The organism is Variovorax atrisoli 110B, from assembly GCF_000382045.1.
GTDB lineage: Bacteria > Pseudomonadota > Gammaproteobacteria > Burkholderiales > Burkholderiaceae_C > Variovorax > Variovorax atrisoli.
In genome coordinates this window covers 1-57,671 of record NZ_KB907470.1, presented here as the reverse complement: position 1 = coordinate 57,671, position 57,671 = coordinate 1, and the positions used below count along the sequence as shown (strand labels likewise).

At 68.5% G+C, this 57,671-nt stretch carries 33 protein-coding genes (1 of these 33 running past the window's edge); 17 read left to right on the top strand and 16 right to left on the bottom strand.

The window, feature by feature from the left end:
* Positions 1-81 carry the 3' portion of a sigma-54-dependent transcriptional regulator gene (locus G369_RS0132850; protein ID WP_019658319.1) on the top strand. It extends 1,290 nt beyond the left edge of the window, so 81 of the gene's 1,371 nt are visible here — the last part of the coding sequence; the start codon falls outside the window, past its left edge; it ends in the stop codon at positions 79-81.
* Between the two features lie 31 nt (positions 82-112).
* Here G369_RS0132850 and G369_RS0132845 read toward each other — a convergent pair whose 3' ends face one another.
* Positions 113-853, bottom strand: coding sequence for a response regulator transcription factor (locus G369_RS0132845; RefSeq protein WP_019658318.1), 741 nt, complete (start codon positions 851-853; stop codon positions 113-115).
* Positions 854-918: 65 nt separating this feature from the next.
* Here G369_RS0132845 and G369_RS0132840 point away from each other — a divergent pair, with 65 nt between their 5' ends.
* From G369_RS0132840 to G369_RS36745, 8 genes are all read left to right on the top strand, one after another.
* Positions 919-2,868: a sensor histidine kinase gene (locus G369_RS0132840; RefSeq protein WP_080647965.1), complete on the top strand. Its 1,950-nt coding sequence runs from the start codon at positions 919-921 to the stop codon at positions 2,866-2,868.
* 374 nt (positions 2,869-3,242) lie between these two features.
* Positions 3,243-3,968, top strand: coding sequence for a winged helix-turn-helix domain-containing protein (locus tag G369_RS37285; protein ID WP_019658316.1), 726 nt, complete (start codon positions 3,243-3,245; stop codon positions 3,966-3,968).
* A gap of 162 nt (positions 3,969-4,130) precedes the next feature.
* A complete protein-coding gene (locus G369_RS36750; protein WP_019658315.1) occupies positions 4,131-22,646 on the top strand; it encodes an Ig-like domain repeat protein in 18,516 nt (6,171 codons plus the stop codon).
* Positions 22,647-22,723: 77 nt separating this feature from the next.
* Complete coding sequence (locus G369_RS0132820; RefSeq protein WP_019658314.1) at positions 22,724-24,259, top strand: tryptophan halogenase family protein; 1,536 nt, start codon at positions 22,724-22,726, stop codon at positions 24,257-24,259.
* On the top strand, positions 24,256-25,689 hold the full coding sequence (locus G369_RS0132815) for a TolC family outer membrane protein (protein ID WP_026346834.1): 1,434 nt from the start codon (positions 24,256-24,258) through the stop codon (positions 25,687-25,689). The genes G369_RS0132820 and G369_RS0132815 overlap by 4 nt, the downstream gene beginning before the upstream one ends.
* A complete protein-coding gene (locus G369_RS0132810) occupies positions 25,686-27,809 on the top strand; it encodes a type I secretion system permease/ATPase (RefSeq protein ID WP_019658312.1) in 2,124 nt (707 codons plus the stop codon). Before G369_RS0132815 ends, G369_RS0132810 begins: the two co-directional genes overlap by 4 nt.
* The gene (locus G369_RS0132805) at positions 27,790-29,133 is read left to right on the top strand and encodes an HlyD family type I secretion periplasmic adaptor subunit (RefSeq protein WP_080647963.1); all 1,344 of its coding nucleotides are present in this window, start codon (positions 27,790-27,792) and stop codon (positions 29,131-29,133) included. The genes G369_RS0132810 and G369_RS0132805 overlap by 20 nt, the downstream gene beginning before the upstream one ends.
* A 74-nt stretch (positions 29,134-29,207) precedes the next feature.
* Positions 29,208-30,476 (top strand): tetratricopeptide repeat protein, encoded by a 1,269-nt coding sequence (locus G369_RS36745; protein ID WP_019658310.1) that lies wholly within the window; start codon positions 29,208-29,210, stop codon positions 30,474-30,476.
* Between the two features lie 37 nt (positions 30,477-30,513).
* Here the strand turns inward: G369_RS36745 and nadE are convergent, their stop codons facing one another.
* The 4 genes from nadE to G369_RS0132780 form a co-directional block, all read right to left on the bottom strand.
* Positions 30,514-31,353 carry an NAD(+) synthase gene (gene nadE / locus G369_RS0132795; RefSeq protein WP_019658309.1) on the bottom strand — a complete coding sequence of 280 codons (840 nt, stop codon included), beginning with the start codon at positions 31,351-31,353 and terminating at the stop codon, positions 30,514-30,516.
* A gap of 124 nt (positions 31,354-31,477) precedes the next feature.
* Complete coding sequence (locus G369_RS0132790) at positions 31,478-32,665, bottom strand: phospholipase A (protein WP_019658308.1); 1,188 nt, start codon at positions 32,663-32,665, stop codon at positions 31,478-31,480.
* On the bottom strand, positions 32,662-33,135 hold the full coding sequence (locus G369_RS0132785) for a hypothetical protein (RefSeq protein ID WP_019658307.1): 474 nt from the start codon (positions 33,133-33,135) through the stop codon (positions 32,662-32,664). The genes G369_RS0132790 and G369_RS0132785 overlap by 4 nt, the downstream gene beginning before the upstream one ends.
* Before the next feature lie 29 nt (positions 33,136-33,164).
* On the bottom strand, positions 33,165-35,273 hold the full coding sequence (locus tag G369_RS0132780) for an ATP-dependent helicase (RefSeq protein WP_019658306.1): 2,109 nt from the start codon (positions 35,271-35,273) through the stop codon (positions 33,165-33,167).
* 157 nt (positions 35,274-35,430) lie between these two features.
* Between G369_RS0132780 and G369_RS0132775 the strand changes: the two genes are divergently transcribed.
* Positions 35,431-36,456: an AEC family transporter gene (locus G369_RS0132775; protein ID WP_019658305.1), complete on the top strand. Its 1,026-nt coding sequence runs from the start codon at positions 35,431-35,433 to the stop codon at positions 36,454-36,456.
* Here the strand turns inward: G369_RS0132775 and G369_RS0132770 are convergent.
* A complete protein-coding gene (locus G369_RS0132770) occupies positions 36,445-37,158 on the bottom strand; it encodes a hypothetical protein (protein ID WP_157773849.1) in 714 nt (237 codons plus the stop codon). The genes G369_RS0132775 and G369_RS0132770 overlap by 12 nt on opposite strands.
* A 236-nt stretch (positions 37,159-37,394) precedes the next feature.
* On the opposite strand from G369_RS0132770, the gene G369_RS0132765 reads away from it, so the two are divergent.
* Positions 37,395-37,604, top strand: coding sequence for a hypothetical protein (locus tag G369_RS0132765; RefSeq protein ID WP_026346831.1), 210 nt, complete (start codon positions 37,395-37,397; stop codon positions 37,602-37,604).
* A gap of 35 nt (positions 37,605-37,639) precedes the next feature.
* On the opposite strand, the gene G369_RS0132760 is transcribed toward G369_RS0132765, so the two are convergent.
* The 3 genes from G369_RS0132760 to G369_RS0132750 all read right to left on the bottom strand — a co-directional run bounded on the left by G369_RS0132760 (position 37,640) and on the right by G369_RS0132750 (position 42,272).
* Complete coding sequence (locus G369_RS0132760; protein ID WP_208604422.1) at positions 37,640-39,739, bottom strand: primosomal protein N'; 2,100 nt, start codon at positions 39,737-39,739, stop codon at positions 37,640-37,642.
* A gap of 454 nt (positions 39,740-40,193) precedes the next feature.
* On the bottom strand, positions 40,194-41,303 hold the full coding sequence (hemE, locus tag G369_RS0132755) for a uroporphyrinogen decarboxylase (protein ID WP_019658300.1): 1,110 nt from the start codon (positions 41,301-41,303) through the stop codon (positions 40,194-40,196).
* A gap of 33 nt (positions 41,304-41,336) precedes the next feature.
* Positions 41,337-42,272 (bottom strand): LysR family transcriptional regulator, encoded by a 936-nt coding sequence (locus tag G369_RS0132750; protein ID WP_019658299.1) that lies wholly within the window; start codon positions 42,270-42,272, stop codon positions 41,337-41,339.
* A 73-nt stretch (positions 42,273-42,345) separates the two neighbouring features.
* Between G369_RS0132750 and G369_RS0132745 the strand changes: the two genes are divergently transcribed.
* The 4 genes from G369_RS0132745 (at position 42,346) to G369_RS37280 (ending at position 47,331) form a co-directional block, all read left to right on the top strand.
* Positions 42,346-43,071: an SDR family oxidoreductase gene (locus G369_RS0132745; protein ID WP_019658298.1), complete on the top strand. Its 726-nt coding sequence runs from the start codon at positions 42,346-42,348 to the stop codon at positions 43,069-43,071.
* Between the two features lie 188 nt (positions 43,072-43,259).
* Entirely contained in the window at positions 43,260-44,276 is a 1,017-nt protein-coding gene (locus tag G369_RS0132740; RefSeq protein WP_019658297.1) for an alpha/beta fold hydrolase, read from the top strand.
* 33 nt (positions 44,277-44,309) lie between these two features.
* Positions 44,310-45,737, top strand: coding sequence for an aldehyde dehydrogenase family protein (locus tag G369_RS0132735; RefSeq protein WP_019658296.1), 1,428 nt, complete (start codon positions 44,310-44,312; stop codon positions 45,735-45,737).
* Between the two features lie 124 nt (positions 45,738-45,861).
* Positions 45,862-47,331, top strand: a complete 1,470-nt coding sequence (locus G369_RS37280) for a TPM domain-containing protein (RefSeq protein WP_051127685.1) — start codon at positions 45,862-45,864, stop codon at positions 47,329-47,331.
* A gap of 7 nt (positions 47,332-47,338) precedes the next feature.
* On the opposite strand, the gene G369_RS0132725 is transcribed toward G369_RS37280, so the two are convergent.
* The 5 genes from G369_RS0132725 to G369_RS0132705 form a co-directional block, all read right to left on the bottom strand.
* Positions 47,339-48,676 (bottom strand): MFS transporter, encoded by a 1,338-nt coding sequence (locus tag G369_RS0132725; RefSeq protein ID WP_019658295.1) that lies wholly within the window; start codon positions 48,674-48,676, stop codon positions 47,339-47,341.
* Positions 48,677-48,788: 112 nt separating this feature from the next.
* Complete coding sequence (locus G369_RS0132720; protein WP_019658294.1) at positions 48,789-49,394, bottom strand: class I SAM-dependent methyltransferase; 606 nt, start codon at positions 49,392-49,394, stop codon at positions 48,789-48,791.
* Between the two features lie 10 nt (positions 49,395-49,404).
* Positions 49,405-50,097 carry a thioredoxin family protein gene (locus G369_RS0132715; protein ID WP_208604421.1) on the bottom strand — a complete coding sequence of 231 codons (693 nt, stop codon included), beginning with the start codon at positions 50,095-50,097 and terminating at the stop codon, positions 49,405-49,407.
* Positions 50,098-50,191: 94 nt separating this feature from the next.
* Entirely contained in the window at positions 50,192-52,432 is a 2,241-nt protein-coding gene (locus tag G369_RS0132710) for a protein-disulfide reductase DsbD family protein (protein WP_019658292.1), read from the bottom strand.
* A gap of 45 nt (positions 52,433-52,477) precedes the next feature.
* Positions 52,478-53,251: an alanyl-tRNA editing protein gene (locus G369_RS0132705; RefSeq protein ID WP_019658291.1), complete on the bottom strand. Its 774-nt coding sequence runs from the start codon at positions 53,249-53,251 to the stop codon at positions 52,478-52,480.
* A 155-nt stretch (positions 53,252-53,406) separates the two neighbouring features.
* Here G369_RS0132705 and G369_RS0132700 point away from each other — a divergent pair, with 155 nt between their 5' ends.
* Positions 53,407-54,780 (top strand): PQQ-dependent sugar dehydrogenase, encoded by a 1,374-nt coding sequence (locus G369_RS0132700; RefSeq protein WP_019658290.1) that lies wholly within the window; start codon positions 53,407-53,409, stop codon positions 54,778-54,780.
* Between the two features lie 17 nt (positions 54,781-54,797).
* On the opposite strand, the gene G369_RS0132695 is transcribed toward G369_RS0132700, so the two are convergent.
* Entirely contained in the window at positions 54,798-55,352 is a 555-nt protein-coding gene (locus tag G369_RS0132695) for a GNAT family N-acetyltransferase (RefSeq protein WP_019658289.1), read from the bottom strand.
* Positions 55,353-55,438: 86 nt separating this feature from the next.
* Complete coding sequence (locus G369_RS0132690; protein WP_019658288.1) at positions 55,439-56,449, bottom strand: zinc-binding alcohol dehydrogenase family protein; 1,011 nt, start codon at positions 56,447-56,449, stop codon at positions 55,439-55,441.
* Positions 56,450-56,533: 84 nt separating this feature from the next.
* Here G369_RS0132690 and G369_RS0132685 point away from each other — a divergent pair, with 84 nt between their 5' ends.
* Positions 56,534-57,442 (top strand): LysR family transcriptional regulator, encoded by a 909-nt coding sequence (locus G369_RS0132685; protein WP_019658287.1) that lies wholly within the window; start codon positions 56,534-56,536, stop codon positions 57,440-57,442.
* Positions 57,443-57,671: the final 229 nt, after the last annotated feature.

Sequence of the window (57,671 nt, the reverse complement as noted above, 5' to 3'; positions counted from 1 at the left end):
GCCGCAGCGCTGGGCATCGCGCGCCAGACCCTGCACGACAAGGTGCGCAAGCTGGGCCTGACGGTCGACGAGTTCAAGTGAGCGAAGCGGCGTGCGCGGAGGCTTGCGTACGTCAAGTCTGGAACTGGTAGCCGGTGCCTCGCACGGCGTGCAGCGGCAGCGAGATGCCCGCAGCCGTCGCCTTTCGCCTCAGCCGGCTCACGACAGCGTCCACGCGCTGCAGATCGAAGTTCTCCAGGTCCTCGCCGCCCAGTGCCGCGGCGAGCTGCATGCGGTCGACCGGCTTGTTGCGCTGCTTGAACAGGCTGGTGACGATGGCGCGCTCCGACATCGTGAGGCGTAGCGCCCTGCCGTCCGGGTCGTACAGAATCCAGTCGCCTTCCTTGAGCACCCAGCGCCCAGTGCCGCGCGGCGCCTCGGGCTGATAGGGCTGCAGCGTTCGGCCGGCACCCGCTTCGGCAGCCTTGATGCGACGGTAGATGGCCTCGATCGATGCCGCGAGCTCCTCGGCATGCACCGGCTTTACGAAATAGGCGTCGGCGCCACCGCGCAGCCCGCGGACCCGGTCGCCGAGGTCGCCGTGCGCGGTCGCGAAGACGATCCCCACATTGCTGGCCGAACGCAGGTGCTGGGCGATCGAAAAACCGTTCTCGTCCGGCAGCTCGATGTCGATGACCACTACATCGCAGCGATCGACCGCGTAGGCCCTGTAGAACTCCGCCGCGGTAGAGAAGCCGGAGGCCTTGAAACCCAGTTGTTCGAGGCTGTAGACCAGCGCTTCCTGAAGGTCTTCTTCGTCCTCGATCAGATAGACGGTTATCTTTTTATCGGTGTTGGCGTTCGGAGTATTCATGGTGCACCTTTCCTGGGCGGCTAAACGGGACCGGCGCCGAAGAGTGGCTGGACAATATCAACAACATGAAAAGAAATCGCTGTCTTTTTTTTATCCTGGGGGTGGCGCTGTGGCTTGTTTCGCTGGTTTCCCATGCCCTCGAGCTACGCAGTGACCAGGGGCTGGAAGAGCCCGTCCTGCTGCACGGTCATGAGGAAATCTTCATTGATACATCTGGAAATATTTCTATCGAGGACATTCTTTCAGGCCGCGAAGGCGTGGAGTTTATAGCCGGGGATACTCGCCACGGACGGCTTCGCCCCGGCGAGATTTACTGGATCAGATTTTCATTGCAGCGAGAGCCCAGCGCTCCTTCGCAATGGGCCGTGCAGATATTCCCCAACTGGATCGACGACGTGGAGGTCTACCGCCGCGATGCCTCGGGCAAGATTTCGGTGGATAGGGTGGGCGACCAGCACCCCTTCGTCGAACGGACCATCCGCAGCGGCATGCTGGCCTTCCCGGTCGAAGCGGGATCCTCGCCCGAAACCTACTACGTGAGGGTGAGGACGCATGGCTTGGCCCCCCTGTGCCTGCATGTCTGGCAACGGGCGGGGATGGAGAGAGTAGAGACCAGCCGCATGGTTCTTGTCTCGGCACTCGCCGGCGCCTTCGGCGTCATGGTGCTGATGAACCTGATCTTCTGGGTCTGGCTGCGCAACGGCATCTATGCGGTGTATGCGCTCTTCTTGGCCTTTATGTTCGTGTTCGTCGCCTTGATGCAGGGCTACGCGAACTCGCTGTTGTTTCCCGAGGCGCCTGTCGTAGCCGACCGCTTCATGGACGTGATCTCAAGCGCGCTGATGTCGATCGGTGCCGTGTTCGCATGGCGGTTCTTCGACTACGACAGCTATTCGCCATGGGCTGCCTGGTTGATGAAGGCCGCGGCGGCTACCTTCGCAGCGACCGCGTTTCTTTCGGCATGGGGCGTTCAGGCGGCCGTCCATGTGGCGATCTACCTGCAGATGGGCGTCGGAGTGTTCAACCTGGGGTTCTTCGTCTGGCTGATGCTTCGCCACCGGGCGTTCCACTATCTCCTGGCTACCACCATCTTCACCTGCGTGAATCTGTCGTGGACCTTCTACGTGCTGGTGCTGCTGGGGGTAGTGAACATGTCGCAGCCGTACCTTCTGGACTCCTGGATTCCGATGTTGCAGCTCGCGAATCTGGCGATGCTCAACTTCGCGGTGGCCAGCCGTTCAAGGCAAGCGGAACTGGCCCTTCGCTCAGAGCGCAAGGTCGCCTTCGATTCGATGAAGGTCGCCAAGAAGGCGCTGGAGGACAGAGTGCGGCAGCGTGAATTCGTCGCCGTCGTCTCGCACGAATTCCGCACGCCGCTCGCCATCGTCGACGCGGTGGCCCACGCGCTGGAACTGTCGCCTTCTGGCCGTGACGAGGCGGTGAAGCGCGCGGTCGGCAAGATCCGCAAGGCCATCCGTCGCCTCGCCGTGCTCATCGAGAACATCTTGCAGGACGACGCGTTGGCGGTCGGCTCCACGAAGCCCGCCGCCCGCAGCTTCGATCTGCGCGAGGTGATCGAGAGCGTGGCTGGCGTCGGGCTACCCGAGGAAAACGCCCGCCTGAGCGTCGAGGCGCCGACCCAGCGGACGATGTGCATGGGCGACCCCGCAAAAATCGAAATGGCGATCCGCAATCTGGTCCACAACGCCCTGAAATACTCCCCTTCCAATTCGACGGTCACGGTGCGCTGCGACTCCATGACGGGTTTTTTCAGCGTGACAGTCTGCAATCAGGGGGAGCCGATTCCCGATGGCGAGCAAAGCAGCCTCTTCGAACGCTATTTCAGAGGGGCCACATCGACCCAGGTGCCCGGCTCGGGGCTGGGACTCCACATCTCGCGGACCATCGCCCGCCAGCACGGGGGCGACGTGGTACTGCTGTCCAGCGACGATCAGGGCACGGTGTTTCGCCTGACGATTCCGCTGGAACCAGCGCCTCTTGGGCTGCCGCGCTGACCGAGGCCGGTTGCGACCGCGTCAGCGCGGGGTCTTGACCGATAGTGAAACGTGACTTTTTCGATTCCAGAAAGAAAACGTTCGCAGAGTCGCTGGCGGCATCGGATGACATTAATGGTCATTAATGCGCATTGACTTCGGGTCCGGACAAGGAGTTTTCCTACTCCCTGTCCAACTTTGTGATTTTCTTCCACTCACTATACAAAAGTTTTAATTTTATGCGCGAGTGAATCAGTCAGCATATGTCATTTGTAGTCAATCTCCGGCATTGTCTGATCTGATTGTAAATAGATACATTCCCCACCCCGAAAGGGTTCACGGGGATGCGGGGAAAGCGCTTTCCGTGAAATCCAACGTCAAACGGAGAGTTTGGAATGATTTCGCCGGAGTCTCGCGCCCAGGTTTTCAACCTGGACAAATCCCAACTGATTTGCCTGCCGCCGCACGAGCGCCAGTTGTCGCACGCCGGCACCTTCGATCTGCTTGCCGATTTCATCGGATCGCTTCAGGCGGGGCAGCATTCAGGGCTGGTCTTGCTGCCATTGCCCGTCAATGCGACTGTCCAGTGGCTTGACTCGGTCCGCGCTCTCATTGACGCGCCGCTGCTCTTCGCAGTCAACAGCGACAGCGTTGCTGCACAACAGCGCATCGATCGTGAGTTTTCCGGAGAGAGAAACTTCGATTTCGTGCTTCATCCCTTCGATCTCGAAGAGGTCAGATCGAAAGCACAGGGCCTGCTTCACCGCTCCACCATGGCGGCGTACGGCGCTGGAAGAAACGAGCTTCTGATCTATCGGGGCTACCGCTTCCAGATCAGCGAACGTCGGGTTTTTCACGGCGACCAAGAAATGTACCTGCAACCCCGCGAATTCGATTTGGCGCTCGAATTGTTCCGGAACAGGGATTGTCTTTTGAGCCGCGAGCAGCTCTACAGTCTTTTCTGGCGGGACACCGTCAGCCTGCGCTCTCGCGCATTGGATGTCTGCGTTTTCAAGATCCGCAGAAAACTCAATATCGAGCCGGCAAATGGATTGATGCTGCGCGCCGTATTCGGACAAGGTTACAAGCTGCACACGGTTTCACCAATGTTCCTCAGATGAATTGAGGGTTGCCTGTATTGCAGGCAATTTTGGCCGGCGCTTGGTGCCTCGAGCGCCGCCTTCCTTTTTGATTTTGTTTTTACCTTTCCGGGATGCATCCGAGCAACATAGCTGGAGCTCCTTGGAATTTACTCGTCGATAGAAAAATGCAGGGAGCAGAAAATGATTTCGTTGAAGGTGGTCAGCAAGCGTAGCGGCGACTCCACGCCCGTCTCGGTGTCCGAGGTGTTCCTGAACGAGGCCGCAGTCGTCCGGGTGGGACTGTCCAGGGAACAGATCAGGGGAATGCGCCGTGTCGGCAACGACTTGGTCATCACCTCTGTCTCGGATGAGGTCGTCACCGTCCGCGACTTCTTCTCGTTGTTCGATGGCCACAAGAGCGATCTCGTGCTCGAGGGTGAAGACGGCGGCCTGTGGCTGACCGGCTTCGGTGAAGGACAGGGTGAGCTGGCATTCAGCTATACCAGCATCGACGCCATCGAGCCCCTGCTGCTGGCACAGGACTTCAACTTCGGCGTGGTGCCCTGGCTGCTGGGCGGTGGGCTGGCGGCTGCCGGTGTCAATGCAGGCGGCGGAGGGAGCTTCAGCGGCGGTTCCATGATGGCGGTGGCGCCTTCGACGCCACGTGCATCGCCTGCGAACGACTCGTCGCCTGGCAGGCCCACGGTCAATCCCACCAATGCCACGAAGATCACCGGTACTGCCCAGCCGGGCACGACTGTCAAGGTCTTCGACAACACCGGCAAGGAGATCGGCAGCGCGGTCGTCGCCTCGGACGGCAGCTACATGGTCGTGCCGTCGACGCAGCCGCCTCACGGCTCCGAACTCCGCGTCGTCGCAGTGAACCAGGCGGGTACCGTGAGTCCCGAGGCCCGTGCGACGGTCGACAGCCTGGCGCCGGCCGCACCCACGATCCAGCCGACCACCGGCATCTCCGTCAGCGGCAAGGCCGAGCCCGGCTCGGTGGTCACCGCCACCGACGAGCGCGGCAACGTGATTGGCAGCACGACTGCCGGGGAGGACGGCGCCTACCGGATCATGCCGCCAGCACCACTATCCAATGGCGCTGTGATCAAGGTCGTGGCCGTCGACTCCGCAGGAAATGCGAGCGTACCGGCCACCACGGCCGTTGACCTGACCGCTCCCGGACGGCCCACGCTCGATCCGAGCAACGGCAGCAAGATCGCCGGCTCGACCGAGCCCGGCGCGGTGGTCGCCATCAGGGACGACACCGGAAAGCTCATCGGCAGTACGACTGCCGATGTCAGCGGCAGGTTCAGCTTCACGCCCTCCACGCCTCCGGCGGACGGCACGTCCATCTCGGTGGTGGCAACCGACCCCGCAGGCAATAGCAGCGACCCTGCAACCGCCGTCATCGATCGCACCGCGCCTGCCACGCCTAAGGTGAACCCGACGGACGGCAATCCCATCACCGGCATTGCGGAGCCCCGTTCGATCGTCATCGTCACCGACGAGAAGGGGGACGTCATCGGCAGCACCACGGCAGCCAACAACGGCATCTTCAGCCTCACGCCCATCAAGCTGCCGCGCAACGGCGACGTCGTCAAGGTCGTCGCGGCCGATGCGGCCGGAAACACCAGCGCGCCCGCCACCGCCACCATCGACGGCACGCCGCCGACGCCCACCGTCAACGCGACCAACGGCCGCGTGATCGCCGGCACTTCGGAGCCTGATTCGTTGGTCACCATCACCGACGGCAACGGCAAGGTTGTCGGCAGCAGGACCACCGCTGCCGATGGCACCTACTCCCTCTCGCCCGCGACGCCCCTGGCGGATGGCACGGTGATCCATGTCGTTGCCAAGGATCTTGCCGGCAACGTCGGCAGGGCCGTGACGACCACCGTCGACAGCAGGCCGCCCGATGTCCCGCAGGTGGACGCAACGAACGGAACGACGATCGCAGGCAAGACCGAAGCGGGTGCGCTCGTTACCGTCAAGGACGGCGCGGGCAAGCTCATCGGCAGCACCACCGCCGATGCCAATGGCAAGTTCAGCCTTATGCCGACGACGCCTCTGACCGACGGCACCGTACTGCACGTCGCCGCCGTGGACGCCGTCGGTAACGTGAGTGCCGAGGGCTTGACCACGGTGGACCGCGTGCCGCCGGCCGCCCCCTCGGTCGACCCTACGCATGGCAACCAGATCACCGGTCGTGCGGAGATCGGCTCAGTCGTCACAGTCACGGACATCGCCAGCAAGGTCATCGGCAGCGCGACGGTCGGCTCCAACGGCTTCTACAGCGTGGTACCCAAGTCGCCCCCCAATGACGGCACGGTGCTGCGCGTGACCGCTACCGACGCTGCCGGCAACACCGGCCCTGAAACCAGGACCACGGTCGACGGCGTTCCTCCGTCGAGACCCACGGTCGATCCGACCGCGGGCAGCCCGATCACCGGCACCGCCGAGTCCGGCGCGCTGGTCATGGTCAAGGACAGCGCCGGCACCCTGCTCGGCAGTGCGACCACCGACTTGAACGGGCGCTACAGCATCAAGCCCGTGACAATTCCGCCGCACAACAGCGTGCTGCGCGTCGTCGCGTCCGACCCTGCCGGCAACGACAGTCCGGAAGCCAGAGCCACCGTCGACAGCCTGCCGCCTTCGGCGCCCATCGTCGATCCGAGCTCCGGCCGCACGATCAGCGGCACGACCGAGCCAGGTGCAGTCGTCACCGTCAAGGACGGTGCGGGCAAGCTGGTCGGCAGTGCAACGGCCGACGCGAACGGCAAGTTCAGCGTCGTTCCCGCCGCGCCGCTGGCCGACGGTGCCCAGCTCAACGTCGTCGCCTCCGACTCCGCGGGCAATGCGAGTCAACCCGCCACGATGATGGTCGACGCCGCGGCCCCGCTCGCACCGGCCGTCGATCCCACCGACGGCAGCCGGATCACTGGCAAGGCTGAAGCCGGCTCCGTGGTCACGGCAAAGGACGGAGCAGGCAAGCTCCTCGGCAGCACGACCGCTGATGCGAGCGGCAAGTTCAGCATCGGCCTCGGAACCCGTGAGACTGATGGCACCATCATCACTGTCATCGCGGCCGACCGGGCGGGCAATGCCAGCCAGCCTGCCACCGCCACGGTGGATGGCACGCCGCCTGCCAAGCCCTCGGTCGATGCAACCAACGGCAACTCGATCACCGGCTCGGCCGAGTTGGGCTCGTTCGTCACCATCCGCGACGGCGCTGGCAACATCGTCGGCAGCGCTGCCGTCGATTCAAACGGCCGCTACGGCATCAAGCCCTTGAGCGGCCTGTCGCACAACACCGTGCTGCGCGCCGTTGCCACGGATGCGGCCGGCAACACCAGCCCCGAGACGCGGGCCACAGTCGACAGCGAGCTGCCCGCCGTGCCCAAGGTCGATCCGACCAACGGCGGTTCGATCGCGGGCAAGGCCGAGCCCAACTCGGTCGTCGAGGTCACGGACGGCACCGGCAAGCTCATCGGCAGCACGACGGCCGATGCCAACGGCAACTACAGCATCAAGCCGGCAACGCCGCTGCCGCACGACACCCCGTTGGACGTCACCGCCACCGACGCAGCGGGCAACACCAGCCAGCCAGCACGCGCCACCGTCGACGGCCTGGCGCCCAATGCGCCCACGGTCAAGCCGACGAACGGCAGCCTGATCGCAGGCACGGCCGAGCCCGATGCCGTGGTCACCGTCAAGGATGGCGTCGGCAAGCTCATCGGCAGCACGACCGCAGACGGCAACGGGGCCTATGCCGTGCAGCCTGTGGTGCCGCCCTCCGACGGTACGGTGCTGCGGGTCATCGCCACCGATGCTGCCGGCAACAGCGGCCAGAGCGCGACTGCCACTGTCGACCGCGTGCCGCCCGCCGAGCCCTCGATGGATCCGACCAACGGCAAGCTGATCTCCGGTTTCGCAGAGGCCTATTCGGTCGTCACGGTCCGCGACGGCGTCGGCAATGTCGTCGGCAGCACGACGGCGGCTTCGAACGGCTCCTACAGCATCAAGCCTCCGCTCGTCCTGCCGGACGGCACCGTGCTGCGCGCCTTCGCCACTGACGCTGCCGGCAACAGCAGCTCCGAGGCCCGAAGCACCGTGGACAGCGTCGTGCCCGTCACGCCGACGATCAGTCCGACCAACGGAAACCGCGTCTCGGGCAAGGCCGAGGCCGGCTCGGTCGTCACGGTCAAGGACGACGCCGGCAATCTCATCGGCAGCACCATCGCCGAATTCAACGGCACCTTCACCGTCACGCCGGTAGCGCCGCCTGCGCACGGCACCGTGCTGCACGTCGTTTCGACCGACGCTGCCGGAAACACCAGCCCCGAAGCCCGGGCGATGGTCGACCGTACGGCGCTGCCGGGTGCCACTATCAACCCGACCGACGGCAGTCCCATCACAGGCATGGCAGAGCCCGACTCGGTGGTCACCATCAGGGACGATGCCGGAAAGCTGATCGGCAGCACCACGGCCGATTCGCGCGGTGCCTACAGCGTCACGCCAGCCTTCACCCCGCCGCACGGAACGGTGCTGCACGTCGTGACCACCAACGCTGCAGGCAACGAGAGCCCCGAGGCCACCGCGACGGTCGACAGCGTGCCACCTCCCGCACCGGTCATCGATCCGAGCAACGGCAATCTGATCACCGGGACGGCCGAGGGCGGCTCCGTGGTCCGCATCACCGATGACACCGACAGGCTCATCGGCAGTGCGATCGCCGCGCCCAACGGCGCCTACAGCGTCAAGCCCTTGGCCGTTCCGGCGCACGGTACGGTGTTGCGCGCCGTCGCCACCGACGCCGCAGGCAACGCGAGCCCCGAAGCCAGGACGACCGTCGACCGCGTGCTACCTGCGGCACCCAAGGTCGATCCGTCGCAGGGCGGCGTCGTCACCGGTTCGGCGGAGGTCGGCTCGGTCGTCAAGATCACCGACGATGCCGGCAAGCTCATCGGCAGCGCGATCGCCGGCAACGACGGCGCCTACAGCATCAAGCTCTCCACCACCCTGCCGCACGACTCGGTGATGCGCGTGACCGCGACCGATGCCTCGGGCAACGTGAGTCCCGAAACCAGGGCGACGGTCGACAACTTGGCTCCGGACGCACCGGTGGTGAAGCCCACCAACGGCAGCACCGTCACCGGCACGGCGGAGGCGGGCTCGCTCGTCACCGTGAAGGACGGCGTCGGCAACACGCTCGGTACTGCGACTGCGGACGGCAACGGCAACTACAGCATCAAGCCCACCACACCGCCGGCGCATGACACGCAACTGAGCGTGACCGCTACTGACGCAGCTGGCAACACCAGCGCACCTGCCACGGCCACTGTCGACAGCAAGGCTCCAGACGCACCGAAGGTCGATCCGACCTCGGGCAGCACCATCGCCGGCACGGCCGAAGCGGGCTCGCTGGTCACCTTGAGGGACAGTGTGGGCAACCTCATCGGCAGCGCGACCGCGGGCAGCAACGGCAAATACAGCATCACGCCCTCAACGCCGGCGATGAATGGCACCCAGTTGCGCGCGATCGCCACCGACGCGGCAGGCAACACCAGCCAGGCCGCGACGGCCGCGGTCGACAGCGTGGCGCCCGTCATCGCCGTCGCGATCCTCAGCGACGCCAACAACGACGGCTTCATCAACGGCAAGGAGTTGGGCTCCGAAGTGACCGTGCGCGTCAAGCTCGTTTCCGGCGCCGCCGAAGGCGATGCCATCAGCGTCACCGACGGCAACCGCAACGTCGAGGTGACGCTGGCCGCGGCGGATGTCGCCAAGGGCTTCGCCGATGTCTCGTTCCCCAACCCCGCGGAAGGCGCGTCCATCCGCGTCAGCGCCGTGAGCCAGGACCTAGCCGGCAATGTCTCCAGGCCGGTGGCGGTCGACAGCGCCGTGCTCGACACCACGGCACCGGCGACGCCTGCAACCGTGTCCGCATCGGACAACTTCGGTCCTGTGCAGGGCGAGTTCGGCAGCGGCGGCTCCACCGACGACACCACGCCGACCCTGGCCGGCAGCGGCGCGACGCCGGGCGAGATCGTCAAGGTGTACGACGGCGCAACGCTGCTCGGCAGCGCGACCGTCAAGTCCGACGGCCGCTGGGAATTCACGCCGACCGGCCTCGGCCATGGCACGCACAGCATCACGCACACCATCACCGATGCCGCGGGCAACACCAGTATCGCCAGCACGCCGCTGACCTTCACCGTCGACACATCGGCGGTGGCCGTCAGCGTAACCAAGGCCGGGGAACCGCGGCAGGGCCAGCCGGTCAAGCCGCGCCCTGCCGGCTTCACCGATGACACCACGCCGGCCGTCGTGGGCACGGCCTCGCCGGGCGCGGTGGTGACCGTCAAGGAGGGGTCGAAGGCACTGGCTTCCGCCACGACGGATGCCAACGGCAACTGGAGCCTCATGCTGCCCGCGCAGTCGGAAGGCGCGCACAGCTACAAGGTGACGGCGGTCAACGCAGCCGGCAACAGCAGCGAGACCGCGTTCACGCTCACCATCGACACCACGCCGCCGGCCGTGCCGGTGGTCGCATCCGCGGAAGACGACCTCGGGCCGGTGCAAGGTGCATTGGCCAGCGGCGCCGCCACCGACGACACGAGGCCCACCCTCAGCGGAAGCGGCGCGACGCCGGGCGACATCATCACCGTCCATGACAACGGCAGCGCCATCGGCAGCACCACGGTGCAGTCCGACGGGCGATGGAGCTTCAACACGGCTTCGCCGACCGCACCGCTGTCCGAGGGCGAACACAAGCTCACCGTCACGGCCACCGACCCGGTGGGCAACCAGAGCGGGCATTCGGCGCCCTTCGTGATCAACGTCGACACGACGCCGCCGGCGAGGCCGGATGCCATCTCGGGCTATGCCGACAACTTCGGCGCCGTGCAGAACACGGCCAGCACGGCGGCATTCACCGACGACACCACGCCCGGTTTCAAGATCGGCTCCGTCGCGGCCGGCCTGACGCCGTCGCTGTACGTCGACGGCGCGAAGGTCGCCGCGACCTTCGACCCGAACACGGGCACGCTGATGCCTACATTCCCGCTGGCCGAAGGCGCGCACAGCATCAGCTACACGCTCACCGACGCGGCAGGCAACGAAAGCCCGCGCGCCGTCGATTTCAGGCTCACCGTGGACACCACGCCGCCGTCGGCCCTCGATGCCTCCCAGCTGCGCGTGCTGGATCACGTCGGCCCTGTCCAGGGCCCCCTGGCTGCCGGCGCGAAGACCGACGACAGCAAGCCGGAGTACACCGGCACGGCCGATCCCGCCCAGGTCACGGCCATCAACGTCTACGACAACGGCAATCTCATCGGCAGCACCGCGGTGAACGCCGACGGCACCTGGCGCTTCACGCCTGCCGTGCCCCTCGCCCTGGGCGCACACAGCCTCGTCGCATGCCCTGTCGATGCGGCAGGCAACATCGGCCCGGCCACGCCCGCGTCGACCTTCACGCTCGTGGGCGATCCGCCGGCGGCACCCGCGATCATCGGCGTGAGCGACGACAAGGGCAGCGTCACCGGCAACGTGGCGCCCGACGCGAGCACCGACGACACCACGCCCACCCTGCGCGGCACGGGCACGGTCGGCACGGTGGTCACCGTCTATGCCGACGGCGCGGCCGTTGGCTCGACCAGCGTGGCCTCCGACGGCACCTGGAGCGTCACCACCAGCGCCCTGAGCGGCGACGGCACCAAGAACCTCACCGCGCAGGCGGTCGACGGCGCAGGTCAGGTCAGCCCGCGCACCGGCGCCTATGCGATCGTGCTCGACACCACTGCACCGGCCACCCCTGCAGTGGTCATGGCCATGGACGACCAGGGGCCTGCACAGGGCGCGATCACCGCCGGCGGCGTGACAGACGACACCACGCCCACCTTCAGCGGCAGCGGCGTGAAGGCCGGCGACACCATTCGCCTGTACGACGGCGGCGCCCTCATCGGCAGCATCACGGTCGCGACCGACGGCGCCTGGAGCATCACGCCCAGCACGCCGCTGGCCAGCGGAGCGCATCGCATCACCCTGACCGTGACCGACGCCGCGGGCAACACCAGCGCCGCCAGTGCGCCGCTTGAGTTCACCGTCGACCTCGCGGACGTCGTCGTCAGCATCGAGCAGGTCGTCGACGACCAGGGCAGCATCAAGGGCAACCTCGCTCCCGGTGCCCGCACCGACGACACGACGCCCACGCTCGTGGGCAAGGCGACGGCCGGCGCGCTCGTCACCGTCAAGGAAGGCGCGACGGTCCTCGGTTCGACGACCGCCGATGCCGGCGGCAGCTGGCGTCTCACGCTTTCCGCTCAAGGCGAGGGCACGCACAGCTACACCGCCACCGCGGTGAACGCCGCGGGCAAGAAGGGCGAAGCCACCATCGACCTGACCATCGACACGACCGCCCCGGAAGTGCCGAAGATCGCCGGCGTCGGCGACGACGTGGGCCTCGTGCAGGGCGCGCTCGCCAGCGGCGCATACAGCGACGACACCACGCCCACGCTCGGCGGCAGCGGTGCCACCGCCGGCGACCTCATCAAGATCTATGACAACGGCAGCTTCCTCGGCTCCGCCACGGTGAAGGCCGACGGCAGCTGGAGCTTCACGCCGACCACGCCGCTGGCAGAGGGCGCGCACCGCTTCACCGCCACGACCACCGATTCCGTGGGCAACGAGAGCGCGCACTCGGGTTCCTTCACGGTCAACGTGGACGTCACGCCACCGACGGCCAAGGCCACCGTCGGCGCGATCAGCACCGACACCGGCACGAGCGCCGACGACTTCGTCACCAGCGACCGCACGCTGGTCGCGACGATCACGCTCGACTCCGCGCTGGAGCAGGGCGCCACGGTGCAGATCTCGATGGACAACGGCAGGACCTGGAGCAACGCCACGCCTGTGGGCAACAACAACTACCAGTTCGACAACACGGCCGTCTCGCTGCCCGATGGCAGCTACACCTTCCTGGCGCGCGTCGTGGATGCCGCCGGCAACGCGACCCCGTCGAGCTCGCAGGTCGTGATCATCGACAACAGCGGCCCCACCGCCGACAACGCCGTCTCGATCACCGCCTATACCGACGACGTTGCGCCCAATGTCGGCGACTACCCGAGCGGCACGAGCACGAACGACACGACGCCGGTGCTCAAGGGCACGGTCTCGGGTCTGAAGGCCGGAGACGTCGTGCAGATATTCGAGGGCGCCGTGCTGCTGGGCACGGCTACAGTGAACGGTGCCGCATGGACCTTCGCGCTGCCGGTCCTGGCCAACGGCACCGCCCACACCTACAAGGCCGTGATCGCCGATGCCGCAGGCAACAAGGGCACGGCCTCGGCGGACTTCTCGCTGAGCGTGGCCACCGCAGTGCCTTCGCAGTCCGCGCAGATCGTCGGCTTCACCGACGACCAGGCCCCGCTGACGGGCACCTTCGGATCGGGCGCCGTCACCAACGACACCTCGCCGCTGCTCAACGGCACCTTCGCCGGCACGCTCAACACGGGCGACGTCATCGTCGTCTATCGCAACGGCGCGCGCCTCGGTGCCGCCACCATGACCGGCGGCGGCGCCTGGACCTTCCAGGACGCGGGCCTGGTCGACAACACCAGCTACAGCTACGCGGCATTCGTCGAAGATGCCGCCGGCAACCGCGGCGGCTCCTCGGCGGCCTTCACCCTCACCATCGACCAGCGCGCGCCCAGCACGGCGCCCTCGATCGACAGCGTCACCGACGACGTCGCGCCCGTCACCGGCAGCATCGCTTCCGGCGGCACCACCAACGATGCCCGCCCCGAGCTGAAGGGCTCCGGGGCCGAGCCCAACGCCACCGTCAGGATCTACGACAGCGGCACGCTGATCGGCACCGCGACGGTGGACGACGCGGGCAAGTGGAGCTTCACGCCGGAGGCCGGCAAGGAGCTGGCCAACGGCGCCCACAGCCTCACGGCGAGCAGCGTCGATGCGGCCGGCAACGAGGGCCCGCAGTCTGTTGCGACGGCCTTCACGGTCGACACCATCGCGCCATCGCAGTCGACGACCATCGTCTCGATCAAGGACGACCAGGGCGCGCTGCAGGGAACGGTGGCCGACGGCGGCTTCACCGACGACGTCGCGCCGCAGCTGGCCGGCACGCTCTCGGCGCCGCTGCAGGCAGGCGAGAAAGTGGTGGTGCTGCGCGACGGCGCAGTCATCGGCACCGCGACGATGACCGACGCCACCCACTGGACCTTCGACGACGCCGGCCTGAGCGACGGCCGCACCTACGCCTACACCGCACGCGTCGAGGACGCCGGCGGCAACCGCGGCGCCATCTCGGGCAGCTACGCCATCACCATCGACGCCTCCGTGCCGGCGCAGAAGGCCGCGATCTCGACCGTGTTCGACAACGTCGAGCCGGTGCAGGGCGATGTCGCCAACGGCGGCACCACCAACGACTCGCAGCCGGAACTCAGGGGCACGATCACCGGCAGCCTGGCCGCCAACGAGTTCGTCGCCGTCTATCGCGACGGCGTCAAGATCGGCACCGCATCGATCTCGGGCACGAGCTGGTCCTACACCGACACCAGCGGCCTCGCCAACGCCGCGAGCTACAGCTACACGGTGCGCGTCGAAGACGCCGCCGGCAACGGCGGTGCGGCTTCGTCGCCGTACGTCATCACGCTCAAGCTCTCCGGTCCGGCCACCACGGCAGCCATCACCGGCGTGAACGACGACGTCGATCCGCAGCAGGGCGACGTGCCGAACAACGGCTACACCAACGACACCGCGCCCCAGGTCTCGGGCACGATCTCGGCTGCGCTGCAGGCGGGCGAGAAGGTCGTGGTCCTGCGCGACGGCAAGGAGGTCGGCTTCGCGACCATGGCGGATGCGACGCATTGGACCTATGCCGACAGCGGGCTCTCCAACGGAAGCGCCTATGTCTACACGGTCCGCGTGCAGGACGCGGCCGCCAACCCCGGGGCAGAGTCGAACGCCCACGCCATCCGCATCGATACGTCCGCGCCGACGCAGACGGTGAGGCTGCTGCGCGCCATCGACAACGTCGACCCGGTATCTGGCGACATCCCGGCCGACGGCACCACCAACGACGACACGCCCACGCTGGAAGGCACGCTCTCGGCCGCGCTGACCGGCACCGAGCAGCTCCATGTGTTCCGCAATGGCGTGCACGCCGGCACGGCCAAGGTGAGCGGCACCCGCTGGACCTTCGAGGACGCAGGCCTCTCCAGCGGCACCGCCTACACCTACGAGGCGAGGGTCATGGACGCAGCCGGCAATGCCGGCGCTGCCTCGAACAGCCTGCGCTTCACCGTCAACACATCGGGTGTCACCCAGACGGTTCAGATCCTCGGTGTGGAGGACCGCACCGACCCGGCGATGGGCAACGTGGCCAGCGGCGCCGCGACCAACGAAACCAGCCCGTTGCTCACCGGCTCCATCTCCACCGCGCTGGGGGCTGGCGACGTGGTCCAGGTGCTGCGCAACGACAAGGTGGTCGGCACCGCCACGGTCACCGGCACGACTTGGAGCTTCTCCGACTCGGGCCTGGCCGACGGCATGACCTACAGCTATGCCGCCCGCGTCGTGAACTCGGGCGGCAACGAGGGGGCGAAGAGCGCTGCCTATGCGATCTCGCTCGACCTCACCGCACCGGGCCAGACCGCTGCGATCACCAGCTTCACGGACAACCAGGACCCGCAGCAGGGCGACTTCCCCTCGGGCAGCGCCACCAACGACACGACGCCCATGCTCAACGGCACGTTGAGCGCCCCGCTCGGCGCGGGTGAAGTGGTGGCGATCTATCGGAACTACAGGCGTGTCGGCTCCGCCACCATGGCCGATGCCACCACCTGGACCTTCCAGGACTCGGGCCTGGTCGATGGCGTCAGCTACGTGTACAGCGCCGCCGTCATCGACGCCGCGGGCAACAAGGGGCCGAGCTCCGCGCTCTTCTCGATCGCCATCGACCGCACCGCACCCGCGGCGGCGCCTTCGATCGACAGCGTCATGGACAACACGGCACCGGTCATCGGCCAGATCACCGCCGGCAGCACGACCAACGAAACCCGCCCCCAGATGGCGGGCGCGGGTGCCGAGCCCAACGGCACGGTGAAGGTCTACGACAACGGCACGCCGATCGGCACCGCGATCGCCGACGGATCGGGCAAGTGGAGCTTCACGCCCGAAGCCGGCAAGGCGCTGTCCAACGGCGCGCACAGCCTGACGGCGGGCAGCGTCGATGCGGCCGGCAACGAGGGACCGCGGTCTGCGCCGCTGGCCTTCACGGTCGGTACCACTGCGCCTGCGCAGGTGGCAACGATCACTTCGATCAGCGACGACACCGGCGCCAGCGCGAGCGACTTCATCACCAGCGACACCACCCTCGTCGTGACGGCGGCGCTGGACGCTGCGGCCGCCACCGGCGAGAAGGTGCAGATCTCGCTCGACAACGGCACCAGCTGGCGCGATGCGACGCTGGTCTCGGGCAACACCTATCGGCTGGACAACACCGCTGTGCCGCTCGCGGCTGGCGACTACGTCTTCCAGGCGCGCGTCGTCGACGCCGCCGGCAATGCCGGCAAGCCGACCAGCCAGCGCGTGGTGATCGACACCCGGCACTCGGCGGGCATCACCATCGACATCGCCTCGATCAGCACCGACACCGGTGTCGCCGGCGACTTCATCACCAGCGATACCAGCCTGACCATCAACGGCAGGCTGACCGGCACGCTGGCCTCCGACGAAACCGCGCAGATCAGCCTCGACGGCGGCGCCACCTGGGTCAACCTGATCGTCAGCGGCGGCAACTGGAGCTACGTCGACGGCAGGGTGCTGGCCGACGGCAGCCACGACTACAGGGTGCGCGTGGTGGACACCGCCGGCAACCTCGCGGCCTTCGACGCCCGCACCGTGGTCGTCGACACCTCGACGCCGACCGCCGGGAATGCGGTGGCCATCACCGCCTATGCCGACGACGTCGACCCGAATGCGGGCGACTACGCCAGCGGCACGACCACGAACGACACCACGCCGGTGCTCAAGGGCACCGTGTCGGGCCTGAAGACGGGCGAGGTCGTGCAGATCCTCGAAGGTGGCGTACTGCTGGGCACCGCCACCGTGAACGGCAATGGCAACGTCTGGGAGTTCAAGCTGCCGACGCTGGCCGATGGAAGCACGCACACCTACACCGCCGCAATCGCCAGCGCTGCCGGCACCAAGGGAACCACCTCGGCGAACTTCACGCTGACGGTCGATACCGTCGCCCCGTCTGCCGCACCGGTCATCGACAGCGTCATCGACAACGTCGACCCGGTCCAGGGCCCGATCGCCCAGGGCGGCACGAGCAACGACGCGCGCCCTGAGTTCAAGGGCTCGGGCGCCGAAGCCAACGGCACGGTGAACGTCTACGACAACGGCGTGCTGATCGGCAGCACCAGGGCCGATGCCTCCGGCAAGTGGAGCTTCGAGCCTGCATCCGGCAAGGAACTGGCCGACGGCGTGCGCAGCCTCAGGATGAGCAGTGTCGACGCGGCGGGCAATGAAGGACCGAAGTCGGCGCCGATGGTCTTCACGGTCGACACGGTCGCACCATCGCAGACCGTGACGCTCGCGCGCGCACTTGACAACGTCGACCCTGTGCTGGGCAGCATTCCGGCCAATGGAAACACCAACGACGATTCGCCCAGGCTGGAGGGCATGCTCTCCGCCACGCTGGGAGGATCGGAACAACTGCGCGTGTTCCGCAATGGCGTGTACGTGGGCAATGCGAGCGTCAACGGTACCGACTGGGTCTTCGAGGACACCGGCCTCTCGAACGGCACCACCTACACCTACGAGGCCAGGGTCATGGACCTGGCCGGCAATACCGGAGCAGCCTCGAACAGCATGCGCTTCACCGTCATCACCTCGACGGTTACGCAAACGGTGGATATCACGCGAGTGCAGGACAACGTCGATCCGGTGCGGGGCGCCGTGGCAGACGGCGGAACGACCAACGACGCCGCCCCGGTACTCGTGGGCTCGATCTCAACAGCGCTGAATACGGGCGAGGTGGTCGAGGTGCTGCGAAACGGAACCGCGATCGGCACCGCCACGGTGTCCGGAACCAGTTGGCGTTTCGCCGACAAGGGACTCGCCGATGGTGCGACCTACAGGTACACCGCCCGCGTCGTAAGCGCCGGTGGCAACCAGGGCGCAGAGAGCTCGGCTCACTCCATCACGCTCGACCTGACGGCCCCCGTCCAAAAGGCGGCCATCACCGACTTCACCGATGACCGCGATCCGCAGAAGGGCAATTTCGCGTCCGGCAGCGCGACCAACGATGCGGCGCCCCAACTCAACGGCACGCTCTCAGCGCCGCTTGCGACGAACGAAGTAGTGGCGGTCTATCGCAACGGCTCGCGCCTTGGCGCTGCCGTCGTGAGCGGCAGCACCTGGAGTTTCGAGGACAAGGGCCTAGATGATGGCAGCACCTACCGCTACACCGCCCGCGTCGAGGACGCTGCGGGCAACCAGGGTGGTGCCTCGGCGGAGTTCACGCTCACGGTCGACCGGACCGCACCGGTGACCGCTCCCTCCATCGACAGCGCAAGGGACGACGTCGCGCCGGTGACGGGGGCCATCGCGTCGCGCGGCGCGACCAACGATGCACGTCCCGAACTGACAGGCTCGAGCGCAGAACCGAACGGCACCGTCCACGTCTATGACAATGGCACGTTGATCGGTACTGCGACGGCGGATACCTCGGGGAACTGGAGCTTCACGCCCGCGGCGGGCAAGGAGCTCGCCGATGGTCTGCACAGGCTCACGGCGCGAAACGTCGATGCAGCGGGCAACGAGGGCCCGCAGTCGACGGCGATGGTCTTCACGGTCGACACGATCGCTCCGACGGCCACGCCTTCCATCGATCGTGCCGTGGACGACGTCGGACCGATCACCGGCTCGATCGCGCCTGGAAGCATGACCGACGATGTCCGCCCCGAGATTAGAGGGACGGGAATCGAGCCCAACGGCATGGTGAGCATCTACGACAACGGCAAGCTGATCGGTTCCACGACGGCGGACGGCTCCGGCAAGTGGAGCTTCACGCCCGAAGCCGGCAGGGAACTGGCCGATGGCACTCACAGCCTGACGGCGCGCAACGTGGATGCCGCCGGTAACGAGGGCCCCGCGTCGGCAGCGCTCGCCTTCACCGTCGATACGGTCGCTCCTGCGACCGCGCCTTCCATCGACCGCGCCGTCGATGACGTGTCCCCCGTCGTCGGGATCATCACGCCCAGCGGCGCAACCAATGACGCCCTCCCCGAGGTGGGTGGTAGCGGCGCCGAACCCAACGGCTTGGTGAAGGTCTACGACAACGGCACGCTGATCGGCTCCACGATGGCGGACGGCTCCGGCAAGTGGAGCTTCACGCCTGACGCCAGCAAGAAGCTGGCCGACGGCGCTCACAGCCTGACGGTTAGCAACGTCGATGTCGCAGGCAATGAAGGCCCAAGATCGGCGCCGCTGAGCTTCACGGTCGACACGAGGGTGCCGGCCAACGAGGCGAAGATCGCCGGCTACATCGACGACGCGGGTCCGGCCAGGGGTACCTTCGGCAGCGGCACTACGACCGATGACGCGACCCCGGTACTCACCGGCACCCTGACGACTGCGCTCGGCGCCGGCGATACGGTGAATGTCTACGAAGGCTCCACCCTGCTGGGGACGGCGACAGTGACGGGCACCACCTGGACCTACGACCTCGGAGTTCTCGCGGACGGATCGACCCATACCTATCGCGCTGCCGTGACCACTGCGACGGGCAACCAGGCCAGCCTGTCGGGCAACTTCAGCCTGACCGTGGACTACGCCGTCACGGTCAACCGCCAGACGACCGTCGATACCACGCCGCTCGTTTCGGGTGGCATCCCGTTCAAGCTGGTCGGTGGCCAGTATCTCGAGGTCACCATTGTCGGAAAAACCTACAGCTCGGCCGATGGTTCGGTGGTTGTCGATTCGCAAAACGAGAGCTGGTATGTGCAGGTGACGTCGGACATTCCGGTCGGAACTCATGACGTCCGGGCCGTCGTGAAGAACGCTTCCGCTGCCGTGGTCACCGACGACGCAACCACGGGTGAACTGATCGTCGCGACGGCGCCGACGGTGACCGTTGGATCGGTGGCCAGTGACCCGAACCAGAAGGCGACTGCCTACACGCTCGGTGAGAACGGCATGTGGCGCATCCACAGCAACCAGACGATGCTGGATGCCGACGGGAGCGACAGCGCTTCGCTGGGCAGCTTCAAGCAGACGTATCTCCGCAGCAATACCAACGATGCTTCAAGCATCGGCTATGCCCGCGGTTATGTCGGGCCAAACTACGTGCAGAACGCCACGTTCATGGACTTCAACCGCGATGGATACATGGATCTGTTCGCGGAGGACAGCACCTACGACGATGGCCAGCAGGCCTTCCTCTACAACGGCGCCTCCTACACCGCCGTGCAGGTCGGCGGGCCGGCCGCCGTGTACGGCGACAAGCTCACCCCCGGAAGCGCGAATACGTACAGCTGGTTCGGTGGCGTGGTGGCCTTCGACAAGACCGGGGACGGGCTGGTCGATCTGGCATATGGCGACCAGACGCCCAACGACGCGACAAGCGGCGGCGGCTACGACTCCCAGATCGTGCTGAACGCGGACGGCACCATCCTCGGCATGGTGAAGGACGGCGGCTACACCGACGACAAGGCGTCCGCGTCGGGCGCGCCCAATTCGAACAATTACTACAACACGACCTTCGACATGGAACTGTCGGGCGTCGACCTGGACAACGACGGCAAGGTCGACCTGGTCTATCACGCCACGGCAAGCCTCACGAAGCTCGGCGGACCGTACGACGACCCAAACACCAATCCTCGTCTGGGCAGGAGTACGAACCAGCACCGGCTGGTCGTCGCGAGCAACAAGGGCGACGGCACCTGGGAGAACACGCAGATCATCGAGAAGACCTTCCAGCGCACAGACGACGACCCATACTATGGAAACGGCATCTCCATGACCTGGGCCGATTTCAACGGCGACGGTTACATGGACCTGTTCCTCAGCCGCGGGTACGGCACCACCACCGACGCCCAATACCAGAGCCGCATCATCTTCAATGACGGCACTGGCAAGCTGAAGATGGATTCCGGGACGCAGTACGCCGGCGTCGGCAGCCAACCGTCGGGCATGTACATGGTCAACGACGCGTACGTCGGCTGGAACGGCGCAACGCCGACCACGAAGCGCCTGCAGGGCGGTCCCTCGATCGCAGTGGACTGGGACGGCGACGGCAAGATGGATGCCGTCGAACTGCCCGGCCTGGGGCCGAGCGGCGGCCAGACGGCCAGCGGCATGTCCGGACCGATCAACCTCTACCTCAACAAGAGTTCGTCCGGAAATGTCCAGTTCGACACCGTCAACCTTCTGGGAGGGCTGAATGAGACCGGCATCTGGACAGGCAACAACGCGACCAACAACGCCGTGACCGGCGCTGTCGCGGTCGACATCGACTGGGACGGCGACCGCGACCTGCTGGCATTCACGCAGCGGGGCAACACGAAGTTCATCACCAACACCAGCACGGTGGCCGATGGCACGGCGCTGCATTTCCGCATCCTCGATGCGCAGGGCATCAACGCGCTCTACGGCAACACGGTCCAGCTCTTCGATTCGAAGGGCAAGCTGGTGAGCACGCAGATGATCAACCCGCAGTCCGGCAACCAGACCAACGACAGCTCGGCGATCGTCGATTTCTACGGGCTCGACGCCAGCGAGACCTACACGCTCGCACTCCTGCGCATCGCCAACGGCAAGGCGGCGGACGTCGGCGGCCTGGGCAGCCTCGGCGGCAACACCATCGAGAACGTCAATGCGGCCTGGACCGGCCTGAAGGCCGGCGCTGCGAACCATGCCTTCGTGCTGACGGCCGAGTCCGACAGCAACGTGACCAACGCCGACATCGGCAACGGCATCGTCGGAACCGGCTACAACGACACCTTCTTCGCCACCCTCGGCGACGACAAGTACGAGGGCGGCGGGGGCACAGTGACGGTATCGGGCGTCAGGGCGTGGAGCAACACGGGAGGTGTCGACGTCGTCGACTACAAGCTCGCTGGCAGCACGCCGCTGACCATCGACCTGAGCAAGGCCGGCGTTCAAAGCACCGGCTTCGGCAGCGCGACCTTCAGCAACATCGAGGGCCTCGCCGGCGGCAGCGGCTCGGATGTCTTCACCGACAACGCGGCGGACAACCAGTTCGAGGGGCGCGGCGGAAACGATGTCTTCAACCTCACGGGCGGGGGGCGTGACACGCTGCTGTACAAGCTGCTCGCCTCCAGCGATGCCACCGGCGGCAACGGTGCCGATTCGGTGAACTCGTTCACCGTCGGAACCTTCGAGGCAACCGCCAATGCGGACCGCATCGACATCCGCGAACTGCTGGTCGGCTACCAGGCGGACGCCGACGGCGCGGCCCGCTACATCAACGGCGTCGCCACCATCGACGCCGGCGAGACCATCGGCAAGTACCTCAGCGTGACGGTCAGCGGAGGCAACACCACGCTGTACATCGACCGCGACGGAGCGGGCGGCGCCTACTCGGCGACGCAGCTGATCACGCTCAACGGCGTGACCACCGACCTCGCGACGCTGCTCGCCAACCACCAGCTCGTGCTGGCCTGAGGCCCAACGCCGGACGAGAAAAGGGCGTGACCCATGCGCGCCCTTCTCCTCGGCCGACAGGCCATGAAAGCACACATATGCTGAATCTTCGCAACATCTCCCGCGTCGTCGTCATCGGCGGCGGAACCGCGGGTTGGTTCTCGGCGCTCACGCTGCGCCGCCTGTTCGCACCGAATGTCGAGGTGCGCGTGATCGAGTCGCCCGACATCGGCATCGTCGGCGTGGGCGAGGGCGGCCTGCTCAATCTGATCGACGCGCTGCGCCGCAACGGCATCGGTCTCAAGGAGTTCGTGCGCGAAACCGGCGCGGCCTTCAAGCTCGGCTTCTGCTACGAAGGCTGGCGCACCGGCGACGACGACGACCGCTACTACCACCTCTTCGGCCGTCCAGGGCTGCAGGAGATCGACTGGATGGAAGCCGGCTTCCATCCTCTGCTTTCAGGCATGGTGCACGAAGGCATCGAGCTGCATCGGTACATACCGGGCTTCGCGTCGATCGCCATCAATGCATCGCAGCAGCAGGCCGCGGCGATGCTCCAGCTCGGCGAGAGTTCGGGCCTGTCGGCGTCCTTCCATTTCGACAGCCACAAGCTGGCCGATTACCTGCGCCGCGTGGCCGTCTCGCGCGGCGTGGTGCACCAGCAGGCGCGCGTCGAGGAGCTGGTGTGCGACGCGGAGGGCATGGCGCGCGCCGCAAGGCTCGAAGGCGTCGAGGAGGTCGTCGGACTCGACCTGCTCATCGATGCGTCCGGGCTGGCACGACTGGGCATCGGCGGCAAGCTGGGCGTGCGCTGGCGCTCGTTCTCCGACTACCTGCTGCTGGATCGGGCCGTGCCTTTCCACATGCCGCATCCGCAGCCCAATCCGTCGCTGGTCACGCGAGCGATCGCGATGCCCGCGGGCTGGATGTGGCAGATACCGCTGATGGAGCGCGTGGGCGCCGGCTACGTCTTCAGCAGCGCCCATACCGACGAGGCGCAGGTCGTCGACGAGATCCATCGCCGCATCGGCCCCGGGATCGAGCCCATGCGCACGCTCAGGTTCGAGCCCGGCCACTTCGAGCAGGTCTGGGTCGGCAACGTGATGGCGATCGGGCTGGCCTCGGGCTTCGTGGAGCCGCTGGAGGCGACTTCCATCGGGCAGATGCTCGAGCAGCTGCGCAATTTCGAGCGCATCGTCGCCGCGGGTGACGGTGTGGTGGCGGGGCACCTGATCGACGACTTCAACGAAGCCAATGCGCGTTGCTGGTCCGGCATCCGCGACTTCCTGCGCATGCACTACGACTGCCCGCGGCGAGACACCGCCTTCTGGCGCGACGTGGCGGAACTGCCGCTGCCGCCCAGCTACGCGGAGCTGTGGGCGTGCTTTCAGCAGCGCACCCCGCGGATGGTCGACGTGCAGGCCTACGCCATCAACGGATGGCAGGGAATCTTCCACGCCATCAACTGGCTCTTCGTGGCCGCGCCGCTGGGCGTGGTGCCGCGCGAGGCGGCTGCGGCCGAACTGGCGAGCCTGCCCGCCGCCAGCCGCAGGCGCGTGGGGGCCTACATCAACCGGATGCGCGAACTCGGCGCTGCGGGCAATTTCTCTTCCACGCAGGAGCGAAGCGCGTGACCCCTCGAACGAAACTCTGCGCGGCCGCCTTGGTGGCCCTGGCCGGCCTGCCCGCCGCCGCGCAGGATGCTCCTGTCGAGCTGAAGGCGTCGCGGCGGCTCGCGCCTAGCGCACTGGCTCGCGAGCTCGGCGCGGCCCGCGCCACGGCGGCGATGCATCCATCGACTCAGGCAGCCGCCGAAGACTCGAAGCCCTTGGAGCTGGCCGATGCCGTGCGCCGCGCGGTGGCGCGCCATCCGTCCATCGCCGATGCCATCGCCACGCTGGCGCAGCAGTCCGGAGGCGCCGACGTGGCGCGCGCCGGCTACTACCCGCAGGTGAAGCTGGGCATGGGGGCAGGCCTCAACAACAACAGCGGCGGCGCAAGGCGCGGCAACGGCATGCTCGCCAGCGCCTCGCTGTCGCAGATGCTCTACGACTTCGGCAAGGTCTCGGGCGCTGTCGACCAGTCCGAGGCCCAGGTCCGGCGCCAGCAGGCCATCGTGCTGAGGCAGATCGATGCGGTCGCGCAGCAGACGGCCGAGGCCGTGGTCAGGGCGCACCGCTACCAGTCGCTCGCCGCGATCGCGCAGGAGCAGGTCAACGCGGTCGAGAAGGTGCTCGAGACCGCGCGGCTGCGCGCGAAGTCGGGGCTGAGCACCGGGGCCGATCCGCTGCAGGCCGAGTCGCGCGTCGAGAGTGCGCGCGCCAACCTGCTGCAGGTGAAGTCGCTGCTCGCGCAGTCGCGCGAACGCCTGGCAACGCTGCTGGGCGGCCCCGCCCCGGCGCTCGTCGCAGCGCTGCCGCAGCAGCTGGCCAGCGAGCTGCGCTTCGACCAGCCGCCGGACACCAGCCTGCTGCCCGAAGTGCTGACCGCAGAGGCGGACCGGCGCGTTGCCGCCGCCCAGCTCGATGTCGCGAAGGCGCAGCGCTACCCGACGCTCAGCCTCGACGTCTCCGCCAACAAGGCCATGGGCGGAGTCAACCCAGGCACGCTGGAACGCAACGGCTTCAACCACACGGTCATGTTCAACCTCTCCAGCGCGATCTACCAGGGCGGCGCGATGGACGCCCAGGTGCGCTCGGCCACCGCCGCCGAGGAGGCCGCGCGCATGCGCATCGATGCCGCCCGCCTGAATGCGGGCGACCAGGCGCGCAGCTTCCGCGAGCAGGTCGCCGGCGCGCAGGCACGACTGGGCGTGCTGGCCGAGCGGCGCCGCAGCATCGCCGAGGCACGCGACCTCTACCGCGAGCAGTACACGCTCGGCACGCGCTCCATCCTCGACCTGCTCAACGCCGAGCAGGAGATCCACCAGGCCGCGGCCGACCAGGAGGCCGTGCTGCACGACCTCTGGGAGAGCCGCATCGGCTACATCGGCGCGACGGGACAGGGCCGCGCCTTCTACGGCCTCGACAACACAACCGTCCAGGGAATGGAGCTGCTTCCATGAAACTGCCTCCGCAGTACACCAGCTGGCTCGACGCCATGCTCTACGTCGCACGCCACTACGGCATCGGCGCCTCGCAGGAGCGCGTGCGCGTCTCGCTGGCATGGGAGCGCGGCACGCCGCTGGACGCGCTGCTCGACCACATGGCGCGGCACCTGGGCCTCGCGTTGCGGCTCGACGCCTTTTCCCGCACGCAGCTCGACCCTTGGCGGCTGCCGCTGGTGGTGGAGTTCGACAACGGCGAGGTCGGGGTGGTCCGCACGGCCGACGGCAGCGGCAGGCTGGGCGTGCTGCTGTGCGGCGACCAGGGACTGGAGACCTCGCTGTCCGTCGACGAGCTCTGTGCGCGCGCGCAGCGCGCCGCCATCCTGCGGCCCAACACGGCCGTGCCCGACGCGCGCGTGGACGACTACATCCGTCCCTACCGCAAGGACTGGTTCTGGGCCGTCGCCCTGCGCGACTGGCGCCGCTATGGCGACATCGTGCTGGCCTCGGTGTTCGCGAACGTGCTGGCGCTGGCCTCGACGATCTTCTCGATGCAGATCTACGACCGGGTGGTGCCCGCCCAGTCGGAGTCCACGCTGTGGGTGCTGTTCGGCGGCGTCATGCTCGCCGTGGCCTTCGAGTTCCTGCTGCGCACGTCGCGCACGCACATCTCCGACGTGATCGGCAAGCGTGCAGACCTCAAGGTGTCCGATCTCGTCTTCGGCCACGCGCTGCGCGTGCGCACCGACGCCCGCTCCAAGTCCACCGGCTCCTTCATCGCCCAGGTGCGCGAGGTGGAGCAGGTGCGGGAGCTGCTCACCTCCACCACCATCGGCGCGGTGGCGGACCTGCCGTTCTTCGTGCTCTTCCTGGTCGTGCTGTGGCTGGTGGCAGGACCCCTCGCGCTGGTGGCGCTGGCCGCGGTGCCCCTGCTGGTGATTCCGGGGCTGCTGATCCAGAAGCCTCTCGCACGGCTCGCCAGCGAGGGCATGCGCGAGTCGGCGCTGCGCAATGCGCTGCTGGTCGAAGCCGTCGAGGGCCTGGAAGACATCAAGCTGATGCGCGCAGAGCCGCGCTTCCAGAACCAGTGGAACCACGCCAACGACGTCGCAGCCGGCGTCAGCATGCGCCAGCGCTTTCTCACGGGGCTGCTCATGACCTGGACGCAGGAGGTGCAGACCACCGTCTACGCGGTGACGCTGCTGGCCGGCTGCTTCCTGGTGATGAAGGGCGAAATGACCACCGGTGCGCTGGTGGGATCGTCGATCCTCGCCTCGCGCATGATCGCGCCGCTCGCGCCGCTTTCGGGCGTGTTTGCGCGCTGGCAGCAGGCCAAGGTGGCGCGGGCCGGGCTCGACCAGCTCATGCAGCGGCCGGTAGACCACCCCGAGCGTGCGCGCCTGGTCCACGTGTCCGCAATGCAGGGACGCTACAACGTCGCAGGCGTCGAATTCCGATACGGCAAGGACGACAGGAGCCCAGCCTTCGCGGCCGCGCAGCTGCAGATACAGCCCGGCGAGAAGGTCGCGCTGCTGGGCCGCATGGGCGCGGGCAAGTCCACGCTGCTACAGCTGCTGGCCGGCCTGCAGTCGCCCCAGCGCGGGCATGTGACGCTCGATTCGCTCGACATCGCGCTGATCGACCCGTCCGACCTGCGCCGCGACGTGGGCCTGCTCACGCAGAACGCGCGGCTCTTCCACGGCTCGATCCGCGAGAACGTCACCATGGGCATGCCGCTGGCGACCGACGATCAGCTGCTGGAGGCGCTCACGATGGCCGGCGCCCTGCCTTTCGTGCAGTCCCGCGCGGAAGGCCTGGGCGAGATGATCCACGAGGGCGGCCTCGGCCTCTCGGGCGGCCAGCGGCAGGCGCTGCTTCTCGCGCGCACGCTCATACGCCAGCCGTCGATCGTGCTGCTGGACGAACCCACCGCGCATTTCGACGAAGTCACGGAACGCCAGGTCATCGATTCGCTCGGCGACTGGCTGGCGCCGCGCACGCTGGTGGTGGCGACGCACCGCATGCCGGTGCTGCACTGGGTGGACCGGATCATCGTGGTCGATGGCGGGCGCGTGGTTCTGGATGGTCCGAGGGACCGCGTGATTGGAGAGCTTTCCCATGGCAACAGCAACGTCTGAAGCGGGCCGTCCCAGTACCGTGGGCGGCGAAGTGGTGGTGGCCGACGCGGCGCAGGCCGCGCCGAAGACGGTCGCGGAACTTCCCGCGCAGCCTGCCACGGCCGCACCGGCAGCGCCGGTGCCTCCGTCGAGGCCGCCGTCGCGGCTGCCCGTGGCGCCAGCCGCCGCACCCCGCTCGCCCTCGGAGCCGCCGCTGCCGCGCTCCTCGCTGATCGTCTGGATCGTCAGCGCGGCGCTGCTCCTGCTGCTGGCGTGGGCCTGGCGCTTCGAGCTCGACGAGGTGTCCACCGGCACCGGCAAGGTGGTGCCGTCGTCGAAGGAGCAGATGGTGCAGTCGCTCGAAGGCGGCATCCTGGTCGACCTGAAGGTGGCCGAGGGCGACATCGTCGAGGAGGGGCAGGTGCTCGCGCAACTCGACAGGACCAAGACCGAGTCGACCGTGCAGGAGAGCGCGTCCCGCATGCGCGCAGCGCTCGCCATGTCGGCGCGGCTGACGGCCGAGGTGGGCGGCACGCCGCTGGCGTTTCCGCCGGAGGTGCAGGCCGACACCGACCTCGTGCGCACCGAGACCGCGCTCTACCGCTCGCGCCGGGAGCAGCTCTCGAGCAGTCTCGCCGGCGTGACGCAGGCGCTGGCGCTGATGCGTAGCGAACTGGCGCTGACCGAGCCGCTGGTGTCGCGCGGCGCCGCGAGCGACGTCGAGGTGCTGCGCCTGAAGCGCCAGATCAACGAGGCCGAGAGCAAGGCGGCCGACATCCGCAGCCAGTACTACGTGAAGGCGCGCGAGGAGCTCGCCAGGGCCAACGCCGAGATCGAGGCGCAGCGCTCGGTGACGCGCGGACGCTCCGATTCGCTCACGCGCCTGACCTTCGCCTCGCCGGTGCGCGGCATCGTGAAGGACATCGCAGTGACCACGGTGGGCGGCGTGCTGCCGCCGGGGGGCAAGCTCATGGAGATCGTGCCGCTCGACGAGAAGCTGCTGGTGGAGGCGCGCATCTCGCCGCGCGACGTGGCCTTCATCCACCCGGGGCAGGAGGCGACGGTGAAGGTGACGGCCTACGACTACGCCATCTTCGGCGGCCTGCCGGGCAAGGTGACGACGATCTCGCCCGACACCATCCAGGACGACGTGAGGCGCGACGTGTACTACTACCGCGTGTACATCCGCACCGACGCCGACCACCTGACGAACAGGAGCGGCAAGAGCTTCCCTATCGTGCCCGGGATGATCGCCTCGGTGGACATCCACACCGGCAGCAAGTCGGTGCTCGACTACCTGGTCAAGCCGCTCAACAAGGCGCGAGAGGCGCTGCGCGAGCGCTGAGGCGAACGAGCGAGCAAGCGAAGAAGCGAACACGCGAAGAGGCGAAACAACGCAGAGGCGAAGGGAGCGCGACGATGGCGAAGGCGGGCACGAAGAAGACGAAGTCACCGGTTCCGGTGCGCAGGCCGGCGATCACGCAGCAGGCGCTGGACGCCCTCGGCACGAGGTTCCGCGCGGCCTTTGCGGCAGGCGACTACGAGAAGGCGCGGGGCTTCGCGTCGCAGGCATGGCAGGCCACGTACAGCCCGCAGCCGCTGGCCGACGTCGCGCTGTGCCTGCTGAGGCTCGGCCAGCCGCAGCAGGCCTATCACCTCTACCTGCGCGTCATCGGCGAACTCGGTACCGCCAACACCTTCGACGGGCTGGCCGAGGCGGCCGGGCAGCTCGGCAAGCGCGACGAGGTGCGCAGGTTCGGCTCCGAGTCGCTGCGGCTGAAGATGCTGGAGGCCGACAGGGAGCCGGCTGCCACCACCGTCGGCCTGCCCGTACCTTGCCGGTTCGACGAACGTAACCGCCATCGCAACCTCATAGCCTTCAGCCTCTTCGGCGGCGATCCGCGCTACTGCGAGATGGCTGTGCTCAACGTGCGGGCCGCGCGCGAGTTCTTCCCGGCGTGGCTGTGCCGCTTCTATGTAGACGATTCCGTGCCGGTCGACGTCTGCGGCCGGCTGATGCGGGAGGGCGCCGCGGTGATCGACGTGCGCTCCATCGGCGGTCAGGACCTGCCGGGCACCATGTGGCGCTTCCTCGCGCTCGACGACCCCTGCGTCCACCGCGTGCAGTTCCGCGATGCCGATTCACTGCTGTCCACCCGCGACCAGGCTGCGGTGCGCGCGTGGTGTGCCTCCGACCGCTGGTTCCACGTGATGCGCGACTACCACTCGCACACCGAGCTCATGCTCGCCGGCATGTGGGGCGCGTGTGCCGGCGTGTTCTGGGACATGGCCGGCGACATGCGCGCCTACCTGCGCAGCCGCCCTTTTTCCTCGCGTTATGCCGACCAGCATTTCCTGCGGCACCGGGTCTGGAAGGTCGCCCAGCGCAGCCTGCTCATGCACGACGAGTGGTTCGACCTGCCGGGCAGCGAGCCCTTTCCGCCCCACGTGCCGATGACGGTGGACGCGCGCTACGCCCATGTGGGCGCCAACATCGGCGCACCCTCGATGCAGGTGGTGCACGAGGCGCCCGACGGCACCCAGGTGCGCTGGACCCTGTACGACGCCGAAGGCCAGCCCGTGTGCAGCTACGACGCGGTCGTGCGCGGCAACGCCTACGAAGCCAGCATTCCGGCGCCCTACGCCGCCGAGATCTCGGCCGGGCGCTGGAAGGTCGTCACGCGCTGAGGCAGCGCGGGAAGGCGAGGCGGGGCGGGCGCCCTGCTCAGAACGGCTCGACGGGCAGCGCGCGCTTGTGTGCGCTCTTGCGATGCGTGGAAAGAATGATGCGACGCGCCTCGGCCGACACAGGCTTGCCTTCGAGGAAGTCGTCGATCTGCTCGTAGGTGACGCCGAAGGCGTCCTCGTCGGGCTTGCCCGGCACCAGCGACTCGAGGTCGGCGGTCGGCACCTTGTAGACCAGCGCGTCGGGCGCGCCCAGCAGCTGCGCCACCGCGCGCACGCGGCGCTTGTTGAGGCCGGTCAGCGGCGTGATGTCGGCCGCGCCGTCGCCGAACTTGGTGAAGAAGCCCATCAGCGCCTCGGCCGCATGGTCGGTGCCGATGACGATGCCGTCGTGCGCGCCGGCCACCGCGAACTGCGCGATCATGCGCTGGCGCGCCTTGATGTTGCCGAGCACGAAGTCTTCATGCGCCGCATCGCGGAACTCCAGGTCACCGGCTTTCAGCGCCGCGAGCATGGCGTCGGCCGCGGGGCGGATGTCCACCGTGATCGTGCGGTCGGGCTTCATCACCGCGAGCGAGGCCTGCGCCTCGGCCTCGTCCTTCTGCACGCCGTAGGGCAGGCGCATCGCGATGAAGCTCGCGTCGTAGCCCGTGGCGCGCAGCTTCTCGACCGCGCGCTGCGCGAGGCAGCCGGCGGTCAGCGAATCGACGCCGCCGCTGATGCCCAGCACCAGCGTCTTCAGGCCGGTCTGCTTCAGGTAGCTTGCGAGAAAGTCGACGCGCCGCTCCAGTTCGCGGGCTGCATCGAAGACGGGCGCGACATGCAGCGCCGCGATGATCTCGCGCTGCGTGTCGTCGACGGGGGTGAGGTCTTGACTCATACGGCGAATTCTCCTTGAGTTCTTCCGGTGGAACACCGCGGAACCGGCTTCGCCGGGCCGCAGGTGTTGCCCCCGGAAGGGGGTTGGCGAAGCGACACGAAGTGCGCGAAGCCTGGGGGCGAGCCTAGAAATCCACGAGGCTGAGGCCGATGCTGAGCACCGTGCGCTTGCGGTTGTAGTCCACCAGCGTGTCGCCGTAGCCCGAGAACAGCTGCGTGTGGAAGCGCAGGTTGCTCTTGGTCGGGTCGCCGATGGCTTTAAGCCATTCGAGGCGGATCGAGCCGCGGCCGCTGTCGCGCAGGTTGTTGCGCACGGTCACGGCGAGCTGGTTGTCGCGGTTGAGGTTCCAGCGGCCGGTGATCTCGGCGCGGCCGATGTAGTCGGCGATGTCGGGGTTGTCGTCCTTCGCGGCGCTTTCGGAGATGCGCTTCCAGATGCGGCCGGTGATGGTGAAGCGGTCGTCCAGCTCGGCGCCGCCCATCAGGTACACGCGGTTCCAGCTGCGCGACAGCGGCAGGCTCTGCCCGTTGGACTGGTGCACGATGCCCAGGCCGGCATAGCGCCAGCGCCAGCCGCCCGGCAGCTTGAAGTCGGCCGGGTAGACATACATCAGCTCGGGCTCGTGGTCGGTGGTGCGGAAGGGCCGCGAGATGGAGCCGTTGAACAGCTGCCAGGTCGACTGCTGGCTGTAGGCGAACCACAGCGAGTCCTTCTTGACCGGGTCGTTCTGCGTGAGCAGGCCCTGCGCGAGCTTGGTGCGCACCGACAGGCCGATGCGCATCTCGTTGGCCTGGTAGGCCACGGGGTCGGCGGTGTGGTCGGGCGAGGGCGAGGTCGGCGTCTCCGGCTTCTTGGTGGCGGCCGAGACCGACACGTTCAGCGGACGGTAGCCGCGGAAGCCGAAGGTGCCGCAGTCGGTGGCGTTCTCCAGTTCCCAGAAGCGCGAGAGCGCCGAGTACTGGCGGTCGCGGCAGCCCTCGGTGGTGGCCACCGAGACCACGCGCGTGGCGGGCACCGATCCGTCCACCGGCGGCTGCGTGCTCGCGAGCACCGGCGGGGCGGGCGGCACCGCGGCGGCGGGCAGCGTCTGCTGCTGCGCCCAGCGGTCGAAGCAGGCCAGGCGGGCCTCGTTGTTGGCGCCGAGCGCGGTGCACTGCTGCCAGGTGAGCTGCGAGTCGGCCAGCGGGCTCGGGGGCTTGTCCACGGCCTGCGCGTGCAACGCGCCCGCCGTACCGCCCAGGCAGGTCGCCACGGCGGCGAGCGTGCCGAACCCGAATCGGGACCGCGGGATGATCTTCTTCGTCTTCGTCATGGCTTCTTTCCTTCCTGTGCCACTGTCTTGCTGAGCACGAACGGGTGCGTGCTCTCGTCGGCCGCATTGCGCCAGGTGCCCCTGAATTCGCGGCCGCACGAGCCGGCCTGCAGCTTGCCGGACCAGACGCCGCTGATGGCGCGCCCGTCCTGCGACTCGTCGATGGAGAGCGCGCCTTCGTCGTCCACGTCGCCCGCGAGCTGCGCGACCGTGGCCTTCGCCGGGTTGGCGCCGTTGCGCGTGATGGTGCCGCGCACGCCGTCGTAGTCGGGGTGCTTGCCGAGCTGCACGACGGCCACGGCCGGCAGGTTGTCGAAGCGGGCTTCCCAGCTGCCGTAGAGCGATTCCAGCGGCAGGTCGCGCGCGTCGGTGGGGCAGTCGGGGTTGCCGCCTCTCATCGAGGCGCAGCCCGAAAGGAGGGCAATGGCGCCGGCGAGCAGCGCACCGGTCGCGGTGGTCTTCTTCTTCATCGTGTTCGTCGTCGTCCTCGCTGTCGTCCTCATGGCGCCGAGGCGGCCGCTGCCGCCTTCGCCGCGCTGTCCTGCGCCTTGCGCGCGAACTCGGCGCGCAGCGCCTTGAGCTTCTCGCGCGGGTCTTCCCTGGTGGTGGCCTTGTCCAGGCCCATCTCGGCGATGAAGCGGCTGGGCACGCAGGGCACCATCTCGCGGCCCTGCTTGCGCTTCTTGGTCCAGCTCACGGCCAGGCTGCGCTGCGCGCGCGTGATGCCCACGTACATCAGGCGGCGCTCTTCCTGCAGGCGCTGCAGCGTGTCTTCGCTGACCTGCTGCTGGCGGCCGTTGTCGTCGTCGAGCTTGAAGGGCAGCAGGCCCTCGCTCACGCCGATGAGCATCACGTGCGGCCACTCGAGGCCCTTGGAGGCATGCAGCGTGGAGAGCGTGACCACGTCCTGGTCCTGCTCGCGCTCGCTGATAGTGGACAGCAGCGAGATCGTCTGCGCCACCTCGAGCAGGCTCTTGCGCTCGCTCTCGATGCCACCGCTGTCGGCGCCGGATGCGTCGTCGAGCGTGCCGCCGGCGCGCTGCGACATCCAGTCGACGAACTCCAGCACGTTGGTCCAGCGCGAGGCCGCGGCGGCCTCGCTGTCCTCGCCGTCGTAGAGGTGCTTCTCGTACTCGATCTCCTTGAGCCAGTCGAGCATGAAGGTGCGCGAGTCCTCGGCGCCCATGGTGCGGCGCGCACGGTATTCGAGGTCGTTGATGTAGCGGCCGAACTCGTGGATGCCCTCGAGCGTGCGCTTGGGCAGCACGCTGGGCAGCGACGGGCTGAAGAGCGCCTCGAACAGGCTCAGCTTGTACTGGCTAGCGAAGGTGCCGAGGCTGGCGAGCGTGGTGTGGCCGATGCCGCGCTTGGGCGTGGTGATGGCGCGCAGGAACGCCGGGTCGTCGTCGTTGTTGACCCACAGGCGGAACCAGCCGCACAGGTCCTTGATCTCGGCGCGGTCGAAGAAGCTCTGGCCGCCGGAGACCTTGTACGGGATCTGCGCCTTGCGCAGCGCCTGCTCGAACACGCGCGCCTGGTGGTTGGCGCGGTAGAGGATGGCGAAGTCGCGGTACTCCTTGTACTGCTTGCCCTGCGTGGTGGCCTCGCCCGCGCGGATGCTGATGATGCGAGCCACCGCGCGCTCGGCCTCGTGCGCCTCGTTGTCGGCATCGACGATGCGCACCGGCTCGCCTTCGCCGAGTTCGGAGAACAGCGTCTTCGGAAAGAGCTTCGGGTTCGGCCCGATCACGTTGTTGGCCGCGCGCAGGATGGCGCTGGTGGAGCGGTAGTTCTGCTCCAGCTTGATGACCTTGAGCTTCGGATAGTCGACCGGCAGCTTGCGCAGGTTGTCCAGCGTGGCGCCGCGCCAGCCGTAGATGGACTGGTCGTCGTCGCCCACCGCGGTGAAGTGGCCGCGCTCGCCGGCCAGGGCCTTGAGCACGTCGTACTGCGTGGCGTTGGTGTCCTGATATTCGTCGACGAGGATGTGGCCCATCTTCGCCTGCCACTTGGCGCGTACTTCAGGGAACTCGTACAGCAGCTTCAGCGGCATGCCGATGAGGTCGTCGAAGTCCACGCTCTGGTAGGCCAGCAGGCGCTCCTCGTAGCGCGCCATGATCTTCGCGGTGATGCGCTCGTTGTCGTCGGCCGCCTGGGCCTCGGCCTGCGCGGCGTTCAGGCCCATGTTCTTCCACTTGCTGATGGTCCACTGCCAGATGCGGGCGGTGGCCGCGTCGGTGGTGCCGCCGGCGTCCTTCAGGATCTTGGTCACGTCGTCGGCATCGAGGATGCTGAACGCGTTCTTCAGGCCGAGCACGCTGCCGTCCTCGCGCATCATGCGCACGCCCAGCGCGTGGAAGGTGCACACCACCACCTTGCGCGCGTCCTTGCCGATGAGGTCTTTCGCGCGCTCGCGCATCTCGGCGGCGGCCTTGTTGGTGAAGGTGATGGCCGCGATGCGCTGCGGCTCGATGCCCGACTGGATCAGCCGGCCGATCTTGTGGGTGATCACTCGCGTCTTGCCCGAGCCCGCGCCGGCGAGCACCAGGCAGGGACCGCTCATGTAGTTGACCGCTTCGAGCTGTGCGGGATTGAGACCGTGGGACATGGGAGGAAAAGAGAACCGAGGAAGCCGGAAACTGCCGCCGCAAACGCCGTGGGGAACGGCCGGCGCAAAGCGGGCAATGATACGGGGCCGGCGCTTTCGCGGCTGTAGGCGCGCAACGCCGATGCATCCCCCCGGCAGCAGGCAACGACAATGGGGTGTGCTGGCTGTATTCCTTGTTACTTTCCCTTTCTTCGCGCTGATCGCGGCCGGCTACGGCGCGGCGCGCGCCCGCATCCTGCCGCTGGACGCCATTCCCGGCCTCAACACCTTCGTGCTGTATTTCGCGCTGCCGTGCATGCTGCTGCGCTTCGGGGCCGGCACGCCCATCGGTCAGCTGCTGGACGGCAGCGTCGCACTGGTTTGGGGCATCTGCGCGCTGGCGGTGGTGGCGGGCGTGGTGGCCTTCACGCGGAATGCGCGCGTGGGCTGGAACGACGCCGCCTTCGGCGCGCTGGTGGCCGCGTTCCCGAACACCGGCTTCATGGGCGTGCCGCTGCTGGTGGCCATCCTCGGCGCCCAGGCGGCGGGGCCGATCATCATCACGATCGCGTTCGACCTGGTCGTCACTTCCTCGCTGTGCATCGCGCTATCGCGGCTCGACGGGGCCGGGGAGGCCGGGCGGCACGGTGCCATGCTGGCGGCGCGCAAGGCGCTGCGCGGCATCGTGGTCAACCCGATGCCGTGGTCGATCCTGCTGGGCGTGCTGCTGTCGGCCGCGCGCTGGACGCTGCCGGGCCCCGTCGAGCGGACCGTGGCCATGCTGGCCGACGCGGCCTCGCCGGTGGCGCTCTTCACCATCGGCGCGGTGCTGGCCCGCTCGGCGCTGCTGGCGCGCGAGCACGACGCGAGCGCGGCCGTGGCCGAGGCCATGGGCGCCACCGGCCGCATGCTGGCGGCCAGGGCGCCGTGGAGCGACGTGCTGCCGGTGGTGGCGGTGAAGCTCATCGTGCATCCGCTGCTGGTCTGGGGGCTGGGGCGGGGCGCCATCGCGCTGGGGCTGCCGCTGTCGCACGCGGCACTCGTCGCCATCGTGCTGGTGGCGGCACTGCCGAGCGCGAGCAACGTGTCGATGCTGGCAGAGCGCTTCGGCGCGGACAACGGGCGCATCGCCCGCATCATCCTGTGGACGACGGTGATCGCCTTCCTGAGCTTTCCCCTGGCAGTGAGCGCGCTACGGAGTTAGCACGCCGAGCTTGAACGGATCGGCATCGGCCAGGCGCTCGCACTTCGAGAAGTCGCGGCCCTGCGTGCCGTCGCAGTAGTAGGTGTTGTAGATGCGGCCGAAGAGGGTGGGACTCGCGGTGAAGAGCACGCCGTGGTCGGGCTGCCAGTTGTCCTTGGCGTCCCCCGTTGCAGAAGGCGCCGCGCTGGTCTCGATGGGCTTGGCAACGGCCGAGGTGGGCGTGAATTCGGCCAGCGTCTTGTGGGCCTCGTCGCCGCGCCAGCGCACGGCCAGCTCGGCGGCGGTGGGGCGCTGCGCCACCGGAAGCAGGATGCCGTTGACCTGCGGGCCGTAGCCGAAGCGATGGGTCTTGCCGGCCAGGAAGGCGTAGGCGCAGGCTGCCATGCACTGGCCGCGCACTTCGGTCTGCACGCCGCTCGCGCGGATCGCGTCGGCAAAGGCGCCGGCCGCATCGGCGGTGCCGCCGAAGGAGTCCTCGAAGACCACGGTGTGGACCGTTCCGCTGGTCAGGCGGTCGGTGAATTCCTTGATCGCGCTGCCGTCGAGCATGCCCGACACCACGAGCCGGCTGCCCTGAAGTTCCAGTTCGGCCGCAGCGGCGGGCGGCGCGGCGAGGGCAAGAGCGAGGCCCATGAGGCCCACGAGGCCGGAGGGGCCCGATGCCAGCGAGAGGGACCAACCACGAAGAGACGGCGGTTTCACGGTGACCTACCTTTGCGACCAGTAGCGAGGCAGTTTGGAGTTCGCGATCCGCGGCGGGTTCGCGTCTTTACAGCTTGTGCAGCGCAGCGAGCGCCGTCAACTTATTTTTCACATATTTTCGGTAATCCTGGGCATGCCGTAAGGCATAGCTGTCGGCTACCACTTCAGATGAATGCTTGGGTTTGCAGATGCGCTGCTACAGTGTTCACAAGTCAAAGATGTGAATGGGGCGCGCGATGGCAATTCTGGTTCGCATCCTTCTGTGGCTGGCCTGGCTCTCGGCCGTCGGCTGGTTCTGGCATGCCGGCAAGTTCGGCACCGCCACCGCGATCGCGCTCGCCGCGCTGAGCCTCGTGGTGTTCGCATGGCCGGTGGGCGTCGCGCGGCGCAGGCACGACGAACTGCGCTATGTCGACATGGGCAAGGAGCCGACCGGCTACCACTGAAACCGCGGTCTCAGGGCCTGCGGCCGCCGCCGACGTCAGATGCTGTGCGGATCGACGTCGATCAGCCAGCGGATCACCCCCTTGCCCTCGGGCGTGCGCCGCAGTTCGTGCAGCAGCGGCTGCCATGCCGCAAGCAGCTTCTGCAGCGCGGCGCGCGAGGGGCTCTCGATCAGCATCTGCGCACGCTCCACGTTCGCCACGCGCTGGATCGCCAGCGGCACCGCCGGGTAGCGCGTGACGATGTCGGCGCCCGGCAGCGACTCGGCCTGGTCGGCCGCCGTGTTCAGGAAACCCTGTGCCACCGACTGCTCGCGCGCGTCGGCCCGCAGCAGCGCCTGGAAGGCGAAGGGCGGCATGCCGGCGGCGTGGCGCTCGTCGAGCTGCTGCGCGGCGAATGCGGTGTAGTCGTGCCTGCGCAGCGCCATGAAGAGCGGATGCTGCGCGTGGTGCGTCTGGATCCACATCTCGGCCGTCGCGCCCTGCGCCGCGAGGTACGCGGCGTCGCGGCCCGCGCGGCCGGCCGACTGCATCAGCAGGCTGAAGAGCCGCTCCGGCGCGCGGAAGTCGCTGGAGAACAGCGCGCCGTCGGGGTTCACCGCCGCCACCAGCGTGATGCGGCGGAAGTCGTGGCCCTTGGCGATCATCTGCGTGCCCACCAGCACGTCGACCTCGCCCGCGTGCACGGCGGCGAGCTGCGATTCGAGCGCGCCCTGCTTCTTCGTGCTGTCGGCGTCGATGCGTGCGATGCGCACCGCGCTGCCGTCGGGCCGCTTCACCGATGAGAACAGCTCCGCCAGGTGCTCCTCGAGCCGCTCGGTGCCGCGGCCGACCGGTGCGATGTCGGGATTGCCGCAGGCCGGGCAGGCGCGCGGCACGCGCTCGGTGAAGCCGCAGTGGTGGCAGCGCAGCGTGCGGTCGATCTTGTGGAATACGCGATAGGCGCTGCAGTGCGGGCATTCGCTCTTCCAGCCGCAGTCGCCGCAGGCCAGCACCGGCGCATAGCCGCGTCGGTTGAGGAAGATCATGCTCTGCTCGCCGCGGGCGATGCGCTGGCCGATGGCGTCGAGCAGCGCGCCCGAGATCACCGTCTTCGGCGGCTGCAGGTTCATGTCGACCAGCCGCACGGCGGGCAGCTCGCCCGCGCCGATGCGCGAGGGCATGGCCAGCCGCACGTAGCGACCGCCCGGGTCCTCGCCTTCGGCGGGGCGGCTCTGGTGCCAGCTCTCGAGCGAAGGCGTGGCCGAACCCAGGATCACCTTGGCCTTCTCGCGCTGGCCGCGCCACACGGCGAGGTCGCGTGCGGAATAGCGCGCGCCCTCCTGCTGCTTGTAGCTGGGGTCGTGCTCCTCGTCGACCACGATGAGCCTGAGCGCCGGGATCGACGCGAACACCGCCATGCGCGTGCCCAGCACGATGCGCGCCGCACCGCTGTGCGCGGCCAGCCAGCTCGCCAGGCGCTGCGGGTTGGTCATGCCGCTGTGCAGGGACACCACCGCCTCGTCGCCGAAGCGCGCCTTGAAGCGGGCCTCGAGCTGCGGCGTGAGGTTGATCTCGGGCACCATCACCAGCGCCTGCGCCTCGGGCTCGCGCGCGAGCAGGTCGGCCACGCAGCGCAGGTAGACCTCGGTCTTGCCGCTGCCGGTGCTGCCGGCGAGCAGGAAAGTGCCCGTTCCCTCGTCGATGCGAGCCAGCACGGCCGCCTGCTCCGCGCTCAGCGCCACCGGGTTCGACGACTCGGCCGTCTGCGCGACCGGCCCGGCCGCGCTCTTGCGCTTGAGCCGGCGTGCGAGCTGCGCGGTCGACAGGTCGCGCAGCTGCGGCGGCAGGGCCGCGAGCGCGATTTCGCCGATCGAGCGCTGGTAGTAGCGCGCGGCGAAGGCCACGAGGTCGCGCCAGCCTTCGCCCAGCGGCGCCAGCGCGTCGAGCGCCGCGCCTACCGGCTTGAGCGCCATGTCGGGCTCGGTGCCTTCCAGCGAGACCGGCTCGTTCCAGACCACGCCCAGCACCTCGCGCCTGCCCAGCGGAACGCGCACCAGCGTGCCCGGCGGCAGCGGCTCGGCGCCCGCGTAGCTCAGCAGGTCGCCGAGCGCGGCGTGCGCGGGCGTCTGCACGGCGATGTCGAGCCGCCACGGCAGTGCCGAGGGGGCGCCGTTCGTCGGCTGGTCGCGGTCGTCGAGGGGCAGGCCGGCGGGGGAGATGGGAGATCCTTCTTGGAGCGGTTTGTTAATGAGACTTTGAGCAAGACCACTTAAGTCGTTGATTTTCCAGCGCTTTGGATCCCATCCAGAGTTCCTGTGGATAACTTTGTTGACAAGCAGGCCCGACACGCTGCCAAGCCTTGAAAATCAAGGCTCCGGCTGGATTGCCCGGAAAAAATGCAAAGTTCAAATCCTATACAAATCAACGACTTAGCTTTGCTATCTCTTTGGAAGCAAGGAAGATGGGTAACCCGCGAATCTTGCGCACTGCAGCACGCGTTTTGTGCATAAGTGGGGTTGCATATACCGTTTTTGCGCTTGACAAACGGCTGCGGACGGCTTCTTCCGGGTTGCCGCGACCGCGCCGGCCCGGCACCCGCCGTTAACAATCTCAGGCCCGCATCGCCCGGGACTTCGCGTGCACCGCGGCCACCAGGGCCGCCACGTGCTCGGGTGGTGTGAACTGGCTGATGCCGTGCCCCAGGTTGAAGATGTGGGTCGGGCCCGGAGCCGTGCGGTCGGCGTGCGGCTTGCCGAAGGCTTCGAGCACCTTGGCCACTTCGGCCTCGATCTGCGCGGGCTGCGCGAACAGCACGTTGGGGTCGATGTTGCCCTGCAGGGCCTTGGCCTTGCCGTCGGCGCCTTCGGCGACCTGGCGGCGCGCGGCGGCCAGGTTCACGGTCCAGTCGACGCCCAGCACCTGGCAGTCGAGTTCGCGCATGTCCTGGAGCCAGAGGCCGCCGCCCTTGGTGAACACGATGCGCGGCACCGGCTGGCCGTCGGCCCCGGTGCGCTTGAGGCCGGCCAGCACGCGAGCGGTGTAGGCGAGGCTGAATTCCTGGAACGCGCCGTCTGCCAGCACGCCGCCCCAGCTGTCGAAAATCATCACGGCCTGCGCGCCGGCGTCGATCTGGGCGTTGAGGTAGGCGGCCACCGAGTCGGCATTCACGGCCAGCAGGCGGTGCATGAGGTCGGGACGGCCGTAGAGCATGCTCTTCACCAGGCGGTAGTCGCTGGAGCCGGCGCCTTCCACCATGTAGCAAGCCAGGGTCCACGGGCTGCCCGAGAAGCCGATCAGCGGAACGCGGCCGTTCAGCGCCTTGCGGATCGAGGCCACGGCATCGAACACGTAGCGCAGCTTCTCCATGTCGGGCACTTCGAGCGCCCCCACGGCGGCCTCGTCGCGCACCGGGCGGGCGAAGCGCGGGCCTTCGCCCGCCTCGAACGACAGGCCCAGGCCCATCGCGTCGGGCACGGTCAGGATGTCGGAGAACAGGATGGCCGCGTCCAGCGGATAGCGCTCCAGCGGCTGCAGCGTGACCTCGGTGGCGTAGCCGGTGTTGGTGGCCAGGCCCATGAAGCTGCCCGCCTTGGCACGGGTGGCGACGTACTCCGGCAGGTAGCGGCCGGCCTGGCGCATCAGCCAGACGGGCGTGTGGTCGGTGGCCTGGCGCCAGCAGGCTCGCAGGAAAGTGTCGTTTTGCAGGGGGGCGAAGGGCATCCGGCGATTGTCGCAGGGGTGTGTCCTGGTCTCTCAGGCAACCGGCTTGCCGCCGAACGCGTCCGCCACGAGGCCGATGAGCCACTGCAGGGCCGGATCGGCGTCGTGCGCGGCCGCCCACAGCACGGACACCTCGTAGGCCGGCGTCTCGAAAGGCAGGGGGCTCACCGCCAGCCCGAGCGCGTCGCGCCAGGTGGCGGCGGCGAAGGTGGGCACCGTGGTGATCGCGGGCATCTGCCGCACGATGAAGGGGCTGGTCGCGAAGTTGCGGCTGGAGAAGACGACCTTGCGCGTGTGCCCCTTTTCGCGCAACAGGTCGTCGACGAGGCCGCTGAGGTCGGCGCTGAACGAGGTCAGCAGGTGCGGGTGGCGCAGATACTCGGCGAGCGTGATCTTCCCGCCGCGCAGCTTCACGAGCGTGGGGTTGTAGACGCAGACGAAGTGCCAGCCGAACAAGGCGCGCTGTCGGTGCCAGGCGGCGCAGTCGGTGAACACGCCCGCCGCCAGTTCGATCTCGGCCGCATCGAGCATGGCGGGCGCGTTCGTGCGGTCGGCCTCGCGCGCGATCAGCCTCACGCCCGGCGCCTCCGTGGAGAGCCGCTGCATGAGCCGGGGCATCAGCGCCACTTCGAGCGCATCGCTCAGGCCGATGCGGAACACGCGCTCGGCTTTCGCCGGATCGAACGCGGGCCGCGCATGCAGCGCCTGCTGCAGCGACAGAAGCAGCGGCTCGATGACGCGCGCGAGCTCCAGCGCGCGGGGCGTCGGCGTCATGCCATGCGACGTGCGCACAAACAGCTCGTCGCCCAGCGCGGCGCGCAGGCGCTTGAGCGCGCCGCTCAATGCAGGCTGGCCGATGAACAGGCGCTGCGCCGCGCGCGTGACGCTGCGTTCGTGCAGCAGCGCGTGGAACACCAGCAGCAGGTTCAGGTCGAGCCGCCTGAAATCACTTTCGTTGATGTATTCCATGATTCCAAACGATTTGAATGATAGTGCCGCGCTCCCTAACCTGAGGTCTCTTCCAGCATTCAAAGGAATCGACATGACCCAGAAGGAACAGCAACAGACGGCGGTGGTGGTCGGCGGCTCGTCGGGCGTGGGGCTCGAAACCGTGCGGCGCATGGCGGCGACCGGCGCGCGCGTGATCGCCACGGGACGCGACAACGGCAAGCTGCAGGAGGCGATCGGCGGGCTCGGCGCGAACGTCAGCGGCGCCGCCTTCGACGCCTGCGACCGGCATGCGCTCGATGCCTTCTTCGACAGGACCGGCCCCATCGACCACCTGGTGCTGGCGCTCAGCGGCGGCGAGGGCGCGGGCGAGTTCGCGCAGCTCGACCTGCAGTCGCTGCGCCGCGGCTTCGAGGCCAAGTTCTGGCCGCAGCTCGAGGCCGCCCAGGCCGGCGCACGCGTGCTGCGCAAGGGCGGCAGCCTGACCTTCGTGACGGCGATTTCCGCGCGCAACTCGCTGCCGGGTACGGCGGGGCTGGCGGCGATCAACGGCGCGATCGAGGCCATGGTGGGCAGCCTGGCGCGCGAGTTGAAGCCGAGCCGTGTGAACGCTGTGTCGCCGGGCCTGGTCGACACGCCCTGGTGGGACCGCGTGCCAGCCGCGATGAAGGACGACCTGTTCCGCCAGCAGGTCGAGACGCTGCCCGTCGGCCGCGTGGGCCGGCCGCAGGATGTGGCGCATGCGATCCAGTTCCTGATCGAGAACGGCTACACCACGGGCACCGTCATCGAATGCGACGGAGGGCTGCGGCTGGTGTGAGTCGAAGCGCCTGCAGCACCCGAAAGCGCCTGCGCCGGGACATGCATCGTGCGGGCATCGAAAAGTTTTGTTGAAAAAACGCGGGCGGATACAGAGCGATACGCAGGACCGGGCGAACGGCGGTTCGAGGGGTGACAGTCGGATCCATCGACCTTCCACCACAACCTCCAGCCATCCAGGAAAGCCCCATGACATCGTCGCTCCAACTGCCCCGCAGAACCTTCCTCGCAGCCGCCGCCCTCGGCGCCGCGGCCGCCCAGCTCGCGGCACTCACGCCGGCCTTCGCCCAGGCCGCCGGCGCGTCCCGACGCCTCGAGCCGCTCAAGAGCATCGATGCCGGCACGCTCAACATCGGCTACTACGAAGCGGGCCCGGCCGATGGTGCTCCGGTGATCCTGCTGCATGGCTGGCCCTACGACATCCACATGTTCGTCGACGTGGCGCCCGCGCTCGCGGCGGCGGGCTTCCGCGTCATCGTGCCGTACCTGCGCGGCTACGGCACCACGCGCTTCCTGTCGGCCGACACGCCGCGCAACGGGCAGCAATCGGTGGTGGCCGTGGACATCATCGCGCTGATGGATGCGCTGAAGATCCAGGTCGCCACCGTCGCCGGCTGCGACTGGGGCGCGCGCACCGCCTGCATCATGGCCGCGCTGTGGCCGCAGCGCGTGAAGGCGCTGGTCTCGGTGAGCGGCTACCTCATCGGCAGCCAGGAGGCCGGCAAGGTGCCGCTGCCGCCGCAGGCCGAACTGCAGTGGTGGTACCAGTACTACTTCGCGACCGAGCGCGGCCGCGCCGGCTACGAGAAGAACCGCCACGACTTCGCGAAGCTCATCTGGCAGACGGCGTCGCCCAAGTGGAACTTCGACGCCGCCACCTTCGATCGCAGCGCGGTGGCGCTCGACAACCCCGACCACGTCGCGATCACGGTCCACAACTACCGCTGGCGCCTCGGCCTGGTCGAGGGCGAGGCGAAGTACCAGGCGCTGGAGGACCGGCTTGCCAAGGCCCCGGTGATCGGCGTGCCGACCATCACGCTCGAAGGCGACGCCAACGGCGCGCCGCATCCGGAACCCAGCGCCTATGCGAAGAAGTTCTCGGGGCGCTACGAGCACCGGCTGGTCAGCGGCGGCATCGGCCACAACCTGCCGCAGGAGGCGCCCGAGGCCTTCGCGAAGGCGGTGATCGACGCCGCGCGCGGTTGAGCTGGCAAGGCCCCGAGCGCAGGAACGACGACCATGTGGAACATCCATGAGGCCTACATCGACGGCGCCTTCGTGCCCGTGCAGGGCAGCGAGCGGCTGGAGCTCGTCGACCCGGCCACCGAGCAGCCGATCGGCACCGTGACGCTGGCGAACCGCGACGACGCGAAGCGCGCGATCGAGGCCGCGAGCCGGGCACAGCCGGCGATGGCCGGCTGCACCAGGGCGCAGCGCATCGACATGCTCAGGCGCCTCGAGGCCGCCGTGCTGGCGCGCACCGAGCAGATCTGCGAAGCCACCATCGAGGAATACGGCGGCCCGCTGGCCCGTTCGCGATGGGTCAGCAACTACGCCTCGCAATGCTTCGCCGACACGGCGCGCGTGCTGGAGGGCTACGACTTCGAACGGCGCATGGGCGATGCCGTCGTGCGCATGGAGCCGGTCGGCGTCGCGGGCCTCATCGCGCCATGGAACAGCACCGCCGGAAGCATCTGCAGCAAGCTTGCATCGGCCATCGCCGCGGGCTGCGCGTCGGTGATCAAGCCCAGCGAGTTCAGCCCGCTGCAGGCGCGGGTCGTGACCGAGGCGCTGCACGAGGCGGGCCTGCCGGCGGGCGCCGTCAACGTGCTGCTCGGGCGCGGCGGCGACGTGGGCGACGAGCTCGCCACCCATCCGGCCGTCGCCAAGATCTCCTTCACCGGTTCGACCGCCACCGGCAAGCTCATCGCACGCGCGGGCCTGGACACGCTCAAGCGCGTGAGCCTCGCGCTCTCGGGCAAGTCGGCCACCGTGGTGCTGGACGATGCCGATCTGCCGGCGGTGTTGCCCATGGCGCTGGGCGCGGCCTTCATGAACAACGGCCAGGCCTGCGTGGCCGGCACGCGCCTGCTGATTCCGAATGCGCGGATGGCGCAGGCCATCGAGCTCTTGCGCGCGTCGACCACAGCCATGCGCGTCGGCGACCCGCGCGACCCCGCCACCGCGGTCGGGCCGCTGGCGAGCAAGGCGCAGTTCGAGCGGGTGCAGCGGTTCATCCGCCGCGGGCTCGAGGAGGGCGCGACGCTGGTGGCCGGAGGCGAAGGCCGCCCGGAAGGCTTCGACAAGGGCTGGTTCGTGCGGCCCACCGTGTTCGCGGGCGTGCGCAACGACATGGACATCGCGCGCGAGGAGATCTTCGGGCCGGTGCTCTCGGTGATCGGCTACGACGGCGAGGACGATGCGGTGGAGATCGCGAACGACTCGCCCTACGGCCTGCAGGCCTACGTCTTCTCGTCGCAGCCGCAGCGCGCGCTGCGCGTGGCCTCGCGGCTGCGCGCCGGCACGGTGCTGGTCAACCGCGTCACGCCCGAGCTCAGCGCGCCCTTCGGCGGCGTGAAGCAGTCGGGCATCGGCAGGGAGTTCGGGCTCTTCGGCATGGAGGCTTTCCTGGAGCCGAAGACCGTGGCCGTCGCGCAGTCCGGTTGAGATCGCGCCGCGACGTGGCGCAGGGGCAGCAGGGGGCAGGGGTTATCCTGCCCTCATGCTCCTTACAGACTCCGAGTCCTGCGCATTCGCACCGCAAGCACAGGCGAATGACGGCAAGAGGCCGTTGAAGCGCTGGGCGTGCCTCTGCTTTCTTTTCTTCGTCTTCATCGCGGCCTGCGCATGCCCGGCCTTCGCGCAGTCCAGGACGAGCCCGGTGCCCGTGCCGCCGATGAAGACGCGCGTGGTCGATCTCACGAACACGCTGGGCGCGCAAGAAGCCGATGAGCTGCGCCAGGAGATTTCCGAGCTCGAGAGCAGCACGCAGGCGCAGCTCGCGGTGCTGGTCGTGCCGACAACCGGACAGGAGTCGATCGAGCAATACGCCACGCGCGTGTTCGCGCGCTGGAAGCTGGGCCGCAAGGACGAGAACGACGGCGTGCTGGTGCTCGTCGCGCTGAAGGACCGCAAGATGCGCATCGAGGTGGGCACGGGCCTGGAGGGCGCGATCACCGACATCCAGGCCGCCGCCATCATCGACCGGGAGATGGCGCCGCGCTTTCGCAATGGCGACTACGCGGCCGGCCTGCAGGCGGCGGTGCGTGCGCTCTCGCAGCTGATCGGCGCGCCGGCGGCTGCGCAATCATGGCCCGACACGCTCGCATCGGACACCTCGTCCGCGCCGCTGCCGGTGGATGAGGAAGCCGTGCGCGAGCCGAAGGAATCCGGCGGAGGCCTTACGCCGGAGGGGAAGGCCTTCCTCGGCGTGATGCTGTGGAGCATCGGCGTGGGTGCATGGCATGGACTGGGCGCGGGGCCGCTCGTCCCCACGCGGCGACGCACCTCGCGGCCCCCTGTGCGGGGCAAGCGTTCGGGCAAGCGCGGGCGCCGCCTCCAGCGGCCCGAGCCCTGGGCCGAGGCGCTGCAGGACATCGAGCCCGAAGAGCCGCGCAAGCCGCGCGACTGGCGGCTCGTGCTCGGCCTGGTCGGCGCGGGTCCGCTGGGCGGGGCGGCCCTGCTGCTGAACCCGTTGATGGCGGGCTTCCTGGCCATTCCGGCGCTCTTCCTCTACGGGCTCGGCTATCTGTGCGCGCGCGTGAAGGAGGTGGCCTATGTGCTCGGCGGCATCGCCGCGGTGATCGCCGCCTTGACCTGCATCGGCTTCATGGTCGGCGGCGAGGTGTTCTGGCCGGGCTTCCTGTGGGCGCTGGCGATCGGCGGCGCGGGCCTTCTGGTCACGGTCATCGTCTTCGGCATCCGCAATACCTGGCGCGACGGCAGCGTGCTGGGCTTCGTGGTCCGCTGGGTCGTCGTGCTGGGCGTGGCCGGCGCGGCGGTCGCGATCACCAGGCCCGGGCCCTTCCCCGGCGAGATGTGGATTCCGGTGGCCATCGCGACCGTCGTCGCGCTGCTGTTCATGTTCGTCTTCCCGATCTTCGGCACGGGCTCGGGGGACGGCGACGACGACAGCTCGGACAGCGGCTGGAGCAGTGGCTCGTCGAGCAGTTCTTCGAGCAGCAGCAGTTCGTCGTCGGACAGCTCCTCGTCCGGCGGCGGGGGCTCCAGCAGCGGAGGCGGGGCCTCCGGCAGCTGGTAGCGGCCGGTCAGACCACCGGCACGCGCGTGGCGTCGGCCGCGTCCACCTTGCGGCGGTACAGCACCAGCGTGGCGATCAGGCCGCAGATGGCTGCGCCCGTCATCCACAGGCCCGGAGCGCCCTTGTCGCCGGTCATCTCGATCAGGCCCGTGGCGATGGCCGGCGTGAAGCCGCCGAAGATCGCGGTGGCCAGGCTGTAGGCCAGCGAGAAACCGGCGGTGCGCACGTTGACGGGCATCACCTCGGTGAGCGCGACCACCATCGCGCCGTTGTAGCTGGCGTACAGGAACGACAGCCACAGCTCGACCGCGAGCATGCGCGCGAAGCTCGGCTCGCCGACCAGCCACTTGAGCGCGGGATAGGCGGTGAGGATGGTCAGCACCGTGAAGACGATCAGCAGCGGCTTGCGGCCCACGCGGTCGGACAGCGCGCCCATGATCGGCAGCCAGATGAAGTTGGAGATGGCCACGCACAGCGTGACGATCAGCGCGTCGGTGGTGCTCAGGTGCAGCACGGCCTTGCCGAAGGTGGGCGTGTAGACGGTGATCAGGTAGAACGACACGGTCGTCATCGACACCAGCATCATCCCGGCGATGACGAGGCCCCAGTTGGCGATCATCGAGCGGAAGATCTCGCGCGCGTCGGGGCGGTGCTTGCGCGCCATGAACTCCTCGGTCTCCTGCAGCGAGCGGCGGATGATGAAGAGCACCGGCACGATCAGGCAGCCCACGAAGAAGGGGATGCGCCAGTAGAAATCGCCGATCTCCTGCGGCGTGAAGGTCACGTTGAGCCAGTAGCCGAGCGCGGCCGCCACGACGATGGCCACCTGCTGGCTGGCCGACTGCCAGCTCACGTAGAAGCCCTTGTGGCCCGGCGTGGCCATCTCCGACAGGTACACCGACACTCCGCCGAGCTCCACGCCGGCCGAGAAGCCCTGCAGCAGCCGGCCGACCAGCACCAGCACCGGGGCCGCGAGGCCGATGGTGGCGTACGAGGGCACGCAGGCGATCAGCAGCGTGCCCAGCGCCATCAGCGCCAGCGTGACGATCAGGCCCTGGCGGCGGCCGACGCGGTCGACGTACGCGCCCAGGAAAATCGCGCCCAGGGGCCGCATCAGGAAGCCGGCGCCGAAGGTCATGAAGGTCAGCATCAGCGAGGCGAACTCGTTGCCCGACGGGAAGAAGGCCTTCGAGATCTGCGTGGCGTAGAAGCCGAACAGGAAGAAGTCGAACATCTCCATGAAGTTGCCGCCGGTCACGCGCAGGACGGTGGCGAACTTGGAGGAGGAAGCGGTGGATGCGTGGGCGGCTGTGCCCGATTGCGCGGCGCTGGGCGCAGGATTCATCTAGTTGTCCCCTTGGGCGGTTCTGGCGATGTGTGCGCCCAAGCGTAGGCCGGGCTTCCCGACCGCAACCTGACTGCGCTGGTCAGGTTGCTGTCACCGGCATCGATGTCCCTCAGGCGGGGCGCTGCAGGACCAGGAAGCTCCAGCGCACGTCGGCGCGCCCGAGCATGTCCTCGCGCTGCGCGAGGAAGCGCGGCAGCAGCCCGTGACGGCCGGCGAGTTCGGCCGTTTCCTCGGCCGAGACCTCGAACATGCGCCGTCCCTCGGGCACCGGGCCGTGGCGCAGCGACATCGCGACCTGGCCGCCTTCGGCCACCAGCCCCGCGAGAGCCTGCATCGCTGCGGCGCGCTCGGCGGCGTCCAGGTGCATCCAGACGGCGGTCAGCAGGACCAGGTCGTGGCGAGTGCCCAGCTTCAGGGTGCGGTGCAGGCCGGGCAGGTGGTCGTCGATCCACTCGATGGGCAATTCGGCATGGCGGCGCATGCCCTCGGCGCGCAGCTGTGCCGTGGGCTCGACCGCCACCACCCGGTGCCCCCGCGCGGCCAGCGCCGCGGCATCGCGCCCGGAGCCCGCGCCGATGTCGAGCACGCGCGCCGGTGCGGCAGGGAACAGGTGCAGCACCTCGCGGTGCACGTCTTCGAAGCGCAGGCTCTCGTACTGCTGCGCCAGCGCTGCGGCATTGGCACCGTAGCCGGCCGTGCCCCGGATCTCGCTCATCCCGGCGGCGTCAGGCCTTGTACTTGATCGAGCAGCCGTACGGCCGCGTGATGGCCGCCGAGATCGGCCTGCCTCCGAAGGCCTCGCCCAGGGCCTGGTTCACGTAGTTGGTCGCGGTCTTGATGTCGTCCGCCCGCGCCGAGGCGATGCTGTCGATGCCGCCCGCGTAAACCAGCACGCCCTTGGGGTCGATGATGAAGATGTGCGGCGTTGTGCGCGCGCCGTAGACCTGGCCGATGACGCCGTCCTCGTCCATCAGTACGGCGGTGGGCGCGGCCTTCTGAGACTTCATCCAGGCGTCCAGCGCCTCGGGCTTGAGGTAGTCGGTGGCGGCGCGCTCGGTGGAATTGATGGCCAGCCACACCACGCCCTTGTCGGTGGCGGCCTTCTGCGTGGCGGGCATGTTGCCGCTGCCGTAGTGCTTGCGCACGAAGGGGCAGCCGGGGTTGGTCCACTCGAGCACCACGAACTTGCCCGCGAAATCGGACAGCTTGTGCTTGGCGCCGGTGGTGTCGACCGCGACGAAATCGGGCGCCTGCTGGCCCACCGTGGGCGCCGCGGCGGCGTTGTTGCCCATCAGGAAGGTGGCGCCGAGCGCCACTGCGGCGGCGACGACGGCACGGCGGGAGGCCCGGCTCAGGGCGGCGCGGGCATTGCGCGCGGCACGGAAGGAACGCGAGTCGGCGGTTGGCGAGAGAGACATGGCCAGCTTGAACTCCAAAACAAAATTCCAAACAACAACTGCAGCTTAGAACGGTTTCTTCAAGTGCTTGTGACAACCCATGTCACGCCGGTGGTCAAAGCGCGGCGATGGCGGCGCGGACCTCGTCCTTGCCCAGTATCTCCGTCAGCACGACCGGCGGCTTGCCCGGCGCCTGCAGCACGTACACCGGCACGCCGCTGCGGCCCAGCGCGGTGAGCGCGGCGGTGATGGCCGGGTCGCGGCGGGTCCAGTCGGCGCGCAGCATCGCGACCTTCTTGGCGTCGAAGTCGGCCAGCACCTTCTCGTCGGACAGGGTGCTCTTCTTGTTGTACTGGCAGGTCACGCACCAGGCGGCGGTGAAGTCGATGAACACCGGCCGGCCCTCGCCCGACAGCTGCGCCACGCGCTCGGCGGACCAGGGCTGCCAGCGCTGGCCGGCGCCGTCCTTCGTGGCGGCCGATGCCAGCTTCGCGGGCTCCACCACCTGCAGCACGTTGCGGCCGATGGCGGCGGTGAGCACGGCGGTGAAGGCGATCAGCACGCCGGCGATCACCATCCGCGTGCGCCCGCGCAGCGTGAGCGCCCAGACGATCGCGGCCATGCACACCAGCAGCGCCAGCAGCGTGCCCGCGCCGTCGATGCCGCTTTGCTGGCCCAGCACCCACACCAGCCACGCCACGGTGGCGAACATCGGGAAGGCGAGCAGGCGGCGCAGCGTGCCCATCCACGGCCCCGGCTTGGGCAGCAGGTAGGCCACGGCGGGCACGAAGCCGGCCACGAGGTACGGCAGCGCCAGCCCGAAGCCCAGCGCCGCGAAAAGCAGCAGCGCCTGGGCGGCCGGCAGTCCGATGGCGAAGCCCAGCGATGCGCCCATGAACGGCGCGGAGCAGGGCGATGCGATGACCACCGCGAGCACGCCCGAGAGGAAGTCGTTGGCCAGCGGATGCTTGGCCTGCGCGCTGCACACCGAAGAGGGCGCGGCGCGGCCGAACTCGAACACGCCTGCGAGGTTCAGCCCGATCAGCGTGAACAGTGCCGCCAGCGCCGCCACCACGCCCGGCGACTGCAGCTGGAAGCCCCAGCCCAGCCCGGCGCCCGCCGCACGCAGCGCGAGCATGCCGCCGCCGAGCGCGAGGAAGGACAGCATCACGCCGCCCGTGTAGGCCAGCCCGGCCTTGCGGTGCGCGCTGGCGTTGCCGGCCTGCCGCGCGAAGCCCAGCACCTTGATCGCGAGGATCGGGAACACGCAGGGCATCAGGTTCAGCAGCAGGCCGCCGAGCAGGGCGCCCAGCAGCGCGGCCATGAAAGTGGTGGTGGAGGGGGCGGGCAGGTCGCCGGCCTTCGTTGCCGCGGCATTCGCGGCGTTGGCCGCGAGCGCCGCCTGCAGCGCCGGAGACACCTCGGCAGCGCGCGATGCGGCGGCCGAGGGCCACGCGCCCGAGACGGGCGCCTCGGCGCGCCACGCCACCGGCTGGCCGGGCTGGCGGTCGGACTCGGGCAGCGTCACCACCACCGGCATGACGGTGGGGCTGGCGCTGCGCTGGTCGGCCAGCGGCACGGTGGCGGTCCAGGTGTCGCCCTGCCAGGACTGGGTCCAGTCCTTGCCGGAGACGGCGGCGGTGCGGATCACCTCGGGGGTCTCGGGGAAGAACTCCAGCGTCTTGCCCTGCGCGGCGGCCGGCAGGCCCTCGAGCCGCACCTTCAGGCTGTGGCCGTCGACCTCCACGGCGCCGGGCTTGGCCAGCGGCTGGGGGGCGGCGCCCAGGGCGGCATCGAACTCGGCCTTGTGCAGCGCGGTCGAGCCCTGCAGCGGCAGGGACAGCGTGAAGGTGCCCTCCTCGGGAATGCATTCCTTGCGGCAGACCAGCCAGGAGGCCTTGAGCTGGATGTCCATCGCCGGCGTGCCGCCCAGCGCCACCGGCGGCTTGTAGAGCGTGGAAACCTCCAGCGGCACCGGCAGCAGCACGGTGTTCTCGTAGCCGTAGTTGGCGAGGCTGCCGACCGGGATCTTCTTCGGCGCCGGCCACGCGATCTCGCCGGTCGAGACGCCTGCCGGCAGCGTCCACGTCATCTCGGTGGGCAGGCCGGAGTCGCCCGCGTTCTTCCAGTAGGTGTGCCACTCGGGCTGGTGCGCGATCTGCAGGCCGACCCAGACAGGGGCGCCGGGCGTCACGCCGTCGGGGGCGTGGGCGACGAGTTCGGCGCGCACATGGGGGGTGGTGACCACCGCGCCCGGCTTCGACGCCAGTTCGGATGTCGATTGCGCCACGGCCGGCATGCTGGCTGCGGCTGTTGCTATCAGAAGCGTAGCGAATTGGATGCGCGGGAAGATCATGCCGTCAGTCGGAGCAATCGGTGGGGGCGAAGTTCCGGGGCCTCGTCAGCCTGCCGTGGCGGCTTGCGGACCCCAGCCCAGCACCACGCGGCGGCTGCTGGCGCTCTTCTTCTCTATCTTGGTGACCACCACCGCCCCGATCTCGGCGGTGTTTGCAACATGCGTGCCGCCGCAGGGCTGGAAGTCGATCGCCGTCCCGCCCTCGCCCGATCCGCCGATGCGGATGGTGCGCACCGTGCCCGTGCCGCGCGGCGGCTGCACGCTCATGCTCTTGACCAGCGCGGGGTTGGCGTCGAGCTCCTCGTCGGTGATGGCGCCCACCGTCAGCGGATGGGCCGCCTCGACCAGCCGGGCCAGGCCCGCGGTCAGCGCGTCCTTGTCCAGCGGATCGGTCATGTGGAAGTCGATGCGTGCGTAGTCGGGCGTGATGGAGCAGCCGTTCACCGGGACCGGCACCAGGTGGCAGAGCAGGTGCGAGGCGGTGTGGAAGCGCATCAGCCGATGGCGGCGCCCCCAGTCGATGCGGGCGGCGACAGCGTCGCCTGGCTTCAGCGCGGCCAGCAGTTCGTCCTGCCCCGGGGCCGGCACGTGGATGAATTCGTCGGTCGGCTTGCCTTCCGCATCCTTGGCCTTGCGGGTGTCGGCGATGACGATTTCTCGCCCGCCGGCCATGGCCAGCACGCCGCTGTCTCCGGCCTGTCCGCCGCCCAGCGGATAGAACACCGTGCGGTCCAGCACGATGCCGGTGTCGTCGATTCGCACGATGCGGGCGTCGCAGCTGCGCAGGTAGGCGTCGGCGCGGAACAGGTCGTCGGTCATCCGGCGATGGTAGCGGCGATGCGCCGATGAGGTGCGCCCACGCCAGAAAGCGCCCACGGCCGACACTGCCCGGTGCACCCGCCTGGGGAAGATGTGCCGCACGCGGCACGTCGCCGCACACGGACCGCAGACGACCGCAGCGCAAAGGAACACGCATGGAACGACAGCAGCAAGCACCCACCCGCATCGCGCCTTCGTGGCCCGCAGCCACCGCCGCGGCACTCGCCGCAGCGCTGCTCGTCGCCGGCTGCGGCGAGGCGGCCAAGCTCGCGCCCGAGCTGACCACCGGCCCCCGCCCGCAGCTGGTCGAGCCGAACAAGACGCTGATTCCCACCGTCAACGTCGCGCCGGCCATCGGCTGGACCGACACCGCCGCGCCCGTCCCTGCCGAGGGCCTGAAGGTGACGGCGCTGGCGCGCGGCCTCGACCATCCGCGCTGGGTCTACACGCTGCCCAACGGCGACATCCTCGTGGCCGAGAGCAACAAGCCGCCCAAGCCCGCCGATAGCAACGACGGCGGCAGCGGTCCCATCGCCAAGATCCGCAACTGGGTCATGGGCAAGGTCATGGGCCGCGCCGGCGCGGGCGTGCCCAGCGCCAACCGCATCACCCTGCTGCGCGACGCCGACGGCGACGGCGTCGCCGAGGTGAAGCAGGTGTTCATGACCGACCTGCGCTCGCCCTACGGCATGGTGCTGGTGGGCGGCGAACTCTTCGTCGCCAACGCCGATGCGCTGGTGAAGGTGCCCTACACCGAGGGCCAGACCTCCATCACCGCCAGCCCGACGCTGGTGACGCAGCTGCCCGCCGGCATCAACCACCACTGGACCAAGAACGTCATCGCCAACGCCGACGGCAGCAAGCTCTACGTGACGGTCGGCTCCAACAGCAACATCGGCGAGAACGGCCTGCCGGCCGAGGAGGGCCGCGCCGCCATCTGGGAGGTCGACACCAAGAGCGGCGAGAAGCGCCTCTTCGCCAGCGGCCTGCGCAACCCCAACGGCATGGGTTGGGAGCCCGAGACCCAGGTGCTGTGGACCGTGGTGAACGAACGCGACGAGATCGGCAGCGACCTCGTGCCCGACTACCTCACCTCGGTGAAGGACGGCGCCTTCTACGGCTGGCCATGGAGTTACTACGGCGGCGTGGTCGACGTGCGCGTGCAGCCGCAGAACCCGCAGATGGTCGCCAAGGCCATCGCGCCCGACTACGCGCTCGGCTCGCACGTCGCGCCGCTGGGCATGGCCTTCTCGCGTCCGGGCGGCATGCCCGAGCAGTTCGCCAGCGGCGTCTTCATCGGCGAGCACGGCTCATGGAACCGCAAGCCCAAGTCGGGCTACAAGGTGGTGTTCGTGCCCTTCATCGGCGGCAAGCCCAGCGGGCCGCCCATCGACGTGCTGACGGGCTTCCTCAGCGCCGACGAGAAGGCCCACGGCCGCCCCGTGGGCGTGGCGCTCGACAAGAGCGGCGCGCTGATCGTGGCGGACGACGTGGGCAACACCGTGTGGCGGGTGTCGAAGGCGCGGTAGCCGTCGTCCTTCCTGCCTCAGCGCTGCGGCCGGGCGATGCGGTAGAGCCGGTGCCGGCGCAGCGCATGCCCCTCGGGCACCAGCGGGTGGTCGAAGGCGCCATCGATGTCTTCCTTCATGCCGATGCGCTGCATCACCGCGGCCGAGCGCGTGTTGTTCCATGCGGTGAAGGCGACGATCTCCTGCAACCCGAGTTGCTCGAAGCCCACCTGCAGCGCGGCGCGCGCCGCCTCGCTCGCGTAGCCATGGCCCCACCACCTGCGCGCGAAGCGCCAGCCGATCTCCACGCACGGTGAGAAGGGCAGCTCGGCCGCCGGCGAGTTGAGCCCGGTGAAGCCCATGAACTCGCCCGACTCCCTGTGCTCCACCGCCCAGAAGCCCCAGCCGCTCTCTGCGATGCGCGAGCGTGTGCGCGCCACCGCCGCATCGCTGTCGGCGCGCGTGGGCAGCGGCAGCAGGAACTCCATCACCAGCGGGTCGCACGCGAGCTCGAAGAAGGGGGCCAGGTCGCTGTCGCGCCATTGGCGCAGGCGCAGGCGGGTCGTGTCGGTTTCGATGATGTCTCTGGTCATGCGGCCGATTGTGTTCGACCAGCACGCTAGGCCCGCCGCGGCGGCAGGCTCTCTCTCCATCGCGCCTGCCTGCCGCGTGCCTTGACTCAGAACCCGGCCAGCACCACCTTGCCCTGCGCCTTGCCGCTCTCGATGAGCGCGTGGGCGCGGCGCAGGTTCGCGGCGTTGATGGTGCCGAAGCTCGCGTTCGCCGTGGTGCGGATGCGGCCCGCGTCGACCAGCGCCGCCACCTCGGCCAGCAGCGCGCCCTGCTCGGCGATGTCGGGCGTCTCGAAGCGCGAGCGCGCGAACATCATCTCCCAGTGCAGCGAGATGCACTTGGTCTTCAGCGGCATCGCGTCGAGCATCTTCATGTCGTCGATCACCGCGAGCTGGCCCTGGGGCTTGAGGCTTTCGATGATCTGCGCGTAGTGCTGGTCGGTCTGCGTGAGGCTGGCGACCATGTCGACCTCGCCGATGCCCGCGGCCTTCAGTTCGGCGGCCAGCGGCCTGGAGTGGTCGATGACCGCATGCGCGCCCAGTTCCAGGCACCAGGCGCGCGTCTCGGCGCGCGAGGCGGTGGCGATCACGCGCAGCTTCGTCAGCTGGCGCGCGAGCTGGATGAGGATGGAGCCCACGCCGCCGGCACCACCGGTGACCAGCAGCGTCTGGCCTTCGCCGCCGCCCTTGGGCACGCGCAGGCGGTCGAACAGCAGCTCGTAGGCGGTGATGGTGGTCAGCGGCAGCGCGGCGGCCTGCGAGTCGTCGAGGCTCTTGGGCGCGAGCGCCGCGATGCGCTCGTCCACCGCGTGCAGCTCGGCATTGGTGCCGGGACGGATGATCGAGCCCGAGTAGTACACGCGGTCGCCGACCTTGAAGTTCTTCACCTGGGCGCCGACGGCCTCGACCGTGCCCACGGCGTCCCAGCCCAGCACCTTGGCCTGGCCGGCGTCGGGAGCGGCGTTCTTCCGGACCTTGGTGTCCACGGGATTGACCGACACCGCCTTCACGCGCACCAGCAGGTCGCGCGCGCCGGGCACGGGGGTTGGCAGCTCGATGTCCTGCAGCGACTCGGGGTTGTCGATGGGAAGGGGCTGGTAGTAGCCGATGGCTTTCATGGGAGGACCTTTCAGTGACGATGACTGAACTGTAGGATCGCAAGGCCGATTTGATAAGTAGGCCGAAATCAGCAACAGTTTCAAATGAAGATTGAAAATATCTCCGACCTGCAGGTGCTGGTGCACACCGCGCGCGCCGGTACGCTCACCGCGGCGGCGCATGCGCTGGGCATCACGCCGGCGGCCGCGAGCGCCACGCTCAAGCGGCTGGAGGCGCAGCTCGGGGCGCGGCTGTTCGAGCGGTCGACGCGGGCGATGCGCCTCACGCCGCAGGGGCAGACGCTGCTCGACTACGCGGTGCGGGCGTTCGAGCTGCTGGACGAGGGGGAGTCGCTGGTCACGGCCGATCGCGGCGAGCTGGTCGGCACCCTGCGCGTGGCTTCGCCCTCGGACCTGACGCGCAGCACGCTGCTGCCGTGGTTCGACGAGTTCCTGGCGCTGCATCCGGGCGTGCAGCTGTCGCTCTCGGTGGGAGATCGGCCGCTGGACGTGATGCGCGACGAGGTCGACGTGGCGCTGCGTTACGGCGCGCTGGCCGATTCGCGGCTGGTGGCGCGCGCCTTCGCGCTGACCAATCCGCTGCTGACGGCTTCACCCGACTACCTGCGGCGGCATCCGGCGCCCCGGGTGCCGCAGGACCTGATGCATCACAACTGCCTGATCTTCAATCGGTCGGGGCGGCGGCACCGGCTGTGGCGGTTTGCGCAGAACGGGCAGTGGACGGAAGTGCGGGTGAATGGGAACCGCAGCGTGGACGATGCCTCGCTGGCGCGGGAGTGGACTGTGGCGGGGTATGGGATTTCTCTGAAGTCTGCGCTGGATGTGCGCAATGACATTCGGGAAGGGCGGTTGGTGCAGCTGTTGGCGGATTGGGAGACTGAGCCTTATCCGTTGCATGCCTTGTTGCCTAGTGGGAGGTTTGTGCCGGCTCGGGTTCGGGCGTTTGTCGAATTTCTTGCCGTGAAGTTCGAGGGGTTGTTGGGGGCGGGGTGAGGTTGTTTCCCGGGGCCGGGACTCGCCCCGGCGGGCGACCTGCTTTCTTTTGCTTCGCCAAAAGAAAGTAGGCAAAGAAAAGGCGACCCCGCTGTCTGCGACCCTTCGCTTCGCTGCGGGCAACCTGCGGTGCTCGCGTTTCGCGGGGTCTCGCCCAAACTCGCTTCGCTCAGACAAGGGCGAGCCCTGATCCGCGAAACGCTGCGCTCCTCGGCGCAGCCAGAGGGGA

Excerpts from the sequence above, each read along its gene's own strand:
- G369_RS0132705 (WP_019658291.1), bottom strand. The coding sequence starts at position 53,251 with ATGACCGACGACCTGTTCCGCGCCGACGCCTACCTGCGCAGCTGCGAC.
- G369_RS0132720 (WP_019658294.1), bottom strand. The coding sequence starts at position 49,394 with ATGAGCGAGATCCGGGGCACGGCCGGCTACGGTGCCAATGCCGCAGCG.
- G369_RS0132695 (WP_019658289.1), bottom strand. The coding sequence starts at position 55,352 with ATGACCAGAGACATCATCGAAACCGACACGACCCGCCTGCGCCTGCGC.
- hemE (WP_019658300.1), bottom strand. The coding sequence starts at position 41,303 with ATGCCCTTCGCCCCCCTGCAAAACGACACTTTCCTGCGAGCCTGCTGG.
- G369_RS0132690 (WP_019658288.1), bottom strand. The coding sequence starts at position 56,449 with ATGAAAGCCATCGGCTACTACCAGCCCCTTCCCATCGACAACCCCGAG.
- G369_RS0132735 (WP_019658296.1), top strand. The coding sequence starts at position 44,310 with ATGTGGAACATCCATGAGGCCTACATCGACGGCGCCTTCGTGCCCGTG.
- G369_RS0132685 (WP_019658287.1), top strand. The coding sequence starts at position 56,534 with ATGAAGATTGAAAATATCTCCGACCTGCAGGTGCTGGTGCACACCGCG.
- G369_RS36750 (WP_019658315.1), top strand. The coding sequence starts at position 4,131 with ATGATTTCGTTGAAGGTGGTCAGCAAGCGTAGCGGCGACTCCACGCCC.
- G369_RS0132780 (WP_019658306.1), bottom strand. The coding sequence starts at position 35,273 with ATGTCCCACGGTCTCAATCCCGCACAGCTCGAAGCGGTCAACTACATG.
- G369_RS37285 (WP_019658316.1), top strand. The coding sequence starts at position 3,243 with ATGATTTCGCCGGAGTCTCGCGCCCAGGTTTTCAACCTGGACAAATCC.
- G369_RS0132750 (WP_019658299.1), bottom strand. The coding sequence starts at position 42,272 with ATGGAATACATCAACGAAAGTGATTTCAGGCGGCTCGACCTGAACCTG.
- G369_RS0132805 (WP_080647963.1), top strand. The coding sequence starts at position 27,790 with ATGGCAACAGCAACGTCTGAAGCGGGCCGTCCCAGTACCGTGGGCGGC.
- G369_RS0132840 (WP_080647965.1), top strand. The coding sequence starts at position 919 with ATGAAAAGAAATCGCTGTCTTTTTTTTATCCTGGGGGTGGCGCTGTGG.
- G369_RS36745 (WP_019658310.1), top strand. The coding sequence starts at position 29,208 with ATGGCGAAGGCGGGCACGAAGAAGACGAAGTCACCGGTTCCGGTGCGC.
- G369_RS0132700 (WP_019658290.1), top strand. The coding sequence starts at position 53,407 with ATGGAACGACAGCAGCAAGCACCCACCCGCATCGCGCCTTCGTGGCCC.
- nadE (WP_019658309.1), bottom strand. The coding sequence starts at position 31,353 with ATGAGTCAAGACCTCACCCCCGTCGACGACACGCAGCGCGAGATCATC.
- G369_RS0132740 (WP_019658297.1), top strand. The coding sequence starts at position 43,260 with ATGACATCGTCGCTCCAACTGCCCCGCAGAACCTTCCTCGCAGCCGCC.
- G369_RS0132745 (WP_019658298.1), top strand. The coding sequence starts at position 42,346 with ATGACCCAGAAGGAACAGCAACAGACGGCGGTGGTGGTCGGCGGCTCG.
- G369_RS0132725 (WP_019658295.1), bottom strand. The coding sequence starts at position 48,676 with ATGAATCCTGCGCCCAGCGCCGCGCAATCGGGCACAGCCGCCCACGCA.
- G369_RS0132710 (WP_019658292.1), bottom strand. The coding sequence starts at position 52,432 with ATGATCTTCCCGCGCATCCAATTCGCTACGCTTCTGATAGCAACAGCC.
- G369_RS0132820 (WP_019658314.1), top strand. The coding sequence starts at position 22,724 with ATGCTGAATCTTCGCAACATCTCCCGCGTCGTCGTCATCGGCGGCGGA.
- G369_RS0132790 (WP_019658308.1), bottom strand. The coding sequence starts at position 32,665 with ATGACGAAGACGAAGAAGATCATCCCGCGGTCCCGATTCGGGTTCGGC.
- G369_RS0132785 (WP_019658307.1), bottom strand. The coding sequence starts at position 33,135 with ATGAAGAAGAAGACCACCGCGACCGGTGCGCTGCTCGCCGGCGCCATT.
- G369_RS0132715 (WP_208604421.1), bottom strand. The coding sequence starts at position 50,097 with ATGTCTCTCTCGCCAACCGCCGACTCGCGTTCCTTCCGTGCCGCGCGC.
- G369_RS0132845 (WP_019658318.1), bottom strand. The coding sequence starts at position 853 with ATGAATACTCCGAACGCCAACACCGATAAAAAGATAACCGTCTATCTG.
- G369_RS0132765 (WP_026346831.1), top strand. The coding sequence starts at position 37,395 with ATGGCAATTCTGGTTCGCATCCTTCTGTGGCTGGCCTGGCTCTCGGCC.
- G369_RS0132810 (WP_019658312.1), top strand. The coding sequence starts at position 25,686 with ATGAAACTGCCTCCGCAGTACACCAGCTGGCTCGACGCCATGCTCTAC.